Source organism: Cognatishimia sp. F0-27, from assembly GCF_020667845.1.
In the GTDB taxonomy this organism is placed as follows: domain Bacteria; phylum Pseudomonadota; class Alphaproteobacteria; order Rhodobacterales; family Rhodobacteraceae; genus JAFMPQ01.
Genome location: NZ_JAFMPQ010000006.1, coordinates 1 through 57,321, shown reverse-complemented (window position 1 = coordinate 57,321; position 57,321 = coordinate 1). Strand labels below are relative to the sequence as shown.

Annotated in this window: 49 protein-coding genes; 23 read left to right on the top strand and 26 right to left on the bottom strand. The window is 63.0% G+C overall.

The features are described from left to right. Window positions 1-276 precede the first annotated feature (276 nt). Both J1C49_RS05015 and J1C49_RS05010 read right to left on the bottom strand, forming a co-directional pair. Window positions 277-564: an HU family DNA-binding protein gene (locus J1C49_RS05015; protein ID WP_227444713.1), complete on the bottom strand. Its 288-nt coding sequence runs from the start codon at window positions 562-564 to the stop codon at window positions 277-279. Between the two features lie 154 nt (window positions 565-718). After that, on the bottom strand, window positions 719-2,203 hold the full coding sequence (locus tag J1C49_RS05010) for an AMP nucleosidase (protein ID WP_227444712.1): 1,485 nt from the start codon (window positions 2,201-2,203) through the stop codon (window positions 719-721). Between the two features lie 228 nt (window positions 2,204-2,431). On the opposite strand from J1C49_RS05010, the gene J1C49_RS05005 reads away from it, so the two are divergent. The 3 genes from J1C49_RS05005 (at window position 2,432) to hrpB (ending at window position 6,233) form a co-directional block, all read left to right on the top strand. Further along, on the top strand, window positions 2,432-2,800 hold the full coding sequence (locus J1C49_RS05005) for a glyoxalase (RefSeq protein ID WP_227444776.1): 369 nt from the start codon (window positions 2,432-2,434) through the stop codon (window positions 2,798-2,800). Window positions 2,801-2,929: 129 nt separating this feature from the next. Beyond that, on the top strand, window positions 2,930-3,682 hold the full coding sequence (locus tag J1C49_RS05000) for a class II aldolase and adducin N-terminal domain-containing protein (RefSeq protein WP_227444711.1): 753 nt from the start codon (window positions 2,930-2,932) through the stop codon (window positions 3,680-3,682). 97 nt (window positions 3,683-3,779) lie between these two features. Further along, on the top strand, window positions 3,780-6,233 hold the full coding sequence (hrpB, locus tag J1C49_RS04995; protein ID WP_227444710.1) for an ATP-dependent helicase HrpB: 2,454 nt from the start codon (window positions 3,780-3,782) through the stop codon (window positions 6,231-6,233). Between the two features lie 57 nt (window positions 6,234-6,290). Here the strand turns inward: hrpB and gndA are convergent, their stop codons facing one another. From gndA to J1C49_RS04975, 4 genes are all read right to left on the bottom strand, one after another. Further along, a complete protein-coding gene (gene gndA / locus J1C49_RS04990) occupies window positions 6,291-7,697 on the bottom strand; it encodes an NADP-dependent phosphogluconate dehydrogenase (protein WP_227444709.1) in 1,407 nt (468 codons plus the stop codon). 113 nt (window positions 7,698-7,810) lie between these two features. Further along, entirely contained in the window at window positions 7,811-8,377 is a 567-nt protein-coding gene (locus tag J1C49_RS04985; RefSeq protein WP_227444708.1) for a hemerythrin domain-containing protein, read from the bottom strand. A gap of 119 nt (window positions 8,378-8,496) precedes the next feature. Beyond that, complete coding sequence (locus J1C49_RS04980; RefSeq protein ID WP_227444707.1) at window positions 8,497-9,039, bottom strand: AAA family ATPase; 543 nt, start codon at window positions 9,037-9,039, stop codon at window positions 8,497-8,499. 47 nt (window positions 9,040-9,086) lie between these two features. Further along, window positions 9,087-10,067 carry a membrane dipeptidase gene (locus J1C49_RS04975; protein WP_227444706.1) on the bottom strand — a complete coding sequence of 327 codons (981 nt, stop codon included), beginning with the start codon at window positions 10,065-10,067 and terminating at the stop codon, window positions 9,087-9,089. Window positions 10,068-10,497: 430 nt separating this feature from the next. On the opposite strand from J1C49_RS04975, the gene J1C49_RS04970 reads away from it, so the two are divergent. From J1C49_RS04970 to J1C49_RS04955, 4 genes are all read left to right on the top strand, one after another. Continuing rightward, window positions 10,498-11,679 (top strand): aspartate aminotransferase family protein, encoded by a 1,182-nt coding sequence (locus tag J1C49_RS04970; protein WP_227444705.1) that lies wholly within the window; start codon window positions 10,498-10,500, stop codon window positions 11,677-11,679. A gap of 95 nt (window positions 11,680-11,774) precedes the next feature. Then, window positions 11,775-12,701 carry an ornithine carbamoyltransferase gene (argF, locus tag J1C49_RS04965; protein WP_227444704.1) on the top strand — a complete coding sequence of 309 codons (927 nt, stop codon included), beginning with the start codon at window positions 11,775-11,777 and terminating at the stop codon, window positions 12,699-12,701. Window positions 12,702-12,869: 168 nt separating this feature from the next. Further along, window positions 12,870-14,519, top strand: coding sequence for a hypothetical protein (locus J1C49_RS04960; RefSeq protein ID WP_227444703.1), 1,650 nt, complete (start codon window positions 12,870-12,872; stop codon window positions 14,517-14,519). A gap of 17 nt (window positions 14,520-14,536) precedes the next feature. Continuing rightward, the gene (locus tag J1C49_RS04955; protein WP_227444702.1) at window positions 14,537-15,025 is read left to right on the top strand and encodes a hypothetical protein; all 489 of its coding nucleotides are present in this window, start codon (window positions 14,537-14,539) and stop codon (window positions 15,023-15,025) included. 23 nt (window positions 15,026-15,048) lie between these two features. Here the strand turns inward: J1C49_RS04955 and truA are convergent, their stop codons facing one another. Then, a complete protein-coding gene (truA, locus tag J1C49_RS04950; protein WP_227444701.1) occupies window positions 15,049-15,822 on the bottom strand; it encodes a tRNA pseudouridine(38-40) synthase TruA in 774 nt (257 codons plus the stop codon). Between the two features lie 208 nt (window positions 15,823-16,030). Between truA and J1C49_RS04945 the strand changes: the two genes are divergently transcribed. From J1C49_RS04945 to J1C49_RS04935, 3 genes are read left to right on the top strand one after another with little or no spacing between them, the layout of a single operon-like run. Next, the gene (locus tag J1C49_RS04945) at window positions 16,031-17,446 is read left to right on the top strand and encodes a YcjX family protein (protein WP_227444700.1); all 1,416 of its coding nucleotides are present in this window, start codon (window positions 16,031-16,033) and stop codon (window positions 17,444-17,446) included. Further along, window positions 17,443-17,982 (top strand): GNAT family N-acetyltransferase, encoded by a 540-nt coding sequence (locus J1C49_RS04940; RefSeq protein WP_227444699.1) that lies wholly within the window; start codon window positions 17,443-17,445, stop codon window positions 17,980-17,982. Before J1C49_RS04945 ends, J1C49_RS04940 begins: the two co-directional genes overlap by 4 nt. Continuing rightward, entirely contained in the window at window positions 17,972-19,000 is a 1,029-nt protein-coding gene (locus J1C49_RS04935; RefSeq protein ID WP_227444698.1) for a YcjF family protein, read from the top strand. The genes J1C49_RS04940 and J1C49_RS04935 overlap by 11 nt, the downstream gene beginning before the upstream one ends. Window positions 19,001-19,024: 24 nt before the next feature. On the opposite strand, the gene J1C49_RS04930 is transcribed toward J1C49_RS04935, so the two are convergent. Continuing rightward, entirely contained in the window at window positions 19,025-19,726 is a 702-nt protein-coding gene (locus tag J1C49_RS04930) for a response regulator (protein ID WP_227444697.1), read from the bottom strand. Further along, entirely contained in the window at window positions 19,723-20,220 is a 498-nt protein-coding gene (locus tag J1C49_RS04925) for a MarR family winged helix-turn-helix transcriptional regulator (protein WP_227444696.1), read from the bottom strand. The genes J1C49_RS04930 and J1C49_RS04925 overlap by 4 nt, the downstream gene beginning before the upstream one ends. A 193-nt stretch (window positions 20,221-20,413) precedes the next feature. On the opposite strand from J1C49_RS04925, the gene J1C49_RS04920 reads away from it, so the two are divergent. Continuing rightward, the gene (locus J1C49_RS04920) at window positions 20,414-21,286 is read left to right on the top strand and encodes a branched-chain amino acid aminotransferase (RefSeq protein ID WP_227444695.1); all 873 of its coding nucleotides are present in this window, start codon (window positions 20,414-20,416) and stop codon (window positions 21,284-21,286) included. 231 nt (window positions 21,287-21,517) lie between these two features. Here the strand turns inward: J1C49_RS04920 and J1C49_RS04915 are convergent, their stop codons facing one another. The 8 genes from J1C49_RS04915 to ribA form a co-directional block, all read right to left on the bottom strand. Then, complete coding sequence (locus J1C49_RS04915) at window positions 21,518-22,765, bottom strand: PAS domain-containing protein (RefSeq protein ID WP_227444694.1); 1,248 nt, start codon at window positions 22,763-22,765, stop codon at window positions 21,518-21,520. Between the two features lie 121 nt (window positions 22,766-22,886). After that, complete coding sequence (locus tag J1C49_RS04910) at window positions 22,887-24,077, bottom strand: ABC transporter permease (protein ID WP_227444693.1); 1,191 nt, start codon at window positions 24,075-24,077, stop codon at window positions 22,887-22,889. A 3-nt stretch (window positions 24,078-24,080) separates the two neighbouring features. After that, window positions 24,081-25,763 carry an ABC transporter permease gene (locus J1C49_RS04905; RefSeq protein ID WP_370639374.1) on the bottom strand — a complete coding sequence of 561 codons (1,683 nt, stop codon included), beginning with the start codon at window positions 25,761-25,763 and terminating at the stop codon, window positions 24,081-24,083. A 3-nt stretch (window positions 25,764-25,766) separates the two neighbouring features. Then, window positions 25,767-26,054 (bottom strand): DUF1330 domain-containing protein, encoded by a 288-nt coding sequence (locus tag J1C49_RS04900; RefSeq protein WP_227444692.1) that lies wholly within the window; start codon window positions 26,052-26,054, stop codon window positions 25,767-25,769. Window positions 26,055-26,277: 223 nt separating this feature from the next. Further along, window positions 26,278-27,396, bottom strand: a complete 1,119-nt coding sequence (locus J1C49_RS04895) for an extracellular solute-binding protein (protein ID WP_227444691.1) — start codon at window positions 27,394-27,396, stop codon at window positions 26,278-26,280. 128 nt (window positions 27,397-27,524) lie between these two features. Next, window positions 27,525-28,628 carry an ABC transporter ATP-binding protein gene (locus J1C49_RS04890; protein ID WP_227444690.1) on the bottom strand — a complete coding sequence of 368 codons (1,104 nt, stop codon included), beginning with the start codon at window positions 28,626-28,628 and terminating at the stop codon, window positions 27,525-27,527. A 467-nt stretch (window positions 28,629-29,095) separates the two neighbouring features. After that, window positions 29,096-29,608 (bottom strand): L,D-transpeptidase, encoded by a 513-nt coding sequence (locus J1C49_RS04885; RefSeq protein WP_227444689.1) that lies wholly within the window; start codon window positions 29,606-29,608, stop codon window positions 29,096-29,098. Between the two features lie 81 nt (window positions 29,609-29,689). Then, window positions 29,690-30,778: a GTP cyclohydrolase II gene (gene ribA, locus J1C49_RS04880; RefSeq protein ID WP_227444688.1), complete on the bottom strand. Its 1,089-nt coding sequence runs from the start codon at window positions 30,776-30,778 to the stop codon at window positions 29,690-29,692. A 178-nt stretch (window positions 30,779-30,956) separates the two neighbouring features. On the opposite strand from ribA, the gene J1C49_RS04875 reads away from it, so the two are divergent. Next, window positions 30,957-31,643, top strand: coding sequence for a response regulator transcription factor (locus J1C49_RS04875; RefSeq protein ID WP_227444687.1), 687 nt, complete (start codon window positions 30,957-30,959; stop codon window positions 31,641-31,643). Window positions 31,644-31,839: 196 nt separating this feature from the next. Here J1C49_RS04875 and J1C49_RS04870 read toward each other — a convergent pair whose 3' ends face one another. Together J1C49_RS04870 and pnp are read right to left on the bottom strand one after the other, a co-directional pair. Beyond that, on the bottom strand, window positions 31,840-32,211 hold the full coding sequence (locus tag J1C49_RS04870; protein ID WP_227444686.1) for a YigZ family protein: 372 nt from the start codon (window positions 32,209-32,211) through the stop codon (window positions 31,840-31,842). Window positions 32,212-32,688: 477 nt separating this feature from the next. Beyond that, entirely contained in the window at window positions 32,689-34,830 is a 2,142-nt protein-coding gene (gene pnp, locus J1C49_RS04865; protein ID WP_227444685.1) for a polyribonucleotide nucleotidyltransferase, read from the bottom strand. 461 nt (window positions 34,831-35,291) lie between these two features. Here pnp and J1C49_RS04860 point away from each other — a divergent pair, with 461 nt between their 5' ends. Further along, on the top strand, window positions 35,292-36,392 hold the full coding sequence (locus J1C49_RS04860; protein ID WP_227444684.1) for an ecdysteroid 22-kinase family protein: 1,101 nt from the start codon (window positions 35,292-35,294) through the stop codon (window positions 36,390-36,392). 258 nt (window positions 36,393-36,650) lie between these two features. On the opposite strand, the gene rpsO is transcribed toward J1C49_RS04860, so the two are convergent. The 4 genes from rpsO to J1C49_RS04840 all read right to left on the bottom strand — a co-directional run bounded on the left by rpsO (window position 36,651) and on the right by J1C49_RS04840 (window position 38,465). Continuing rightward, window positions 36,651-36,920: a 30S ribosomal protein S15 gene (gene rpsO, locus J1C49_RS04855; RefSeq protein ID WP_227444683.1), complete on the bottom strand. Its 270-nt coding sequence runs from the start codon at window positions 36,918-36,920 to the stop codon at window positions 36,651-36,653. 107 nt (window positions 36,921-37,027) lie between these two features. Beyond that, window positions 37,028-37,273 (bottom strand): hypothetical protein, encoded by a 246-nt coding sequence (locus tag J1C49_RS04850; protein ID WP_227444682.1) that lies wholly within the window; start codon window positions 37,271-37,273, stop codon window positions 37,028-37,030. 219 nt (window positions 37,274-37,492) lie between these two features. Next, window positions 37,493-37,810, bottom strand: coding sequence for a DUF5665 domain-containing protein (locus J1C49_RS04845; protein WP_227444681.1), 318 nt, complete (start codon window positions 37,808-37,810; stop codon window positions 37,493-37,495). Window positions 37,811-37,937: 127 nt separating this feature from the next. Then, window positions 37,938-38,465 (bottom strand): DUF1643 domain-containing protein, encoded by a 528-nt coding sequence (locus J1C49_RS04840; RefSeq protein ID WP_227444680.1) that lies wholly within the window; start codon window positions 38,463-38,465, stop codon window positions 37,938-37,940. A gap of 164 nt (window positions 38,466-38,629) precedes the next feature. Here J1C49_RS04840 and J1C49_RS04835 point away from each other — a divergent pair, with 164 nt between their 5' ends. The 5 genes from J1C49_RS04835 (at window position 38,630) to truB (ending at window position 45,156) form a co-directional block, all read left to right on the top strand. After that, window positions 38,630-39,598 carry a threonine/serine dehydratase gene (locus J1C49_RS04835; protein WP_227444679.1) on the top strand — a complete coding sequence of 323 codons (969 nt, stop codon included), beginning with the start codon at window positions 38,630-38,632 and terminating at the stop codon, window positions 39,596-39,598. Between the two features lie 275 nt (window positions 39,599-39,873). Then, window positions 39,874-41,586: a methionine--tRNA ligase gene (gene metG, locus J1C49_RS04830; protein WP_227444678.1), complete on the top strand. Its 1,713-nt coding sequence runs from the start codon at window positions 39,874-39,876 to the stop codon at window positions 41,584-41,586. Window positions 41,587-41,887: 301 nt separating this feature from the next. Next, complete coding sequence (locus J1C49_RS04825) at window positions 41,888-42,766, top strand: LysR family transcriptional regulator (protein WP_227444677.1); 879 nt, start codon at window positions 41,888-41,890, stop codon at window positions 42,764-42,766. 7 nt (window positions 42,767-42,773) lie between these two features. Beyond that, window positions 42,774-44,183 (top strand): MATE family efflux transporter, encoded by a 1,410-nt coding sequence (locus J1C49_RS04820; RefSeq protein WP_227444676.1) that lies wholly within the window; start codon window positions 42,774-42,776, stop codon window positions 44,181-44,183. A gap of 52 nt (window positions 44,184-44,235) precedes the next feature. Then, complete coding sequence (gene truB / locus J1C49_RS04815; RefSeq protein WP_227444675.1) at window positions 44,236-45,156, top strand: tRNA pseudouridine(55) synthase TruB; 921 nt, start codon at window positions 44,236-44,238, stop codon at window positions 45,154-45,156. 138 nt (window positions 45,157-45,294) lie between these two features. Here truB and J1C49_RS04810 read toward each other — a convergent pair whose 3' ends face one another. Together J1C49_RS04810 and J1C49_RS04805 are read right to left on the bottom strand one after the other, a co-directional pair. Then, window positions 45,295-46,488 carry a tetratricopeptide repeat protein gene (locus J1C49_RS04810; RefSeq protein ID WP_227444674.1) on the bottom strand — a complete coding sequence of 398 codons (1,194 nt, stop codon included), beginning with the start codon at window positions 46,486-46,488 and terminating at the stop codon, window positions 45,295-45,297. A gap of 289 nt (window positions 46,489-46,777) precedes the next feature. Next, window positions 46,778-47,446, bottom strand: a complete 669-nt coding sequence (locus J1C49_RS04805) for a Crp/Fnr family transcriptional regulator (RefSeq protein WP_227444673.1) — start codon at window positions 47,444-47,446, stop codon at window positions 46,778-46,780. Between the two features lie 108 nt (window positions 47,447-47,554). Here J1C49_RS04805 and J1C49_RS04800 point away from each other — a divergent pair, with 108 nt between their 5' ends. The 5 genes from J1C49_RS04800 (at window position 47,555) to J1C49_RS04780 (ending at window position 54,509) form a co-directional block, all read left to right on the top strand. Continuing rightward, window positions 47,555-50,563 (top strand): adenylate/guanylate cyclase domain-containing protein, encoded by a 3,009-nt coding sequence (locus J1C49_RS04800; RefSeq protein WP_227444672.1) that lies wholly within the window; start codon window positions 47,555-47,557, stop codon window positions 50,561-50,563. Continuing rightward, window positions 50,547-51,704 carry a YcaO-like family protein gene (locus tag J1C49_RS04795; RefSeq protein ID WP_227444671.1) on the top strand — a complete coding sequence of 386 codons (1,158 nt, stop codon included), beginning with the start codon at window positions 50,547-50,549 and terminating at the stop codon, window positions 51,702-51,704. Before J1C49_RS04800 ends, J1C49_RS04795 begins: the two co-directional genes overlap by 17 nt. Beyond that, the gene (locus J1C49_RS04790; protein WP_227444670.1) at window positions 51,701-52,429 is read left to right on the top strand and encodes a TfuA-like protein; all 729 of its coding nucleotides are present in this window, start codon (window positions 51,701-51,703) and stop codon (window positions 52,427-52,429) included. The genes J1C49_RS04795 and J1C49_RS04790 overlap by 4 nt, the downstream gene beginning before the upstream one ends. A gap of 409 nt (window positions 52,430-52,838) precedes the next feature. Next, window positions 52,839-53,927 (top strand): hypothetical protein, encoded by a 1,089-nt coding sequence (locus J1C49_RS04785; RefSeq protein WP_227444669.1) that lies wholly within the window; start codon window positions 52,839-52,841, stop codon window positions 53,925-53,927. Between the two features lie 18 nt (window positions 53,928-53,945). Further along, entirely contained in the window at window positions 53,946-54,509 is a 564-nt protein-coding gene (locus tag J1C49_RS04780; protein ID WP_227444668.1) for a hypothetical protein, read from the top strand. 266 nt (window positions 54,510-54,775) lie between these two features. On the opposite strand, the gene J1C49_RS04775 is transcribed toward J1C49_RS04780, so the two are convergent. Beyond that, complete coding sequence (locus tag J1C49_RS04775; protein ID WP_227444667.1) at window positions 54,776-56,980, bottom strand: cyclic nucleotide-binding domain-containing protein; 2,205 nt, start codon at window positions 56,978-56,980, stop codon at window positions 54,776-54,778. Window positions 56,981-57,321 lie beyond the last annotated feature (341 nt).

Genomic DNA, 57,321 nt, shown 5'->3' with positions numbered 1-57,321 from the left:
GGTACTCCCGTCTGAGGGCCAAGGGTGTCGCGGGTTGCCTGCTTCGCCAGTCTGTGTGAGGCAAAGGATCCGCCCGGTCGGACGAGCCCTTGGCGCGCATCGCCGAACGCCAGCGTTGCGGCCTTCCCCCGCCAACCGACCGCTCCCGGACCGCGACGCACGCGGGACACGCCACGCGGGCAACAAGGAACACGCAGCGTCGCCATTTTTCTGTTTCCGAAACAAAAAAGGAGCACCGCGCGGATGCTCCTTTGCAAGATTCCCGAAAGGCGGAAATCAGCCGTTGACGCTGTCCTTCAGGGCCTTGGCGATGGTCATCTTGACCTGCTTGTCGGCTTCCTTCTTGAACTGCTCGCCGGTCGCAGGGTTGCGCACCATGCGCTCGGGACGCTCGCGGCAGTAGATCTTGCCAACGCCGGGCAGGGTCACCGCGCCGCCACCGGACACTTCCTCGGTGATGATTTCAACGATCGCATCAAGCGCGCCGCCGGCGGTCTTCTTGTCTGTGTCCATTTTTTCAGCCAGTGCGCTCACAAGCTGTGTCTTGGTCATCGGCTTCGCCATTTCATGGTCTCCTTCACTGCCCACCCGTCGGGGCGTCATTCGCCCATCCCTTTGGGCCTCTGTGGCGGGATAAAACCGGATGTTGAGTTAAAACACAACGCCTAGTGTCTCAAATAGCCATATTAATAGGGCTTTCCGGCTGGTTTCCGCTGCGTCAAAGGAAGGCGGTTTCCTCGAAACTGCGTAGTTTGCGGCTGTGAATGCGTTCCAGAGGCATTCGCGACAGTTGCTCCATGGCGCGAATCCCGATCATGAGATGCCGTGCCACCTGGGTTTTATAGAAATCCGAGGCCATGCCTGGCAACTTCAACTCGCCATGCAGCGGTTTATCCGAGACGCAAAGCAACGTCCCGTAGGGCACCCGAAAGCGAAAACCATTCGCCGCAATGGTCGCGCTTTCCATGTCGAGCGCGATGGCCCGCGACTGGCTCAACCGTTGCACCGGACCTTCTTGATCGCGCAATTCCCAGTTGCGGTTATCGACGCTCGCCACAGTGCCCGTGCGCATGACACGTTTGAGATCGTAGCCCTCAAGCTTGGTTTCATCGGCCACCGCGTTTTCCAGCGCGATCTGGATCTCGGCGAGTGCGGGGACCGGCACCCAGACCGGCAGATCATCGTCCAGCACCTTGTCTTCGCGCAGGTAAGCATGGGCAAGGACGAAATCTCCGAGGTTCTGGGAATTGCGCAACCCCGCACAATGGCCCACCATGATCCACGCATGCGGACGCAGCACCGCGATATGGTCGGTGGCGGTTTTGGCGTTTGAGGGGCCCACCCCGATATTCACCAGGGTGATGCCCGCGCCGTTTTCCTTCTTGAGGTGATAGGTCGGCATCTGGGGCATCTTGGACACTGACGGGATGGCGGCATCCGCTTCGGTAATCTCGATATTCCCGGTAGACACAAAGCTGGTGTAACCGCTTTCGGGGTCGGCGAGCATGGCACGCGCAAAAGCCTCGAACTCGGAAACGTAGAACTGGTAGTTCGTAAAGAGAACGTGGTTCTGAAAATGCTCCGGTCCGGTCGCGGTATAATGCGCAAGCCGCGCAAGGGAGTAATCGACGCGTTGCGCGGTAAACAGGGCGAGCGGTTTGTCGCCATCTTCGTCCGCAGAAACGAGCCCGTTGACGATATCGTCATTCGTGGTCGCAAGGTCGGGCACGTCGAACACATCGCGCAGAATGAAGTCCGCCGCCCCCTCCTGCGGCACGCTCAGATCCGGATACCGCGCCACTGCAAAATGCACAGGCATCGGCGTATCCGACCAGCCAATCTCGATGCGGACACCGTGATTGGTGATCAGCAGTTCGAGTTGCTGGGTCAGGTAACGACAGAACATGTCTGGCCGGGTCACTGTCGTGGTGTAGCTGCCCGGGCCGGACACATGGCCAAAGCTCAGACGGCTGTCGACCTTTGCAAAGGTCGAGGTGGTGATGCGGATCTCGGGGTAAAAGGCGCGGTAACGCACCCCCGGATACCCTTCCTGCAACGCAGCCTGAAAATGATCGCGCAGGAATTCCGTTGCCTCGTCATACAAGGAACAAAGGCGCTCGACGGCCGCTTCCGCTTCGGTGAACACGAATGATCCGTGATCCTTGGGGGATTCGACGCGCAGTTGCTCGGGCAGGCTGGTCATGGATGGGTCCTTCTGACGGGTCCTGGGGATTGCACCCCTCTTGTCGGCTTACGTTGACAGCTTGGCAACAGGGGTTCAAGCTGCCGCGAAACGGTCAGGAGCCCTGTCATGTCGATGGATGCCAGCGACCGGCCGAACGCCGCTCACGACGACGCCAAAAACACCGAACCCACGGGGCCCGACTACGACTCGGTCAGTGCCGATGCGTTCGGCGCCGGCCTCAGCGGGATGGGTCTCAATATCCTTGTGCGTGACGTCAAGGCCCAAGCCGCGCGGCTCGCGGCCCTTTTCGACATGGAGGCGTTCCGGGTCTCCTCGGATTTTGCGATCCTGCGCTACGGGGCGGCGGTCTTCCAGCTGCACGCCGATCACACGTATCACAACAACCCCTATCTGGCTCTCCTGCCCGAGACCCCGCCACGCGGTGCGGGGATCGAACTGCGCCTGTATGAAACCGACCCCGATACCGCCGCCGGGAGGGCGGACGCCCACGACATGCTCGTTCTGCAACCGCCCACCGATAAGCCCCACGGGTTACGGGAATGCACGCTGATATGCCCTGACGGGTATGCCTGGGTGCCGTCGCGCCCCTTGTGAGTGATACTGTCAAAAGACCTGCCCGGTCACCGGCGCGCAGGAAACCGGAACGCGCCGGACAACCCGATTGACTCGCCACATCGCTCCGGTTGCTCTGGGCGCATCATTTTCAGAACGGAGCGTCTCGCCATGAATGCACCAAACACCCGGAACCTCACGCATTGGGCCGAACGGGTCGATCTCGCGGCTGCGTTCCGCTGGACCGCGCGGCTCAATATGCACGAAGGCATCGCAAATCATTTCAGCCTGTCAATCAACGAGGATGGCAGCCGGTTTCTGATGAACCCCAACCACCGCCATTTCTCGCGGATCAAGGCTTCCGAGCTGATCGAAGTGGACGCCAACGACCCCGAGACACTCAGGAAACCCGGCGCACCGGATCCAACCGCCTGGGGATTGCATGGCGGTTTGCACCGGCTCTGCCCCCATGCGCGCTGCGCCATGCATGTGCATTCGATCCACGCAACCGTCCTGGCCTGCCTCAAGGACAAGCGGCTCCCGCCCATCGACCAGAACTGCGCCACGTTCTTCAATCGCATCGCGATCGACGAGGCTTATGGCGGGCTCGCTTTCGAAGAGGAAGGCGCACGCTGCGCGCAATTGCTCGACGACCCGGCCAAGAAGGTTCTGGTCATGGGCAATCACGGCGTGATGGTTATTGGCGATACAGTGGCCGATACGTTCAACCGGCTGTATTACTTCGAACGCGCGGCAGAGACCTATATCCGCGCCTTGCAAACCGGGCAGCCTCTTGACGTGCTCTCAGATGAGATCGCCGAGAAAACCGCGCGCGAACTGGAAGCCTATCCCGATCAGGGCACCCAGCATCTCGCCGAACTCAAGGCGATCCTCGATGCCGAGGGTTCCGACTACGCCGGGTGAGCCACCGATACGACCTTCAGCGCCGCGCCCGAAAACAGAAGGCCGAAGCAGGCGCGATGCAATGGACGGCGGCGTCCGGCTCGGCGATAAGCGGCTTATGGACCAACAGCCTCTTCCGATCGATCCAGTCCTGCCCGAACTGACCGCGGCCCTGCGACAGCACGGCCGCGCCGTTCTGCAGGCGCCCCCCGGTGCCGGCAAAACCACCCGCGTGCCACTGGCCATGCTTGAAGCCGATCTGACGGAAGGCAAGATCGTGATGCTGGAGCCGCGCAGACTCGCAGCCCGCGCCGCCGCATCGCGCATGGCCCAGAGCCTTGGCGAAGATCCCGGCCAGACCGTTGGCTACCGCATCCGTGGCGAGACAAAGGCCACGAAGGCCACGCGTATCGAGGTCGTCACCGAAGGCATCCTGACGCGTATGATCCAGTCCGATCCGGAACTGACCGGCATTGGCGCGGTAATCTTTGACGAGTTCCACGAACGCTCCCTCAACGCGGATCTCGGGCTCGCACTCTGCCTCGAGATCACTCAGGCATTGCGGGACGATCTGATCCTCGTCGCCATGTCTGCGACGCTGGACGCCACGCCCGTTGCCGACCTGATGTCTGCGCCGGTTCTCACATCCGAGGGGCGCGCCTTTCCCGTCGAGACGCGCTGGCGCGAAACGCCTCTGGGCAAGCGAACCCGTATCGACGAGGCCGTTGCCGAAACCGTGCTGCACGCGCTGGAGGAGACCAAGGGCGGCATTCTTGCCTTTCTGCCCGGCGAGGGCGAAATTCGCCGGGCCGAGGCAAGGTTGACCGGAATGGTCGGGCCCGACGTGCAGATCCGCCCACTCTTTGGCGCGATGCCTTTTGACGCCCAGCGCGCCGCGATCCGACCGGCGCAATCGGGGCGCAAGGTTGTGCTGGCAACGGCGATTGCGGAAACCTCGCTCACGATCGAAGACATCAGGGTTGTCGTCGATGGCGGTCAGGCGCGCCGCGCGCGTTTCGATCCGGGCTCGGGGATGACCCGGCTTGTAACCGAGCGGGTCTCCCGCGCCGAAGCGACGCAGCGCGCGGGCCGTGCGGGCCGCGTTGCCCAAGGTGTGGCCTATCGCGTCTGGACACGGGGCGAAGACGGGGCATTGCCCGCTTTTCCGCCGACCGAAATCGAAACGGCCGACCTCGCGCCCCTGGCGCTTGAACTGGCGCTCTGGGGGGCGCAACCCGATCAACTTCCCTTTCTGACACAGCCCAATGCCGGGGCCTTTGCCGAGGCGCAGGCCCTGCTGACCATGCTTGGCGCGCTCGACCAGCGCGGGCAGATCACCAAACATGGCCGGCTTCTGGCCAGGCTCCCGGTGCATCCGCGGCTGGGACACATGCTGGCCCTTGCGGGATCCGGAGCAGCACGTCTTGCCGCGTTGCTGTCGGAGCGCGATCCGCTCAAGGGCGCGCCCTCGGATCTGGCCCTTCGACTGGAGGCAATCGGCGACGCGAAGCGCTTTGCCGCAACCCGGCCCTTCGGATTGAACCACGGCGCGCTGGCGCGCATCCGCGACGACGCAAGGCGGCTTGCACGGCTTGCGCCCGCGACGCCCAGCCACGCGGCTCTCGATGCGGCGGAGATGGCCGCGCTTGCCTATCCGGACCGGATCGGCAAGCGCCGGAAAGGCGATGCACCCCGCTTTCAGCTTTCGGGAGGCAAGGGCGCCATCATGGACGACGGGGACCCCTTGGCGGGCGCCCGGCTCATCGTCGTGACCGATACAGACGGCAATCCGCGCGAGGCAAGGATCCGGCAAGCCATCGCCATCAGCGAAAGCGCTCTGCGCGATCTCTTTTCGGATCAGATCCGTTGGGCCGACCAATGCGTGTGGTCAAAGCGGGACAGGCGGGTGGTCGCGCGGCGCCAGGAACGGCTGGGAGCCATCGCGCTTGACGACCGCCTCTGGAAAGACGCGCCGGAAGACGCCATTGCGCGCGCCATGCTCGACGGCGTGCGAGACCTCGGGCTGCGGATGAACGATGCGGCCAAGCGGTTCTGCGCGCGCGTGATGCTGGGGCGTGCGGAGGGGATCGCCTTGCCGGACATGCGCGAGCAAGCCTTGATGGATACGCTCGAAACCTGGCTGTTGCCTTACATTGCGGGCGTGAAGAGCGCCGATGACTGGAATCGCTTCGATCTGCTCCCCGCCTTGCGCGCGCGGCTGGACTGGGATCAGACCCAGGCGCTTGACCGCGCTGTTCCAAGCTCTTTCGAGACCCCGCTCGGGCGCAGGATCCCCATCGATTATTCCGGCGAGCATCCGGAGATTTCCCTGCGCCTACAGGAACTCTTTGGCCAGACCACGCACCCCAGTGTGGGCGGGGTGCCGCTTCGGATCACGCTTCTCTCTCCGGCGCAGCGCCCGGTGCAAACGACCATGGACCTGCCGGGTTTCTGGGATGGCTCTTATGCCGATGTGCGCAAGGACATGCGCGCGCGCTATCCCCGCCATCCCTGGCCGGAAGACCCGCGCGAAGCCGACCCGACCCTGCGCGCCAAACGGCGCAAGCAATAGGGTGAAGCCCGCGAGCGTGCGGGTTCAACAGCCTCGCAATAGCCTCGCTGTGGCACGCTAATCCCACCACGGCCCGTGATGCGGCCCCGTTCCGTCGATCCTGTCGAAACCGTGACGACCAAAGAAATCGCGCTGCGCCTGGATGATATGCGCCGTTCCACGCCCTTGCCGCATGGTGTCCCAAAAACCCAGCGCGGCCGAGAGGACGGGCACCGCATATCCCGCTCCCTGGGCCTGCGACACGACCGAACGCAGAGCCGGAACACCGCTTTTCAGGGTTTGTTCAAAATGTGCGCTCAGCACAATTTGTCCCATTGGCGGATCTTCGGCGAAGGCCGCAGAGATATCATCGAGGAGCCGCGCCCGGATGATGCAGCCCGCCCGCCAGATTTCTGCAATCCTCGCCGGGTCCAGCGCCCAGCCATAGTGTTCCGACGCGGCGCCAAGGATGCGAAAGCCCTGCGCGTATTCCAGAACCCGGGCGGCCAGCACGGCCCGTTCCAAAGCCGCCGCATCGATCTCCATGGGCGCGCGCTCCTTGCCGAAGCGCGACTCCATGGCTTCTCTGAGCGCCTTTTCGGAAGACCACGCTCGCCCGGCCACGGCCGCTTCGATCAAGGTCGCGGATTGCCCGAGCTTGACCGCCTCGATAACCGTCCAGCGTCCGGTTCCCTTCTGGCCGGCACGATCGAGGATCGTGTCCACCGCCGGACCGCCAGTGTCCGGATCGTCATAGCGCAAGATCTTGGCAGTGATTTCGGTGAGGTAGCTTTCCAACGGTCCGGCGTTCCAGTCGTCGAGGAGCGACGCAATGCGTTTGGTTGACCATCCGCCACCATGCCGCAGGATCTCCGTCACCTCCGCCAGCATCTGCATGTCGGCATATTCGATGCCGTTATGCACCGTCTTGACGAAATGCCCCGCACCGTCCGGTCCGAGCCGTGCCACGCAGGGCGCCCCGTCATACCGTGCAGCGATGGCCGTCAGGATGGGCTCCAGCCGCGCCCAGCTTTGCTCCGAACCGCCCATCATCATGGAAGGGCCATGGCGCGCACCCTCTTCACCGCCCGATACGCCCAGCCCGACGAAGTGCAGCCCGTGTTCGTCCAGCCGGCTCGCACGGCGGCGTGTGTCGTGGAAATCGGCATTGCCCGCGTCGATCACGGTATCGCCTTTGGCAAGCTTCGGAATCACGGCATCCAGAAACCCGTCCATCGGCCCGGTGGACGGGATCATGGCCAACAACAGGCGCGGTGTTGGCAAGGCCGCGATCAGCGCGTCGAGGTCGGCAGACGGAGTGATCCGCGCCGCGAGAGGCCCGGCTTCTTCGACAAATGCGTCGATCGCGTCTGCGGAGCGGTTCGAAACGGCCACAGCAATGCCGTGATCGGCCATGTTCAACGCAAGCGCCGAGCCCATTGTGCCCAGCCCGTATAGCCCGATCAAGGGTGTAGAGTTCGTCATGACATCTCTCCATTTGCGCATTGCCGGCGGATCGTTCCGGCAGCCAACCATGCAGCGGCGGTCAGAACAAGACCGGGGCACGCGCCATGCCCCGGTCCCGGAGTCGCACGGATCTAGCCGCGCAGCTTGTGGTGCAGCAGGATCGGCACAACAAGATCTTCCTCATCCGCCAGATGACGCGTGAGCAAGGCCTCGATGGTCCGGCTTTCGCGCAGCACATCGGCGGTTTCCTCCCGCGCCTGCGCTTCGTCCAGCGTTGTCAGCCGGATGACGCGATTGGCGGCGCGCTCGAAACGATGCAGCGTGGCATCGAGCGCCTCATGGTCGGACTCAAGGATCTCTATCCCCGGATCAAACCGCGAATCCGCAGCCGACAGCTCCGGGAAAAAGCGCGTGTCCTCCCAATGATGGTGCCCATGCAGGCTGGAGACCAGCGCCCCGCCGAACCGCGACAAGCGCTCCGCATGGGTGTCGGCATCCCGCTCCCGATCGAGATATCTTTCGCCGTCGCGGGTCAGCGTCCGGGCCAATTGACGAAACATGAGGTGAGCCCCCATCCAGTTTGCGATGGAGGTCGCGAAATCCGGGTGATCCGGCCAAGCTTCGCGCGGATAATCCCGGAGCAGGATGCGCATGTCTTCCGGCAGCGCCGCCTGTCTGACAGTGTGTGTCTGGGTCATGGCAGCGGATATAAGGGCGCGCCCGTCCGGAATAAGGCGCATTCGGAGAGAGACCGGGTGCGGGAATGCACCTTGAGACACAAGCGGCCCAGGCTGGCTCCACGGTCAGAAGGAAACACTCAGACCGGAACGCCGCTCGACAGCGCCGATATGCGTGGCAGCGACCGGAACCCGGCGAGAATGCGCTGCGCATTGCGCTCTGGCGCGTCTCGCCCATCCAGCCTGAGATCGTAGACCATCCCGGCATGCACATGGCGCGCATCCGCATCCGCCATGCCGATTGGGCGATCGCCACGCGCCTGTTCGCGCGCTCTGAGCGTGTCGAGCGGTGTTTCCAGCCCGACAAAGAGGACATCCGTTCCGCTCAGGATCTCACGCAGATCGGCAATCCAGCGCTGCGTGTCGAGAATATGCTCGACAATCAGGGGATTGCCGCTGTGCGCCACGGCTCCGATCATCGCGTGCAGCCCGCCAAACACCCGCTCGCGAAACTCCGACCAAAGAAAATCCCCGCTGCGCACACGCTGCATCGGCAACACACCCGTATCACGCAAATGATCGATCGACAGGTGCCAGAACGGTTCCTCGGCGATACTCTGGATTGCCTGCGCAACGGTTGTCTTTCCGCTCGATGACGCCCCGTTCAGGACAATCACCGGCACCTGTCTGCCCCGTCTTTGCCCCCTGGTGTGTTCCGACCCACGCATGGTTAGCCTGCCGTGAAACTCGTTTCGTAAAAGCGCAGCCAGTTGCCGCCGAGAATGCCGTCCGTTTCCTCGGCCGTGAAGCCTGCATCATGCAATCCGTCGCGCAGCGAGTCCCAGTCCCGATTGTCGCGGAACCACTCTGGCATCGCCGGAAAACCCGGCGCCGCCGCAGAGCCTTCGCCGTAATCCATTTCTTTGGTCCAGCGCCCGACGCGCATCCAAGTCACCACACTGTCCGGCTGATCCTGGCACAGGTCGCTGCCGATCCCGAGGCTCTCCGCACCGTACCGATCCGCCGCTTCCGCAATCATCTCGCAAAAACTCTGCCTTGTGCAGTTGGAGCCATCCGCCAGGTGGTGCGGGTAGAGCGAAAAGCCAAGCATGCCGCCTGCGTTGGTCAAAGCGCGCAAGACCGTGTCGGATTTGTTGCGCAAGGCCGGGTGCCACCAGTCCGGGTTGGCGTGGGTGATGGCGATGGGGCGTGTCGAATGATCGATTGCTTCAAGCGTGGAACGCTCCGCGGAATGGCTCATGTCGATCACAAGGCCGACGCGGTTCATCTCTGCGATTACGGCGCGGCCCATCCGCGTCAGTCCGGGATCCTCGTCTTCATAGGCACCGGTCGCCAGCAGCGACTGGTTGTTGTAACTCAGCTGCATGAACCGCACGCCAAGCTGATGCACGATCTCCACCAGACCGATATCGTCCTCGATCGGGCTGGGGTTCTGGAAACCGAAAAAAACGGCGGTGCGCCCGGTTTCCTGAGCCTTCATCACATCTGCTGCACAGGTGCCCCGCATGATCAGCGTGGGATAGGTTTCGAAGAACCGGTTCCAACGCTCGAGGTTGGCCACCATCTCGCGAAAATTCTCGTGGTAGGCAATGGTCACATGGATCGCGTCGACCCCACCTTCGCGCAATTGGCGGAAGATCTTTCCGGAGAAGTTGCAATATTGCAGATTGTCGATCACGGGCACTTGCATGACGCGACGCTACCCGGCTTGCGCGCCGCACACAACGCCCCACGCATAGCGCGCCGCAAGACCCGGCCAAGGCCCCCGCACGCCAACGCTGCGTTCCAGGGCTGTCACCCGACGCGGCGACGCCCGACGCCTGCGCCCCCCCCAGGCCCGACGATGACAACCGCCGAACGAACAGCGCCGCTCAAAGCCCCCGGAACCGACAGTGTTGGACGATTTTCCTTGCGAAATCTCTCAGATCATGGCACCGCCGCTTCCATGAGCATCGTGATCCTTCTCCGACGACCCTTCTGAGCCCTCCGCGCCCGCCGCGCGGAGCGATTCCGCTGTTCCCGCACCAGTTGGTGCACCTCTCTCCACATGTTCAAATCTCTTGACGGCGCCGCAGTGCCTTGGCACCAATCGGTTTTCCGTCCCGATCGAGGATAATCTCATGATCCCGTCCGTTTTGCCGACCTATAACCGTGCGCCCCTTTCCTTTGTCAAAGGCGAAGGCAGCTGGCTGATCGAGGCAGACGGGCGACGTTTTCTGGATCTCGGCGCCGGCATCGCCGTCAACGCGCTCGGGCATGCCCATCCCGCACTGGTGGACGCGCTGACAACACAGGCCAACACGCTCTGGCACGTGTCCAACCTCTACCAGATCCCGCAACAGCAGGCGCTGGCGGACAAGCTCGTGGCCAACAGCTTTGCGGACACGGTGTTCTTTACCAATTCCGGCACGGAAAGCTGTGAACTGGCGGTCAAGATGGCCCGCAAATACTGGAACGACAAAGGCCATCCGGAGCGCTCCCGGGTCATCGCCTTCGAAGGCAGCTTCCACGGGCGGTCTTCGGCCGGCATCGCTGCCGCCGGATCGCAAAAGATGACCGCCGGTTTCGGCCCGCTCCTGCCCGGCTTCACCCATTTGGGTTGGGGCGACCATGACGCGCTCAAGGCCGAAGACCTCAGCGATGTGGCCGCGATCCTGATCGAGCCGATTCAGGGCGAAGGCGGCATCCGCCCGCTGCCCGACATGTGCCTCAAGGGGCTGCGTGCGCTCTGTGACGAAAGCGGCACCCTGCTCGTTCTGGACGAGGTGCAATGTGGCATCGGCCGGACGGGACGCCTGTTTGCCCATGAATGGGCCGGGATCGTACCCGACATCATGATGGTCGCAAAGGGCATCGGCGGCGGCTTCCCGCTCGGTGCCGTGCTCGCCACGGAAAACGCCGCATCCGGCATGACTGCCGGCACCCACGGCTCGACCTATGGCGGCAACCCGCTGGCCTGTGCGGTGGGATGTGCCGTGATGGATCATGTGACGGATCCTGATTTCCTCGCGGATGTGTGCCGCCGCGCGAGCCTGCTGCGCCAAAGGCTCGAAGGCCTGGTCGCCGCGCATCCGGATGTTCTTGAAGGCGTCCGCGGCAGCGGGCTGATGCTGGGGCTGAAATGCAAGGTCAGCAATATCGACCTGGTCAACGCCGCCTATGCCGCCGAGCTGATCACCGTGCCTGCCGCCGACAACGTGGTGCGTCTCCTGCCGCCGCTGACACTTTCGGACGCGGAGATCGCTGAAGCGATCACCCGTTTGGAACAGGCCGCAACCGCGCTCGAAAAGGCACCGGCCTGAGTGTTTCTTTGGGCTTGAAATATCCCGGGGAGTCGCGGCTTGCCGCGACGGGGCAGCGCCCCGAACTTTCCCTCCGCGTGACGAAATGAGATGACATGAACCATTTTCTCGATATCCACAAAACCGACAAACCCGCCTTGCGCGGCATTATCGACAGGGCCCGCGCGATCAAGGATGCCCGCGATGGCCAGCCCAAGGCCGCCCCCGATGCCGATACCCCGCTCGCCGGGCGCATGGTTGCGCTGATCTTCGAAAAGCCATCGACCCGCACGCGCGTGAGCTTCGATCTCGGAGTGCGCCAGATGGGCGGCCAGACGATGGTGCTCTCGGGCAACGACATGCAGCTCGGTCACGGCGAGACCATCGCCGACACGGCGCGCGTTCTGTCGCGCTATGTCGATATGATCATGATCCGGACCTTTGATGAATCCGTGCTCGAAGAGATGGCTGAATATGCCTCTGTTCCGGTGATCAACGGTCTGACCGACCGCACCCATCCCTGCCAGATCATGGCCGACGTGATGACCTTCGAAGAGCACCGCGGCCCCATTGCCGGGAAAAAGGTCGTCTGGTGCGGTGATGGCAACAATGTCTGCGCGTCTTTCCTGCATGCAGCGGGGCAGTTCGGTTTCGATCTGACCTTTACCGGCCCGGTGCAGCTCGATCCCGAAATGGAATTTGTCGGCTGGGCGCGCAATGCCGGCAGCGCGATCACGATCGAACGCGACCCGATAAAGGCTGTGGAAGGTGCGGATCTGATCGTCGCCGACACATGGGTCTCCATGCATGATGCGCAATCTGCCCGCGAGCGACGGCACAACATGCTGCGCCCCTACCAGGTAAATGCGCGCCTGATGAGCCATGCAAAACCGGACGCGCTGTTCATGCATTGCCTTCCGGCACACCGCGAAGAAGAAGTGACCTCCGAGGTGATGGACGGACCGCATTCGGTCATCTGGGATGAAGCCGAAAACCGGCTGCATGCGCAGAAGGCCATCATGCGCTGGTGTCTCGACCTCTGACAAGCCGCCGAATGGCCCGACGGCCCTTGGCGGAGCGCCGGCGATGGCGCGTTCAATTTGGCGCGCTTGCCATCACCGGATGGCCGGCCATGCGCACCGGACAGGATTTGCGGGTTTGAGCGGAGAAAAAACTTTTCAGACCGCGATCACGCTGGCACTGTCGGCGCGATGAAAGATCTGGATCATATCGCCCCGGAACCGGGTCTGCGCCCGCCGGAAACGGTCATGCGCCTGAGCAGGATGGGAGCGATGTTCCCGTCCCGGCTGTCGTTTTTGCGGGCATTGACGCGGCGCTTGCATCACGAGGGCGCCCGCCTCACCCGTCCCGTATGGGAGATCGATGCGCAGGGCTATGGTCACGCCGTCTATACCATCGCCGTGGGCGGGCGACCCTACAGCCTTGTGGCAGTATCCTCACACCTGCCCGATGATCTTCGCAGCGACCGGGTCATCGCAACCGCCTGGGACACGGCCTATGTGCTGTTTGACGGCGTTCCCGGTGCGGCGGACATCGCGCGCCTTGTGGCCGAAGCCCCGAAACAGGAAGCCGCACGTTTCAGCGAACGGGATCTGGTGCTGAGCCGCGCAAACCGATCGGTGCGGCTCTTTTCGCATGTGGTGGAGCGGCTGCGCGCGGGCCAACAACCCGATCCCGCCTTGATCGACTCCGTCGGCTACCTGATGCGGACCACGGCGGTCTACGGCAATGGCAAGTTCGGGATCGCGGATCGCGCGCTTTACGCGGACCGCCCCGGCTTGTCCGGTCCCTTCGCTGCCGAGATGCTGACGGTGTGGATGATCCGGACCTTTACCCACGAGCTCGTCGAACATCTGGGCGGCGCCCCCCTTGATCGGGACATCAAACGCCATCTCGGGATCGGCAACGCAACGGGTCTCGGCATGGCGCCGTTCCTCGTGTCGCACCCGGTGTTGCTGCACAATTGGATGACCGCGCGAGAGACCGCCCTGGCCCGGGTGCGACGCCTGCCCGCACTGGATGATGCCGCACGCGGCACGTTGCATGCGCTTGCCGAAAGAGCGCAGAGACACCTCGATTCGTGGACCCTGCCGGACCCGCACCATGCCGCGATACTGGCCCGGCTTCGACAAGACTGGGCCGAACTGCGCGTCTGGATGCGCGATGGATTTTTGCAGGACGCGCCGCTCGACGCCTTGATCCGACGCGCAGAACGGTATGACGCGCCCACGCAGGAATTGGCCGTGTCGCTGGCCATCGAGCCATTTGGCAGGCTTGTCGATGATCTGTGTGACGGCATGAACGATAACTCCGGGCTTGCCCCGCTGCCCTTCGCCACGCCACAAGAAGCCCGTCGCGCCATCGAGCGCCATTTCGACTGGGCCCTCGCGCTGCGGTTCGATGACCCCGACGAAACCCGCCAATTCTGGTATGTGTCCGAGGAAAAGCTCGAACCGCGGCTCGGCGACCGGCACAGCGAAGACGGCGCCGAACGGGAAAGCCCGCTCGACATTGCCCGGCGCGTGCAAGAGCTCTACCACGCGCTGGACGAGAGCTGCGATCTGCGGGCCTTCCGCGCCGCGAGCCCGGAGCATGAACTTGCCCTGACGCGGCTGGCTTGCGTAATGCGCCACCCCTATTCCGAGATTCGCGACAACCTCATCGGCGCGGGGTGCCTGCCCATCGACATGTTGCGCTCCAAGCTGTCGTTTTTCGGCGCGACAAAGTTCGATCCAAAATCGGACCGCTGGACCCGCGTGACACTGGCACAAGGCGCGCCTCTGCCTGATGAATTGCACTCGCCACGAGCGGATGACTGGTGGATGGCGGTGCGCGCGTGAGGCGATCCGCCTCTGAAATGTCGGCCCTGTCTGAACGTGCCGCCCGCGGCGCGGGCTTCCCGCCTGCGCAGGCAGCCCTGTTCGGACGTGCCGTCGTGATGCATATGGCGCATGGCGGCCCGGAAGACGCGCTTCTCGAAGCCCTGGCCACGCCAAAGGACAGTCCGATCCTGCGGCTCCCTCTGGTGCTCGATGACCTCATGCGGATCCTGAGCCAAATGCCCGAAGGCGGTGCTCTGACGCTTCTGGGCCGCGATACACGTCTGGCACTGGCTTATGCGCGGCTGGCACCGGTTACCCTGTCGCTCGACATCGCCACACGGGCGGATGGCACTCATTCTCTTGTCTTCGCACCGGGCGATACACCCGCCGATCCGCCCCCCGCCGGACTGGACCCGAGCGCGGATCTGGTGCGCGCGCTGTCCAAGCTCGCCTCCAAAACCTATGTCCCTGCCTCCGTCGGCGGCCGGCATGGTGCAGGTGCAGGCAATATAGACAACGACTGAGCGCCTGCCCGTTCCCGACTGTCTCAGTCCGCCGCGAACGGGTTTTGCGGGTAGCGCACATGGACAAGGCTCAAGCCTTCTGGCGGACAGACCGGCCCGCAAGCAGCACGATCGCGCGCCTCCAGCGCATCGCGCACCCGCTCTGCGGGCCAGGCACCACAACCGACCCGTTCGAGCGTGCCGACAATGGAGCGCACCTGGTTGTGCAGGAACGACCGCGCGCGCAGACGAAAATGCACTTCCGGGCCAGCAAAGCCCTGAACGCGGTCGATCTGTATCTCATCCAGCGTCTTGACCGGCGATTTCGCCTGACAGATCGACGCGCGGAAGGTGGTAAAATCGTGCTTGCCGATGAGGTGCCGCGCCGCCGCGCGCATCCTGTCCACCGCAAGCGGTTGCTTGACGTGCCAGACCTGCCCGGCCTCCAGCGTTGCCGGTGCCCGGCGATCCAGTATCCGAAACAGATAGCCGCGTTCCAATGCGGAAAACCGCGCGTGCCAGTCATCCGCCACCCGCGCAGCCGCCCGGATTGCGACCGGTGCGGGCTTGAGGTGATGGTTCAACGCCTCCGAAAGCCTGAACGGATCCCAGTCGCGCTGCAAGTCCGCATGGGCAACCTGACCGCGCGCGTGCACCCCCGCATCCGTCCGCCCGGCAGCCGCAATCGTGATCTCCCCCGGTTCAAGCCGCATCAGGGCTGCCTCTATCGCCCCTTGCACGGACGGCTGATCCGCCTGCCGCTGCCATCCTGCAAACGGGCGACCGTCATATTCCACCAGTAACGCGAATCTTGGCATGGCCGCGCAGTAGCGCGGCCCGGCCCGCCGGGTCAATGGCGCATGGCACCAATGCAAGGCACGCAGCGCGCTCGGCGTGGCTCGCTGCAGGCACGCGGCATATCCTGCCCGCCGCATACCTGCCGTCGGACAAGAGTTTTCCCCGCGCCTCTGGTTTCCTGCCGCGCGCACCCTTATCTTCGGCCAGACGATTGGAAAGGAAGCCGGTTTGGTCATTGGAACGATTGCCGACACGCTCACCCGCAGCGTTGAGAATGTGACGGGCGCGCTCTCCGAGACCTTTGTGGAGCCCACGATCCGCCTTGGGGTCACGGGGCTGTCGCGGGCGGGGAAGACGGTTTTCATCACCTCCCTGATTGCCAACCTGATGGATCGGGGACGGATGCCGCAACTGCTGGCGGAATCGGAAAACCGGATCCTGACCGCCTTCCTCCAGCCGCAACCCGACGACACGATCCCCCGCTTCGACTACGAGGCGCATCTTGCCGCCCTTTCCGCCCGTGAACCGCGTTGGCCGGACAGCACCCGCGCCATATCCGAGCTGCGTCTGTCCATGAAGATCCGCCCCAACGGGCTTCTGGCGGGCCTGCAGGGACCGCGCGTGATCCATCTCGATATTGTCGACTATCCCGGGGAATGGCTGCTCGATCTGGGCTTGCTCGACAAGAGCTATACCGATTGGTCCCGCGATATGCTGGAGCGTCTCGCCTTGCGCCCGGACGGACCCGACTTCATCGCCATGGCGCAGGCCGAGGACGCGACACAACCCATTGACGAAACGCGCGCGAAAGGGTTGGCGGCGCAATATACTGCCGCGCTCGATGCCGCGCGGGAGGCCGGGTTCTCGGATTGCTCACCGGGTCGGTTCCTTTTGCCCGGAGACCTCGCAGGGTCGCCCGTGCTGACCTTTGCGCCCTTGCCGCCTCTGGACAACGCGCCGCGCCGGTCTTTGTGGCGCGAAATGGAACGCCGGTTCGAAGCCTATAAGGCGCGCGTGGTGAAACCGTTCTTCCGCGACCATTTCAGCCGGATAGACAGACAGGTCGTGCTCGTGGATGCGCTTGGTGCGATCCATGCCGGGCCGCGCGCGGTGGAGGACCTGCGCCAGACCATGGCCGATATTCTTGGCGCCTTCCGCCCCGGTGCCAACGCGTTTCTCAGCAAGCTTCTGCTCGGCAAACGGGTCGAAAAAATCCTGTTCGCCGCCACAAAGGCGGACCACCTGCACCACACGCAGCATCCCCGTCTCGCGGCCATCATGGATGCGCTCATGCGCGACGCGCGCGACCGGGCGCGGTTTGCCGGGGCAGAGACGCAAGCCCTTGCACTGGCCGCCTACCGCGCAACCACCGAGGAGCGCATGACCCATGAGGGGCGCACGCTCGACGTGGTACGCGGGACGTTGCTTGGCAGCGGAAAACAGGCGGCGTTTTATCCCGGTGAATTGCCCGAGGATCCCGCGCATTTGCTGACGCCCGCGCGCAACGGGGCGGAACGGTGGCTCGATGCGGATTATCAGGTGATGCGTTTTGCGCCTGCACGGCTGTCCCGCAAACCGGGTGAGGGGCCGCCCCATATCCGCCTTGACCGCGCCGCGCAGTTCCTGATCGGAGACCGGCTGTGACGGCCGCACTCGAAATACGCGATGCGAAACCGCTCGATGCCGGCGCTGTCGGGGAAATCCTCACACGCTTCATCGACGATACCGAATGGATGCCCCGTGTGCATACACGCGCCGAAGATCTGGCGCATGCCGCCGGCCTGATCGACCGCGGTTGGGTCCGCGTGGCCTGTGTTTCGCGGCAGGTGGTCGGGTTTCTCGCGCGGGAAAACCATTTTGTCCACGCGCTCTACATCGCGCCGGAGCAGCAGCGGTGCGGATTGGGCCAGACCCTTCTGGCGGATGCGCAGGCCGCGAGTGACACGCTCGAGCTCTGGACCTTCGAGGCCAACCACGGCGCGCAGCGGTTCTATGAACGTGCCGGGTTCGTCCTTGTCGAGCGCGGCGACGGCAGCACCAATGACGAAGGGATCGCCGACAGGCGCTACGTTTGGGAGTCCGCTTCGACCGTCTCGGCTCCTGACTCCAGCCAACAGGGTGCCGCACCAGCCAATCTCGGCGCCGCGCAAAGCCTCGAAGGAACGCACAATGAGCGATGATCCAAACTGCCGCAACGGTCCGGTTCTGATCGAACTGGGCGACGCGGATGAAGGCCCATCCCCTGCCGAGGCGCCGGCGATTCCGGATCTGGACGATCAGGCCGCGCCGCAGGGGCAGGCCATGGCCACTGTTGCCGCGTTGACCGCGCGCCAGCCCTCGATGCTCGCACGATGGTTCTGGCGCTTGCTGGTTGCGCTGATCGGCACGATTGCTTCGATCAGCGCGTGGAATTTTGCAGCGGGCCTTGTCGCCACCAATCCGGTTCTCGGCTGGGCGGTGTCCGGGCTGATCGCGGCCTTTGTGCTTGTCATGGTGCTCATCGCCATCAAGGAAATTGCCGCGTTTTCCCGTCTCGCCCAGATCGACAGCCTTCATCACGCCGCCGCACAGGCCCGCGCGGACGAAGATCTCACCGCCGCACGGGAGGTTTCAGGCAAGCTGGTCGCGCTCTACCGTAGTCGCGACGACACGCGCTGGGGCCGTGAACGGCTGGCGGAGCGCGAAGCCGAGGTGTTCGATGCGCCCGCGCTTCTCGATCTGACCGAACGCGAACTGCTCGCGCAGCTGGACAGCGCGGCCCGACGCGAAGTGGAAGCCGCCGCACGCCAGGTTGCCACAGTCACCGCGCTGGTCCCGCTCGCCTTTGCCGATGTCGCCGCGGCGTTCGGCGCCAATCTGCGCATGATCCGCCGGGTTGCGGAAATCTATGGCGGGCGATCCGGAACACTCGGAACATGGCGGCTGACGCGGGCCGTCATGGCGCATCTGGTGGCCACAGGGGCAGTTGCCGTGGGCGATGACATGCTGGAGCCCGTGTTGGGCGGCGGTCTGCTGGGAAAGCTCTCGCGCCGCTTCGGCGAGGGGCTCGTGAACGGGGCCCTGACCGCGCGTGTGGGTGTCGCCACGATGGAGGTGTGCCGCCCCCTGCCCTTCTCTGCGCTCGAGCGCCCGTCTGCGCGCGGCATCGTGCGCGGCGCGCTTGGCGGGCTGTTCCGGTCAGAGACCGCAGAACGCTAGCCCCTGACACGGGCAAAAGGCCACTCAGTCCGGTGCCAGCATGTAGCCCGCGCCTCTCACCGTCTGGAGATAGCGCGGTTGTTTCGGATCCGTTTCGAGTTTGCGCCGCAGCCGCGTGATTTGCACGTCGACGGCGCGTTCTTGCGCTTGCCCCTTGTCGCGCCCCAATTGCTCCACCAGCTTTGACCGGCTGAGCGCCTCGCCGGGGCGGGCAGAAAAGATGCGCATGAGGTGGCTCTCCGTGGCCGTGAGCCGCACGAGATCCTCCCCGCGCCAAAGCTCGCCCCGCTCGATGTCATAACGCACATCGCCAAGGGACAGCAGCTTGGGCTGCGCAGAATCGACCTGAGCCTCGGGCATGCGACGGAGGATCGCGTTGATACGCAGCAGCAATTCCTTGGGTTCAAAGGGTTTGGCGAGGTAGTCATCCGCACCGGCCTCTAGGCCAGCGATACGGTCCTCTGCCTCGGCCCGCGCCGTCAGGAGCAGGATCGGCGTGGTGGAGGTTTCGCGGATCGCGCGGGTCAGGCTGACGCCATCTTCACCCGGCATCATGACATCGAGGACAATCATGTCGAAATCCAGCCCGGACAGGATGCGGCGCGCATGGGCTGCATCCCGCGCGGCGCTGACCAGAAATCCATTCCGGATCAGAAACTTCTGAAGCAGAACCCGGATACGTTCGTCATCGTCGACGATCAGAAGATGTGCATCCGGATCCGTCATCCGCGGCCCTCCCTGAGGCTTTGATATTGCCTGCGCATATCGGGATCCATCATCGCTTCAAGAACCCGCCGAAACCCGGCCACGGCCTCTGGACCGGCTTGTTTGTAAGCCGCGCGCATGCGCGCCCTTTGGGCGTCGCCAAGCTCCCGTTCGAGCGCCTTTCCTTCTTCGGTCAGGAAAAGGTGCCGCTCGCGCTTGTCCACACGCCCGACACGGCTCTCCACCAGCCCGTCCTCGATCAGGGTGCGCAGCACCCGGTTGAGCGATTGTTTGGTCACGCCAAGCGTTGCGAGCAGATTATTGACAGTGGTGCCCGGCGCGCCATTGATGAAATGCAGCGCGCGATGGTGTGCGCGGCCATAGCTGAGGGTGGCCAGTATGCGATCAGGGTCTGCCGTGAACCCGCGATAGGCAAAAAACATGGCCTCCGCGCCCTGCCGCAACTGCTCGTCGGTCAGGTAGAGCAGAGTTTCGCCACTTGCGGGAGCGCGCATCCGCGGCTCCAATCGTCTGTCCCCTTCGGCCATGCGCCCTCCGGCTGTGTCTGGACCGTTTTGCCTACATTACGTCAGCCTTGTTGACATTCCAAGACGGAATTGATAGCGAATCCCATCAATCGTGTAATTTTATGTCCGTTTCGGACGTAAAATGCGCAATAATCGAAAACCGCGTCTGAGGGAGATGACCATGGCTGAGGGAGCCTATGACGATCGGGACGGAATGATCTGGATGGATGGCACAATGGTGGACTGGCGCGCTGCCAACGTCCATGTGCTGACCCACGGCCTGCATTACGCCAGTTCGGTTTTCGAGGGGGAGCGCGCGTATAACGGCAAGATCTTCTTGTCGCGCAAGCATTCCGAGAGGCTGCATTTTTCCGCTTCACAACTCGATTTCGACATCCCCTACACGGTCGACGAAATCGAAACCGCGAAAGAAGCCGTTCTGAAGGCAAACGGGTTTTCCGATGCCTATGTGCGCGCCGTCGCCTGGCGCGGCGCCGGCGAAGACATGGGTGTTGCGTCCAAGCGCAACCCGGTCCGCCTTGCCATCGCGGCATGGGAATGGGGCAATTATTACGGCGATGCCAAGATGAAGGGCGCGAAGCTCGATATCGCCAAATGGAAGCGCCCGTCGCCGGAAACCGCGCCCAGCCACGCCAAGGCCGCCGGTCTTTACATGATCTGCACGATGGCAAAGCACGAGGCCGAGGCCAAGGGTTGCTCGGACGCAATGATGTTCGACTATCGCGGTTACGTGGCGGAAGCCACCGGCGCCAATATCTTCTTTGTCAAGGATGGCGAAGTGCACACGCCGACCCCGGATTGCTTCCTGAATGGTTTGACGCGCCAGACCGTGCTGACGATGCTGAAAGAACGGCAGATCAAGGTTCACGAACGCCACATCATGCCCGAGGAACTCGAAAGCTTCGAGCAATGCTGGCTGACCGGCACAGCCGCCGAGGTTACACCGGTCGGAAAGATCGGCGAATTTTCATTCGAAGTCGGCGCGCTTACACGGGATATCTCGGACGGTTACGAGAAGCTCGTGCGCAGCTGAGTCGCCGCTTGGGAGAGCGACGCATGTGTCCGCTCCGGACAGGAACGCCAGTATCCTTGCTGACGTGAAAGCGTGTGACGGAAACTATCCCTTTCCCGCTGATCCTCGATTCACCGTGCGCCCTTATGGTCGCACGGTTTTTCTTTGCGCTGCCCATTGCAGCCAAACGCGGATCGGTGGCCAACGCTGCGCAAAAATGGAAAGCTCCTTCCGGTTCAGGCTCTGCCCTCGTCAGATCAGGGTTCGCAGCATCGCCGTATGGCTCTGTATCACTGCATTCTGATCCACGATCCGTGCAAGCCGCTCCTCGATTTCATCCTGACAAGCGTCGAGCTGATCGACGATACCGGTCAAGGCCGTTCCGGAATTGGACAGCGAGGCGCTCTCGATCTTGCACATCATGCGTGTCGAACTCAGCCCGGTGACATAGCGCTTCATGTCGAGCACCGAGCGTCCGAGGCGCCCCGCCTCCGTTTCCACGCGCGTAAGCGCTTTGCGAGTCTCTTGCATGAACTCTTCGGTCAACGATTGCAGCGCCACAACCTCCGCTTCCGCGTCGACACCCACCTCTTCGGAGAACTCTTCTTTCTTCAGGGCGGCTTGCATCTCCCCATAGAGCGCAGAGGCAAAGCCGAGAAACTGGACCCGCAGAATTGCGTTCCGGATCAGTGCGAAGACACTCTCCTCGCCGTCAACAAACGTCTTGACCCATGTCGACATCTCTTCAAGCATCTGGCTGTAATTGACGGAGATGGCCGAGATAGGCCCCCCTGCGTTTTCCAAGCGCGACGCAATGATCCTCATGTTGAGGGGGACGGTCCGGATCGCTTTGAACGCGTCTGTCATCTCCATCGTTTCCGCCTGGACTTGCGCGATAGAGGCTGACAGGGCGACAAAACGCTTTTGCAGCGGATCCAGCGCGTCGCCGCAATACGTTTTTTTCGCGTCCCATTCCTCGGAGAGGGCCGCCGAATGAAACACGTCGTACGTCGGATATCCCAATTCTGCGAGGTCAGCCGCAATCTGTGCGGCGCTGTCCTCCGGGGAGAGGCCATCCGTTTCGGCGGCATGTGCCTTGGCGTAGATCGTCTCCACTTTTTCCCGCAAGGGAGATAACGGCTTGAAATACGTCGACAAGAACCCGCCTTCGATCGGGGAAACGACGCCAAAGACCCAATAGTGCCGGCCGTCAGCATCCATGTTCTTGACATAGTAGCCGGTCTGCTTCCCGGATTTCAGCCTGCCCCAGAGCAAATGAAACAGGCCCCGGGGCATATCGGCGTGCCGCACGAGCTTGTGCGGGGCGCCAAGGATCTCATCCCACTCAAAACCGCCAAGGCGCTGAAACACCATGCTGGCGCTTTCGATCACGCCGCGCGGGTCGGTACGCGTGTAGAACAGGTCAGCCGCTTGAAACGGGACTTCTCCCCGAGCGGTCTTGCGCGCTTCCTTGGCAAATTCCGGCGATAGCTCAGTCATTCCGCACCCCTTGGCAGTAGATCGGCCTACCATCGCCGCAGAGCTTTGCCGAAACGTAAAGATGCGCGGGGATTCAGCCCGCGCATCCAAAAAAATGACCCAAATTGAACCCAGCGGCTCTTTAGCCGGGGCTCATCCCGCGCAACCGTTCGGAGCGGCGTCGCAGCATCTCGACCGTTGCCAGCAGTGCAATTGAAATCCCCACGAGGATCGTCGCAACCGCCAGAATGGTCGGCGAGATCTGTTCGCGCAGGCCGGTAAACATCTGCCATGGCAGGGTTTGCTGGTTTGCCGATCCAACAAAGATCACCACGACCACCTCGTCAAAGGACGTGATGAAGGCAAAAAGGCCACCCGAGATCACACCCGGCAGGATCAGCGGCATCTGCACCCTGAAGAAGGTCGTCACCGGATCGGCGCCCATATTGGCCGCGGCGCGGGTGAGTGACCGATCAAAGCCCACAAGCGTTGCTGTGACGGTGATGATGACAAAGGGAATGCCAAGCGCGGCATGCGCCAGAACCACCCCGAGATAGGTGCCCTGGAGCCCGATCCGGGAATAAAAGAAATACATCCCTGCCGCGGAGATAATCAAAGGCACAATCATCGGCGAGATGAGGATGGCCATGATCGCCCGCCGGTATGGCACATGTGGTTGGCTCAGGCCAATCGCCGCAAGCGTGCCAAAGCTCACCGACAGCAGCGTTGCGAGCGGTGCGATGATCAGCGAATTGCGCAGGGCCTGTTGCCAGTCATCGGATTGCAAGAAGTCGCGATAGTGCTTCAGAGAGTAGCCTTCAGGATCGAAGCGCAGCATTTCCGGCGTAAAGGTGAAGAAGTCCTCGGCGTTGAAGCTGAGCGGCATGACGACAAGGATCGGTGTGATCAGAAAGACAAAGATCGCCCCGCAGATCACCCGGAACGTATAATGCCAAAGCACCTGGCCCGGGGTGAGGTAGGGCACCAGATGCGCGCGGTAACGGCCCTCTCCGACCCAGTAGATCAGCCAGCCGAAGAACCAGCCAAACAAGAGCCCCACAACCAGCCCTGGAAGCCCGCCAAGCACAAACCCGGCCACACCCATCAACCCGATCAACCCCCAGCGGACCATCTTTTCCTGGGACTCGTCGAGCACCTCCATCGCGAGGTAAGCCAAACCGGCGAGGATGACAAAGCCAGCCACAATTCCAAGCAGGGTCGACCCGTTGGCCGCCCCCACGAAGATCCCGGCAAACGCGCCGAACGCGCCGACGACAGAGGCCGTGAACGAGGCCGGCTTCTTCTCGATCGGAGTCAGAATTGCGTCTCCCATGCCTCAGCCTCCCAGCTTCACGTTGTCGATGCCCACGATCCGGTCATAGGCCCAGTAAAGGATCAGAACCGCAGCCAGCAGGATCGCGCCCAGAGCGGCCGCGAGGCCCCAGTTGAGCGAACTGGAGATGTGATACGCGATCCGGTTCGAGATGAATGTCCCGGTCGTCCCGCCCACGATTTCCGGCGTGATGTAGTAGCCGATGGCGAGAATGAAGACGAGGATCGACCCCGCGCCAATCCCCGGCACCGACTGCGGGAAATAGACCCGCCAGAAAGTTGTCCAATTGGTCGCGCCCAGCGACTTGGCCGCACGCACATAGCTCGGCGGAATTGTCGACATGACCGAATACATCGGCAAGATCATGAAGGGCAGCAGGATGTGGGTCATGGCAACGATCGTTCCGAACTGGTTGTTGATCATCACCAGTCGGTCCGCATCGCCAACGAGGCCGAGCCAGACCAACACATCGTTTATCACGCCCTGTTGTTGCAGCATGACCTTCCAGGCCGAGGTCCTCACGAGCAGCGAGGTCCAGAACGGCAGCAGCACGAGGATCATCAGGAGGTTTGCCGTCCGCATGGGCAGGTTCGAAAGCAGGTAGGCGATCGGATATGCCAGCAGGATACAGCTGATTGTGATGACCATCGACATGAACAAGGTCCGCTTGAACAGCAAACCATAGATCCGCTCGTCTTCATCGCGCAAAGCCGGGCCATCCGCCGTTTTCTGCGCGTCAACGGCATTCAGGAAATAGCCCGACGTGTAAGGCGGGCTGTAGGTCTTGATCGTCTTCCAGATTTCCGGGTCGACCCAGTCTTCGTCGATTTCCTCGAACCCATCCTGAAAGCGGATGGTCTCGAAATCCGGGCTCGCGATCAACGCTTCGACCGCCTGCAGTCGGTCGGCCCCTGGCCCGCTATAGCCCGCAACGCCATTCTCGGAGATATCCTGATACAGCGCGGTGTGCACCACCGTCCAAGGCTCTTCTTCGAGCGGACTGTCCTCTTCCTCCGTCTGCATGAACCGCGCGAAGGTTTCGTACGCCATGGCCGTGCGCGGCAGAACATCCCGGATGCCATCGCGCAGCTCGAAAGGCGGCATCGCCCCGTCATCCTCACTCCAGGCGTCCTGGGCTGCGATCCACTCCGGGTCCCCCATCAGCTCGGCCCAGGGGCGCGCTTCGTCCCAGCGCTCATCAAGATCCTCGAACTGGTCCTGATACACCTCGCCAATATCGTCGATCCCGCGCCCGGATTTGCGGAAAAGCGAAGACGCGCCGGTCTGTTCGTAGTTCAGGCGCGAGCCGAGCCGTGTGTGAAGCTTTCGCTCGGCGGCAAAGAAAACGTCGTAATAGGCGGCTTCGAACACCGCGTCGCCGGGCAACTCATCGCCGCCTGCGTCATAATCGGAAAGCGCCGCGACGGTGCGCGGCAGCGTTTCGCGCACGATCTGGTTCTCGACCGAGCGGAACAGCATGTCCGCGATCGGTGCGATGAACGTGACGAGGACGAAGAGCAGCAAAGGCGCGATCAGCAGCAGCGCGCGCATCTTTTGACGCCTCAGCGCGCGACTGAGCGACTTCTTGAGCGGTGTGCCATCCGCGGCGATCATGCCACCCTTGGCGTCTGTCGTCGCGGGGGACCCGGTCGTGGTCTGGTCGGTTCCGGCTGTGGCGTCTGTCATGACTTACACCCCTTCGACAAGAATGATGGTGGACGTGGCTGTGCGATGGCGGATCTTGGCGACCTCTTGGTATTCTGGGTCGTGACAAGCCGCCTTAGCCTGTTCGTAACTGTCGAACTCAATGACCACATGGCGGCTCTCGGTCTGGCCTTCCATGGTCTCGGCTTGTCCGCCACGAATGACGAACCGACCGCCAAGCGCCTTGAGGATGGGCGTATCCCGCTCGACATATTCCTTGTAAGCCTCGGGGTCGTTCACGGTGATGTGGCCGATGATATAGCCTTTGGGCATCGCATCTGTCCCCTTTTTGCTGGCTTGGCTGCGCGGCGGACGGATCCGGTAGCCCGCAAGATCCGCGTTGCGGCAAGCTGGTCCGGCCTCACTGCCTTTGCGCTCCGCCCCGACCTCAGGGTCGCCCGGGCGGTGCAGCCCCCGGCATCGCTTTGAATGCAACGCCGGGGACCGATGTCTTCAGGACATGCCGAGAAAGTCCCGGCACGCCCCCGTCAAACGCTTACTGCGCGAGCCACGCCTGGAACTTCGCGTCGATATCGTCGCGATAGTCAGCCCAGAACTCGTAGTTGTAGAGGAACGTGTTCGCAGCGTTGTTGGGATCCGTCGGCATATGCGGTGCCATCTCGATACCGAGATCCGCGTGTGTACCAACCAGCGGCGCGGAAGATGCGCGTGCCGGGCCGTAGGAGATGTACTTGGACTGATCCGCAAGGCGCTGTGTGTCCGTCGCGAACTTCACGAAGTCCAGCGTGCGCGCCAGACGGTCTTCGGAAAGACCTTCGGGAATGATCCAGCCGTCAAGGTCAAAGACCTGTGCGTCCCACATCATTGCAACCGGCTGGTCCTGCTCTTCGATCACCGAGAAAAGACGGCCGTTATAGGTCGAGCCCATGAAGATCTCGCCATCGGCAAGAAGCTGGGGCGTGTCCGCACCGGCCGACCACCAGATGACTTCGTCCTTGATGGTGCCAAGCTTGGCAAGCGCCTGGTCCTGGCCCTCTTCGGTTTCCAGAACGTCATAGACGTCTTCCTTGGCCACACCGTCACAGAGCAGCGCCCATTCCATGTTGTTGATCGGACGCTTTTCCAGCGCGCGCTTGCCCGGATAGGTCTCGAGGTCGAAAACGTCACAAATCTCGCTCGGCGCATCGACGCCTTCCGGAACCATGTCGGTGCGATACCCGAAGGTGGTCGAGTAGACGATCTGCGGAATGAAGCAATCGGAGACGATCAGGTCACCGAAATCGTCGGACGCGTCGGTCCCGTCGGGGGCGGCGGCAAGAACCTCGTCATGGTCGATTTCCATCGCCAGACCTTCGTCACAAAGACGGATGGCGTCAGCGGCCACAACGTCGACGAGATCCCACGTGATGTTGCCGGCTTCGTTCATCGCACGCAGCTTGGCGACCGCCTCGGCGGAGCTTTCGTCCCACGTGGCCGACACACCGTCATTCATCGCCAGGTAGGGCTCGACATAGGCTTTCTGCTGGCTGTTCTGGTATGCACCGCCCCAGCTGACGAGTGTCATGCTGTCGGACATGCCATGGCCTGCGGCGAAGGCACCGGCCGCTGCGACTGTCAGGGCCGACGTGGCCATGAGTGTCTTGGTCAGTTTCATATTCAACTCCCTAGAGTGTTTTCTTTTCAGAACCCGATTGATTGAGGGGGACGGGTTTCGGGTTACCCCCGGCCCCTTGGTCGTATCGCGACGGCCTACTGTGACAGGCGCCGCGACATTCTCAAGCCTTAGCTCGCATCAAGCGCGCGACAATCTTCCGCAAGCCAGCCGATCTCGATCTGGGCGCCCGGTTTCAATCGCACCTGGTCCGGAGCATTGCGCGATTTGATCACGAAGTCATTGTTGCCGGCCACGCGCAGGCGCGTGCGGAAAATGTCACCCATGTAGATGAACTCCAGCACCTCGGCCTTGATGAGATGCGCATCCGGCGAGAGGCGATCCTTGAGAAACTCGACACGCTCCGGTCGGATCGACACCCGCGTGCGCTCGCCAACCTTGTCGACGTTGATCGGGATCGCGTCGATTTCCTGACCGTCATCCAGTTTCACCACGCATGTATTGCCCTTGATCTCGGTGATCTTGCCCTCAAGCGTGTTGTTTTCACCGATGAACTGCGCCACGAAGCTGTTCTGCGGCTTCTCATAAAGAACATCGGGCGGATCGAGCTGCTGAATACGGCCATCGTCGAACACTGCAACACGGTCGGACATGGTCAGCGCTTCGGTCTGGTCATGCGTCACGTAGACGGTGGTAATGCCAAGATCATGGGCCAGCTTGGTGATCTCGAACTGCATCTTCTCGCGGAGCTGTTTGTCCAGCGCGCCGAGAGGCTCGTCCATCAAGACCAGCTCCGGCTCAAAGACCAAGGCCCGGGCCAATGCGATCCGCTGCTGCTGACCACCGGAAAGCTGCGCGGGGCGGCGCCCACCAAAAGCGCCCATCTCGACCATGTCGAGGGCCCGCTTGACCTTTTGCTCGCGCTCGGACTTGCCGATCTTGCGCACTTCAAGAGGGAAGCTGAGATTTTCCGCCACGGTCATGTGCGGAAAAAGGGCGTAGTTCTGGAACACCATCCCGATGCCACGCTTGTGCGGGGGGATGTCGTTGATTGACTTTCCGTCGAGAAGGATTTTGCCGTGGGTCGCTGTCTCGAACCCGGCCAGCATCATGAGACAGGTGGTCTTTCCAGACCCCGACGGCCCCAGCATCGTCAGAAACTCGCCCTTGGGCATCGTGAGGTTCAGATCCTTTACGACAAGCGTTTCGCCATCGTAACTCTTCTGCACACGCTCAAACGCGACGAACGCGTCGCCGTTTCCCATGTCTGCCAAAAGCACGCTCCCTGATTGCTGCAGATATTCTTCTGCCTTGCATGGAAATAAACCGAATGCGGTCGCGGGTTGCAACCATGCTGTCCCAAAATGCCAAGCCGCCACCAGATTCAAAGTCCTTTGCACAGAATTTCTGCATCGCGCAGGCCAATCGACTTCAGAATAGAAGAAAAACGGTCAATTCTCCTGACAACCAGGCCGGGTATCCTGCCAATCACTCGCCTTTCCCGTTTCGCGGCCAGTGACCGACATCGGCAAAGCCACCCAAACACATCACGTCTGAGGCAAGATCCGCCTCGTTGCCAAAGCCACAGGCTCCTTACAAACCCCGGTCGACAGGGCCGCCTGAGCTGCCCCTCAGGTCCGCGATGGCCCATGGGGTAGCGGCACGGTTCTCCGCGACATCAAATCACGCGGCGAGATATGCGGCACCGGCACAAACAGGTGATCTTCACCCTACCAGGCGGTCAATCCAGTGCGAGCGCTTCCGGGACGATCAGCTTCGTGCCGTACCGGATCCGGCGGGCAATCTGCTTGAGATGGTGTGGAGCAAACCCGAGGCACCCTTCGGTCGGATAGCCCGGACGCCGCCAGCGATGCAGGAAAATCGCCGATCCCCGACCGCGTTCAGCCCGCGGCCAGTTCCAGTCGGTGAGGATCACGATGTCGTACAGCGGATCGGCGCGACGCAGCACTTCGTGACTATATGGATAGGGTGCGCGCACCATGAGGTTGTAGTCTTCATGCCTGACATCATCCGACCAGAGATCACCCGGCCGGATCGGAACCGCCCAGTCTACCGGCTTGGCCATGCGATCGGGCCGGTAGAGCAAGCCAACAATATCATGCACCCCCGCCGGTGTGGCCCCGTCACCTTCGCGCTTGTTCACACGCACGCCGCCCCGCCCAATCGTGCAGGGCCACAACCGCCCGGCAAACCGGACGCCTCCCCGCGTGAGCACCATATCCGTCTGCTTCATGGACCTCCCCTTACCGCGCCGCGAAGCCCGGTGCTTTCTCGGGTCTGACTCGCCACAGGGCAAAGCCCAGCCCCGATCCCGTCAAAACAGGTGCCCTGATTTTTCCGCCTTGACAGCGAGGTAGCGTGCGTTTTCGTCAGTCTGGCCAACCTTCAGGGGCACCCTTTCGCTCACATGAACACCGCAGCTTTCCATCATCGCCAACTTCGCGGGATTGTTGGTCAGCAACCGCACCGCGGAAAATCCCATACTGCGCAAGATCTGCGCGCCAAGCCGAAAATCCCGCTCATCATCTTCAAATCCAAGCCGGTGATTGGCCTCGACCGTGTCAAAGCCCTGATCCTGCAAGGCATAGGCCCGCATCTTGTTGGCCAAACCGATGCCGCGCCCTTCCTGATTGAGATAGAGCAGCACGCCGGAGCCCTCTTGTCCCATTTGCGCCAGTGCGGCGTTGAGTTGTGGCCCGCAATCACATTTCAGACTGCCCAGGAGATCGCCGGTGAAGCAGGCCGAATGCAGCCGCGACAGCACCGGATCCGAACGATCCGGGCGTCCGATCTCGATGGCATAATGCTCGTCAGAGCCGTCTTCGGGCCGGAAGATGTGCAAGCGCGCGTCTTGCGCCGCCCGCAACGGCACGCGGGCGCTCACAACACGTTCCAAAACCGGTTCAGCCTGCATCGCGCCGGTTGCGGCAGTGGCGTCGAGACAGACCAATCCGTCTCGTTCGGCAATGTCGGCCGCGTTCTCCAGCGGTAAAACCAACGCCGCCGGCAACAGTCGCGCCGTCTTGATCAAAGACAGCGCAGCGCGCTGAATATGGGCTGCCCCGCCGCGTGCGGAACGCAAGGGCCCCTTCATCGGGTGCGACAGGTCATCTGCCGGGTCCGCCAAGGCCCGCAACCATGCCAGATCCGCGTCGCTCGGGAGGATCACCCGCGCCAGATCGCCGTCATAGGCGCGCGCCTTGAGGGTCTCTGCGCGCCGCCCCGTCAGAACCAGCTCCACATGCCCCATGGCGCGCAGGGCCGCGAGCCGGGCCGCAGAGGCGGTCTCCACCGCCATGACAACCGCCGCGCCGTCGGCATCGGCCATCACCACGGGCACGCCCATGCGCAGATCCGCCCGCGCCCGGGCCAGCGTCTCGGCAAGATCAGGTCGTAAGGTCATTTGGATACCGCTCGCATCGTGCCGTGGGAAACCTTTGCTATGGTTGCGAATTTCTCAATCACTTCGGTCAAGGACTGTAACAATTGCCCCAGACAAACACGAGGCCGTGAGCCATTGCAGCAAACCTTGTCATGGCACGGGATACGCCACATCTGCCTCAAAACACACGGAGAGCGCAATGGCACAGCTAAAGAACATCCTTCTGGTCGATGACGATGACGATCTGCGCGAAGCCCTGGCAGAGCAGTTGATCATGACCGAGGATTTCGAGGTTTTCGAGGCCGAAAACGGATCGGGCGCAATGAGCCGCGCCAAGGAGCAGAACTACGACCTCATCATTCTCGATGTGGGCCTTCCGGACACGGATGGACGGGAATTGTGCCGCCTGATGCGCAAGCAGGGCGTCAAGAGCCCAATCCTGATGCTCACTGGCCATGACACGGATGCCGATACGATCCTCGGGCTGGACGCCGGTGCCAATGATTACGTGACCAAGCCGTTCAAGTTCCCCGTGCTTCTCGCTCGGATCCGGGCGCAGCTGCGCCAGCACGAACAGAGCGAAGACGCCGTGTTCACCGTCGGGCCGTATACCTTCAAGCCCTCCATGAAACTGTTGGTGACCGAGGATGACCGCCGCATCCGCCTCACGGAAAAAGAAACCAACATCCTCAAGTTCCTGTACCGCTCGACCGAGGGTGTGGTGCCGCGCGATGTACTTTTGCACGAGGTCTGGGGATACAACGCCGGTGTGACAACCCACACGCTCGAAACGCATATCTACCGGCTGCGCCAGAAGATCGAACCGGACCCGTCAAACGCACGGCTCCTCGTGACCGAGTCGGGCGGATATCGGCTGGTGGCATAAAATTCAATTTCGGGGAACTTTTTGACACATATCAATGTTGCCCCTGCGTCGCACCTTTAACGCTGGGTGCAAGAAATACCCGTCGCATATGCGGGTCATCATATGCACCTCCCTGTTGGACTGGCCGGGCCTTGTGCCCGGCCTTTTTTTGTCCAACGGCCGGAGCGAGCAAACAGATGCGTAACGGGCTTGCGTCTCACACCGTGTCGGAGCCGTTATCCTTCCGGGCCTCAAGCCCAATCCGCACGGCTTCTTGCACATGGCGAAACCGGTCGCCGCCAAGATGCTTGCCGCCATACCAGCGGGTCACGACCACGATGAGCCCGTGCACCGAGTCGCGCTCGAGCATCCGCAGGATGACCATGCCGGCCCCTGCCTCCCCATCGTCATTCTTGAGCGGCCCCTCTTGCGTGATGCATGCGTAACTGTGATGGGTGGCTTTCGCGAATTTCTTGCGTCGTTTGAGAGCCTTGACGAATGCGCGCGCGTCCTCGTCGCTTTCGCAAGGACCGACGGAGACGGCATAGCGCGACCCCCGGTCCGACAGGATGTTTTCCAGGACCAACATGCCAAATCCCTACGCAATGCGATGCCACACGGCAAGCAATCCGCGGACAAAGCGGGCCCTGGCATCCCCACCAGGGCCTTTACTGCTTCCGTGAGTGGCGCGAAGGGGCGCGCATCGTGTGTGACTTGTGACCGATACGCGCCAGGCATGAACGGGTAATCCCTCGCGGGTTTTCCCCTGCGTGCACCCGGCAGGCGCATCTCCACAGCGTCACGCAGCGCGCGCCAGCCATCCACAAGCATCGGCCCAGGCACCATCCACCGCCTGTCAGCGCGGTCCCGGTCCAGCGGCGGGTTACCCGAAAAAGCATCGCCACGGCCGTTTGCATGGCTGGCGATACACCCAAGGCATCGCAATCAATCCTGTCTGGCGGCAACGGGGCCAAACGACGGACCCCTCCGTTGCTTGCCCCTGTCACCGCACAAAAAAAGGGCTCCCCGAGGGGCGCCCTTCCAATTCGTCGCGACGGTCAGCCGATCACTCGGCCGGTTCGTCCTTTTTCTCTTTCGACAGCTCTTCGCCAGTTTCCTGATCGACCATCTTCATTGCAAGGCGCACCTTGCCACGGTCGTCGAAGCCCAGCAGCTTGACCCAGACTTCCTGACCTTCCTTGAGCACATCCGACGGATGGTTCAATCGACGGTTCTCGATCTGGCTGACATGCACAAGGCCGTCGCGCTTGCCGAAGAAGTTCACAAACGCACCGAAATCGACGATCTTGACGACCTTGCCCTTGTAGATCTTGCCTTCTTCCGGCTCCGCGACGATCGAGTGGATCATCTCGTAGGCCTTCGCGATGGCATCGCCGTTTGGCGAGGCGATCTTGATGATGCCGTCGTCGTTGATGTCGACCTTGGCGCCGGACACTTCGACGATTTCGCGGATCACCTTGCCACCCGAGCCAATGACTTCCCGAATCTTGTCGGTCGGGATCTGCATGGTTTCGATGCGCGGCGCGTGAACGGAGAAGCTGCCCGCCTCGGTCATCGCCTTGGCCATCTCGCCAAGAATATGCAGACGGCCCGCCTTGGCCTGAGCCAGCGCGGTTTTCATGATCTCGGGCGTGATGCCCGCAACCTTGATGTCCATCTGGAGCGAGGTGATCCCGTTCTCGGTTCCGGCAACTTTGAAGTCCATATCGCCAAGATGATCCTCGTCGCCGAGAATATCGGTCAGAACCGCATAGTCGCCATCCTCTTCGAGGATCAGACCCATCGCGACACCGGCAACCGGCGCCTTGAGCGGCACACCGGCATCCATCATGGACAGCGAGCCACCACAGACAGACGCCATGGAGGAGGAGCCGTTGGACTCGGTAATCTCGGAAACCACGCGCACGGTGTAGGGGAAGTCGGTGGCCGCAGGCAGCACCGCCTGAAGCGCGCGCCATGCCAGCTTGCCGTGACCCACTTCGCGGCGTCCCGGAGGACCGACGCGCCCCACTTCACCGACCGAATAGGGCGGGAAGTTGTAGTGCAGCAGGAAGTTGGACCGCGAGTTCCCGTGCAGGGCGTCGATGATCTGCTCATCATCGCCGGTGCCGAGGGTTGTCACGACAAGGCCCTGTGTCTCGCCACGGGTGAACAGCGCCGAGCCGTGGGTCCGCGGCAACAGGCCGGTTTCGCACACGATTGGACGCACCTCGTCGAGCGCGCGTCCGTCGATACGCTTGCCTTCCTTCACGACCGTTCCGCGCAGGACCTGGCTTTCGAGTTTCTTGAGTGCGGAGCCAAGGTTGGCATCCTCAAGCTGCTCTTCGGTCAGGCTTGCCTTGATCGCGTCCTTGGCTGCGGCAACCGCAGCGGTGCGCTCCTGTTTGTCGAGGATCGCATAAGCCTCGCGCATCTGCGCTTCGCCGGCGGCCTTGACCGCTTCGAACAGCTCGGAATAATCCGGCGGCTGGAAATCAAAGGGCTCCTTGGCGGCCTCTTCGGCCAGATCGATGATCAGGTCGATCACCGGCTGCATGCTCTCATGGGCAAACATCACCGCGCCGAGCATTTCGTCTTCGGTCAGCTCATAGGCTTCCGACTCGACCATCATCACGGCGTCTTTGGTGCCCGCGACCACGAGGTCGAGGCGCTGCTCGGGATTGTCGCGCAGCATGTGCATGTCGTCGACGGTTGGGTTCAGGACGTATTCGCCATCCTCGAAACCGACGCGCGCACAGGCAATCGGCCCCATGAACGGCGCGCCGGAAATGGTCAGCGCCGCGGAGGCCGCGATCATCGCGACAACATCGGGGTCGTTGACGAGGTCATGGCTCAGAACCGTGCACATGACGAGCACTTCGTTCTTGAAACCCGGCACAAACAGCGGACGGATCGGACGGTCGATCAGACGCGCGGTCAGCGTTTCTTTTTCGGAGGGACGCGCTTCGCGCTTGAAAAAGCCGCCCGGAACCTTGCCCGCGGCGTAGTATTTTTCCTGATAATGCACTGTCAGGGGGAAGAAATCCTGACCTTCCTTTTGCTTGCGTGCAAAAGTGACATTGGCCATCACGGAGGTCTCGCCCAGCGTGGCGATAACGGATCCGTCGGCCTGACGGGCAACCTTGCCCGTTTCCAGTGTGAGCGTCTCCTCGCCCCACTGCATCGACTTCTTGGTTTCTGTGAACATCAATTCATCCTGTTTGGGGCACTCCCGGGCGTATCCCGGGTCCCCTCATGTCAATGGCGGCCCCATTGCCGCCGACCCCTTCATCATGCCATGCGCCGGGGTCCAAAGCGTCACGTCTCAGATGTGGGGGCGGTCTACAGCAATATAAAGGCGATGGGAAGCATCTGTCGCGTCTGTGCGGCATCACTGCTTACGTAACGCGTCGTCTTGCCGGGTGATTGCCCCCGACCGATGCCAGCGCGGATCGAGCACCCGGTGCGGACTGACTTTGCGGATTGGCATGCACGGTGCGGCCGAAAGGGCGGCCCGCCCCGGAAACTGCGGCCTTCGGGCATGCAACACAGGCCGCGGCGCCGCACCCAAAGGGTTGCGCAGGCACAGAAAACCATTGTCTGTTTGCCGCGTTGAAACATCGCTCCGGCGACGTCCGGAAACCCAACTCGGCGACCGAGGATCCAGTCTTGCCATCTGACACCGCAACACCGCATGACACGGCAGCCATCACTCCGGCTTTTCTGTCCGAAGCCCTTGGCGAAAAGGTGCTAGCTTGTGATTTCGAGCGCATCGGTGAGGAAGAAGGCTTCACAGGCGGCGGGCTTTACCGGGTTTCCCTGCGTTACGGCGGCGCGGTCCCCGGTCGCGGCGCGTGTGACACCCGTCCTGCCACGCTGGTTGCCAAGCTGTCGCCCGAAGACCCCGGATTGCGCGCCATGTTTGCCGCGTCGAACGCGCGTGAAGTATCTTTCTATCAGACGGCCGCCGGGAGTGGTGCCTTGCCCGTGCCGCACTGTTTTCATGCGTCGTTCGATGCGGCAACCGGTGCGAGCCTACTGCTGATTGACGATCTGCGCGCGCTGCGCGCGGTTCCTTACGTCGTGGGATGCACAAAGGCCGAAGCAGAGCAGGTCGTCGATGCGATGGCACAGGTCCATGCCCAATTCTGGGACGCGCCCGAGATGCGCGGACGCGACGGGACCGAATTAATCCGCGAATTCGATTTGCCCCACGCATGGGCGCTTTATCCCGATAAGGTGGCCGCGCTGCTTCCCCAGATGGTCATTCCGCAGCCCTTCCTTGATCTCTGCGCGTGTGTGGCAGGCAATGTTGAGGCCCTGTTCGGCGGGTTCCTGAAACGCGGCCCACTGACGTTGACCCATCGCGACCTGCACGTGGACAACGTCCTGTTCGATGCCGCTGAAGGCAAGGCCAAGCTGATCGACTGGCAATTGGCGGGCCCGGCGCGGGGCACCTGCGACCTGAGCAATTTCCTGATCAGTTCGTTGCCTGTCGCGCTGCGTCGCAAGGAGGAGGCGTCCTTGCTGCGGCGTTACCATGATGCGCTGATACGCGGCGGTGTGCGCAACTACGCAATCGAGGACTGCCGCTTCGATTATAGGCAATGCGCCCTGAGCAAGCTGTTCGTCACCGTCGTCGCGACCACGCTGCTGGACAACGACTCCGCCTCGAAACGCGCCTACAGAGAGGCAGATCTCACGCGGCTTGTGGCCTTTTGCGAGGACCACGACCTGACGGCGGAAAGCCTCGCGACCCTTGTCGGATAGCGCGGCAAAACGGGTGGCCATAGCACGGTTTGCGGGCCTCTTGGTGGCCGCAATGGTCCTTGCCGCATTGTGGGTCGGAGAACGCGCATGGCCATCGGGCATAGCAACCGCCATGCCCCGTTCAACCACGCGCGCCCCCGCAGGAGCAAGGCGTGACGTGCTGGCTACAGGCACATCGCGCAAGACACGATGGCCCAAAACGCAAAACGCCCGCCCCTTTGAGGGCAGGCGCCGGCATTTGGTCCTGGGCTGACTGGATCAGCGACGGATACCGAGGCTCTTGATGAGCGCCTGATACCGGGGCTCTTCGCGATCCTTGAGATAGTCCAGAAGCTTCCGGCGCTGAGCCACCAGCTTGAGCAGACCACGACGCGAGTGGTTGTCTTTCTTGTGCGTCTTGAAATGCTCGGTCAGGGTGGTGATGCGCGATGTCAGAATGGCGACCTGAACCTCGGGGGAACCGGTGTCACCCTCTTTGGTCGCGTATTCTTTCATCAGCCGTGCTTTTTCTTCAGCAGTAATCGACATCGGGGTCTCCTTTGAATGGGTTGTGTCATGGCGCAAGCCGGGATGTCGTCCAGCAGGGCCCGTGGAGCGGGTCCACCGCGCCGCTTGGGCGAGGCAGATGCGGGGCCTTAGAACATCTGCCTGCCTTTGGAAACCCCTGATCTGCGATGGGGTGGAAAAACCGTGAAACTGGCCCGCCTCGATGCCAAAAACCCCAGATCCCCAAAAACCTCCCGCGTAGAAATGCGCTCCGCCGAGCGGCCCAGTAAGCCTTGCGCCGACAGGCGACAGCCCATTTTGACGATCTTCAGAACGTTTTCGGGCGGGCCAGGCGTGCAGAACAGCAACAGTCCGAATGTTGCGGCAAGTGCCACGCGCGCCCTCCTGAAGTGCCCGCGGAAGTATCGTGCACAGACCGGGTCCGGACAATCCTTCAGAAGCGCAGAGACAGGGAAGAGATCTGGTCGCCGCCCTCGCGTTCGCGCTTCAAGCCGTCACGCAGACCGACCCCATCAGCCTGCGGTCGTGCGCCAAGAGCTTCGCGCAGGCCATGCGGCCCCGGAGACACAAGCGCCCAGTCGCGAGTATCGCCCCTATTGGTTTTGGTCGACCTGGATTTCTTCGATGATTTCCGTCGCAAGATCCCCGAGGATCGGGATGAATTCGATCTGGCTGAGCACAAGCACCAGAACCGACACCAGCGCGGTCGCACCAACCACGGACCCAAGCCCGAAGGCCAAGCCGCGAAGAAACTGGAAAAACACCAATCGACGGGTCGAGTTGTGAATCCGAATGAAGCGGTGCGAATTCAGTTTGTGCAATTCGGCAGTCAGCGCTTTCAAATCGGCATCCGTGGCGTTCAAGGACGCGCTCGACTGCGCTCTGGATCTCATTTCCGCATGATCAGACATGGGTGGTGCTCCATGAAGGGTGGCCCTGTGCAAGGCTGGCCGGGCAAATAATCTGGCTTTGTGCTGCATTTCACAGAACGTGCCACGCATTCAACCCTGCAACGCGCTTGGCCTGCGCCCGGTTCCCTCACGTCCGAATTGGGCGAAGCCGGTCGTCTGCCGGCCACGGTGTGGGCTGCACTTTGTACGACACATAAAGCGGGTGTCTTGGGTGTCCGTTCTTTGTCAGGCCAAGATGGTGCACCTCTCCTTGCAGCGCCGCGGCCAGCTTGGGCCCGGCATCGAGCAACGCCCCATGCACCCCCCAAGCCGCGAGCGTCATCCCTGCCCCCTTTGAAAGCCGTGCGATCATCTCGGCATTATCCGGGCCGACCGGATCGGGTGCGCGGCGCAGGTCTTCAGGACGGGTCGCGCGGAACGCAAAGAGATTGGCAATCCGCAACTCACCAAAGCCCAGCGCCTGCGCGCGCCTTTGGCACCGCTCGATGGTCGGGTCGTTGCGCTGCTCGGTCGCCGTCGAGGGGTTCAGCATGATATAAAGCAGCGCGGGCGCATCGGCCTGCCACCGGCGGGTCAAGCCGTAGCGGTAGGTCTCACAGGCGGAATACCAGGCACGGCTTTCCTGCCCGTCCTGCAAGGCGCGGCGTTCGATCATGGGGCCTGTCTAGCGTTCCGGTGTGCCAAATGCACTCCCCCCGGCGCGCGCGGCGGTCAGCGATGGTCGCGACGGGATCCAGACTGGCAAAGTGATTGACAAAAGGGCGTTCAGCGCGCGTTCTGCCCTGACACTGCCAAGAGCCGCCGAACAAGGGATCCGCCATGGACATTGCCGCCATAGACGCCGCAGCAGCCCGGCTTGAAGGTCACATTCGCCGCACGCCATTGTTGCATGCGGATGCGCTCGACGCGATTGCGGGGCGACGGGTTCTGGTCAAGGCCGAATGCCTCCAGGAAACCGGCAGCTTCAAGGCGCGCGGCGGTTGGTCCGCGATTTCCGCCCTTTCGGAAGAGACACGGGCGCGCGGGGTCATTGCCTATTCCTCCGGCAACCATGCGCAAGGCGTGGCACGGGCCGCGGCCAAAATGGGGGCACCCGCGGTCATCATCATGCCGTCCGACGCGCCGGCGGCCAAGATCGCCGGCACGCGCGCGCTCGGCGCGGAGGTGGTGCTTTATGACCGGGGCTTGGAGGACCGCGATGCCATCGGGGCAAAACTGGCCGCAGAGCGCGGGTTGCATCTCATCAAGCCTTTCGACGATCCCCATGTGATCGCCGGTCAGGGCACCGCAGGTCTTGAGATCGCGGAACAGGCCGCGGCTTTGGGGGTGTCGGAGGGCGACGTTCTGGTGTGTTGCGGGGGCGGCGGATTTGCCTCCGGGATCGCGCTTGCGCTGGAAGCCCGCGCGCCGGGCATGCGCGTGCGTCCGGTAGAGCCTGAAGGTTTCGACGACGTTGCACGCTCGCTCCAAACCGGCGCGATACAGACCAATACGCGGCAGACGGGCGGTCTTTGCGATGCCATCCTCACACCTCGGCCCGGAGATCTTACATGGCCAATCCTGCAAAGGCTGGCGGGACCGGGGCTTGTCGTCACCGACGAAGACGCCCTGCGCGCCATGGCGCTGGCCTTCGAGCATCTGAAGGTCGTCGCCGAACCGGGCGGTGCCGTGGCTCTGGCGGCCGCTCTGTTCCACGGCGACGCGCTGTCTGGCGATGCGGTGGTCTGCACGATTTCGGGTGGCAATGTGGACCCGTCCGTCTTTGCCAGGGCATTGGCCGTAGCCTGAGCGCCGGCGCTCCCGTCGGCGGCCGGGCGCACCGGCTTCCGGACCGGGATCCACTGGCCGGATCGCGCTGGTGCACCGCTGGCCTCGCGGAGATGCGATCCCCCTCATCGCCCGCGCGGCGCATGTGGCCCGACGGCCTGGCGTCGGGCGGCTTGACGCCGTTCGCGCTCCGGCACAGGCTCCTAACCCAGAGCCTTGCAACCGTCGAAAAACCCGGCTTTTCCTCGCACGACCCTTGCGGTATTGGCAGACCCGCACCCGACAAAGGATACACCATGGCGCGCCATCTCATCACTTCGGCGATCCCCTACATCAACGGGGTCAAGCATCTGGGCAATCTCGTGGGCAGCCAGCTTCCGGCTGACCTCTTTGCCCGCTACATGCGCGCGCGCGGCCATGAGGTTCTGTTCCTCTGTGCGACGGACGAGCACGGCACGCCGGCCGAGCTCGCAGCAGCCAAGGCGGGAAAGCCGGTGGCGGAATACTGCGCCGAGATGTGGCAGGTGCAGGCGGATCTGGCCGACGGGTTTCGCCTTTCCTTCGATCATTTCGGGCGCTCTTCTTCGGAGCAGAACAAGGCGCTGACGCAGCACTTTGCAGCACAGCTCGACGCGGAAGGACTGATCCGCGAAGTCTCCGAGACCCAGATGTATTCGCATACCGACGGGCGTTTTTTGCCGGACCGCTATATCGAGGGCACCTGTCCCAATTGCGGTTTCGACAGTGCGCGCGGCGATCAATGCGACAACTGCACAAAGCAGCTTGACCCCGTTGACCTGATCGAACCGCATTCGACGATTTCGGGCTCGACCGATCTCGAGATGCGTGAAACCAAGCATCTCTATCTCGCGCAATCCAAGATGAAAGACGAGATCGAGCAATGGATCGACACACGGGTTGGCTGGCCGGTTCTCACCACCTCCATTGCCAAGAAATGGCTCAATGACGGTGACGGGCTTCAGGATCGCGGCATCACGCGGGACCTTGATTGGGGCGTGCCGGTGATGAAGGATGGCGCGTGGTGGCCCGGCATGGAAGGCAAGGTCTTTTATGTCTGGTTCGATGCGCCGATCGAATACATTGCCTGTGCACAGGAATGGGTCGATGCCGGCAAGGGAGACGACTGGGAACGCTGGTGGCGCACCGACAAGGGCGCGGACGGCGTCCGCTATACCCAGTTCATGGGCAAGGACAACGTGCCGTTCCATACGCTGAGCTTTCCGGTGACGATCCTCGGCTCACGAGAGCCCTGGAAGCTGGTCGACTACATCAAGAGCTTCAACTACCTCAACTATGATGGAGGCCAGTTCAGCACATCGCGAGGCCGCGGCGTTTTCATGGATCAGGCGCTTGAGATCCTCCCCGCCGATTATTGGCGTTGGTGGCTCCTGAGCCATGCGCCGGAAAGCTCCGACAGCGAGTTCACCTGGGAAAATTTCCAATCCTCGGTGAACAAGGATCTCGCAGACGTTCTGGGCAATTTCGCCAGCCGCGTGACCAAGTTCTGCCGCTCGAAATTCTCCGAAGCGGTGCCGGAGGGCGGCACACCCGGCCCGCGCGAGGCACAGCTCGTGGCAGATCTCACCGCCCGGCTTGCGGAATACGAGGCCCATATGGAGGCCATCGAAATCCGCAAGGCGGCGGCGAGCCTGCGCGCCGCATGGGTTCTTGGCAACGAATACCTTCAGGATGTCGCGCCTTGGTCGACATTCAAGGAAGACCCCGCACAGGCGGCCATGCAGATCCGGCTCGCGCTCAACCTGATCCGGCTTTACGCCGTGATTTCCGCACCGTTTATCCCCGATGCCTGCGCCGATCTTCTGCGTGCGATGAAAGCCGAGGACGCGCAATGGCCGGAAAGCGTCGAGGCTGCCGTCACGGCGCTGTCCGAAGGCCACGCCTTTGACGTCCCGGATGTGACGTTCCGCAAGTTCACCGATGCGGAGCGCGAGGAATGGCAAGAGCGTTTTGCCGGCGTGCGGACCTGATCGGGCCGATTGCGGTCCTGAATGCTCTCAGCACGGCGGCTCGGGTCCCGCGCTGTCCGAACAGCCCCGCGCGGATGCGCAGCACAAGCCTGCGACGACGCCAGCGCCGCTGACTGGCGAGGCGCATTTGCGCATGGGTGCGCTCCACTCGGAAGGCGGTGCTTGCGTGGTCTTGCGTGAGCAGGCGCAGGACCGGAAAAGGGCTGGACATGGTTTCACCTTTGGAAAGCTGTTGTTCACTTTGACAGCTTGACCGCTGGAAAACCTTGCGTGCAGCCGCGATGCGCGCAAACCTGCTTTCATGAATGAAACCCCTCCCGCGCTTGACGACTTGGCGCTCTTCCTCGTGGTGGCCGAGAGCCGGTCCCTGAGCATGGCGGCACGCCAGGCCGCTGTCCCGTTGCCGACCCTGTCGCGACGGATGGCGCGGCTGGAACGCGACACCGGGCAGGCGCTGTTCCTGCGGGGGCAGGCAGGCTACTCCCTGACAAGTCAAGGGCGCGCACTGGCCGAAGCGATCTCCGGGTTGCATGACCTTCGGCACCGCGTTGCACGCTGGCAGACCGATGCGCAGGGTCCGGTTCCCGTGCGGATCACCGCCGGTTTCTGGACCTCGCGCCATCTCGCGAGACAGCTGCGCCCCTGTCCCGATGGCATCTGGGCCCCGCGTTTCCTGCCGTCCAACGCGACGCTGGACATCGCGCGGCGCGAAGTGGATATCGGGATTCGCAATGCGCCCCCCGATCACCCCTGGATGGCGCGACAACGGCTTCGCACCATCCATCATGCCGTCTATGCCCGGGACGCACAGGTCACGGGCTACGTGGCACTGGACGGGTCCGTCGCCCTGCCCCGCTCCCAACGGTGGGTGCATGACACCCATGGCCGGTCCATCACGGCCACCGCAACCGATATCCGGCTATGCTTTGACCTTGCGCTGAACGGCTTCGGGCGCATCGTGTTGCCTTGTTTTGCCGGTGACACGGAACCGGGTCTGGTGCGCGTAACGCAACCGATCGACGCGTTGACGCATGAGGAATGGCTCGCCAGCCACCATGACGCGCGGCATGACCCCCCGGTGCGCGCGGCCATCGAAGCCGTCGTTGCGGCACTGACCGGTTCGCCGACGCAGGGCCCCGAGCCGCACCCTGCGGGAACCAACCTGCTCGGCGCGCGTTGAGCGGTCTATGAGCGATGATACTTCCCAACCGAACAAGCGCGATCTGACCCAAGGCCCGGTGGGCCGGGCCCTGATGCGCGTCTCCGCGCCGATGAGCATCGGCATCCTCGGCGTCTTGTCTGTCGGGCTGGCCGATGCGGCCTTTCTTGCACGCGCCGGCGAAACCGAATTGGCGGCCATCGGCTTCGTCTATCCGGCGATCGTGGCGCTCACATCTCTCGGCATCGGTCTTGGTGCCGGAACATCCGCGGTGGTCAGCCAAAGGCTTGGCAAATCCGGCGGCTCCGATTCGGAGAGCGCCCGCCTTGCGCTGCACGCGCTGATCTTTGCAGCCGTGCTTGGCACCTGTGTCGCCGTCGGTTTCTACATCGCCGCTCCAACGGTTTTCGGCTTGATGGGTGCACGCGACGCGGTGCTCGACGCCGCTTTGAGCTACACACCTTGGTGGTGTCTGAGCTTTGCGCCGATGGTGGCGGGCATGGGGCTCAATGCGGTGTTCCGCGCCGGTGGTGAAAGCCAAATTGCAGCCAGCGTCATGGTCACGCAGTCCGTGCTCAATATCGCGCTCGATCCGCTGTTCATCTTCGGGTTTGGCCCCGTGCCCGCCATGGGGATCGAGGGGGCGGGCGTCGCTACCTGTCTTGCCCGCGTTCTGGGTTTCATCGGTTTGCTGATCTTTGCGATCAAGACGGGTCGGCTGTCTCTCAGCCGGTCCTGTCTCACCGGTCTGGGCGAAACACTGAGCCGCGTGGCGCGGATCGGCGCGCCCGCCGCGCTGTCGAACGCAATCAATCCGCTCGGGCTGTCCTTCGTGACCGCTGCCGTGGCGACGCTGGGCGATGCGGCGGTGGCCGGTTTTGGTGCTGCAACGCGTGTCCAGTCGCTTCTGTTCGTGCCGATGCTGGCGCTGTCCGCCGGGATTGGCCCCGTGGTGGGACAAGCCTGGGGCGCGGAATTGAAAGACCGGGCGCAAGAGGCCGTGGCGCTGACTTTCAAGATCTGTCTCGGCTATGGGGGGCTGCTTTGTGGCGCGCTGTGGATCTTTGCGCCCACCATCGCGCAATGGATGACCGCCGCTGAGGGGCCGGCCGGATATGCCGAACAATACCTCCGCTGGGTGTCTTTTGCCTTCTTTGGCTACGGCGTGTTGGTGACAGCAAATGCCGCGATGAATGCACGTGACAAGGCCCTTCATTCGATGGGGCTTTCAGCGGCGCGGATCGCGCTGGTCTATGTGCCACTGGCATGGGCCGGGGCGTTGCTTTTCGGCTATGCGGGCATCCTCGGAGCGGCTGTGTTGGCGAATTGGCTTGCCGCACTGGGCGCCTTGGTGCTTTGCCGCTCCGTCGGATTGCTCGGGTCGACAGGCGCCCGACCCCTGGACCGGATCGCCAAGGCCACCCCGCAGGCTGATTGACACCCTCCCTGCCCCTTGTTACCCCGCGCGCCTCACCAACAGGGAGCAGGCCATGGGTCGCAAGCGCAAGGGGCGGGATATTTCGGGCTGGCTGGTGGTGGACAAACCTGCCGGGCTGACGTCGACCGCCGTGGTCAACAAGGTGCGGTGGGCATTTCAGGCAAGGAAAGCGGGCCACGCCGGCACACTCGACCCCGAGGCCACCGGTGTTCTGGCGGTCGCGCTTGGCGAGGCGACAAAGACGGTGCCCTATATCACGGACGCCCTGAAGGCGTATCGGTTCACGATACGCTTTGGTGCCGCGACCAACACCGACGACGCCGAGGGAGAAGTGATCGCCACCAGCGATGCACGCCCCGAGGATGACCAGATCAAGGACGCGCTCAACCGCTTCGTCGGCGAAATCCAGCAAGTGCCACCCGCCTTTTCTGCAGTCAAGATTGACGGTGAGCGCGCCTACAAGCGGGCGCGCGATGGCGAAACCGTGCAACTGGACGCCCGCCCGCTCTGGGTCGAGGAGCTGGTTCTGATCGACCGCCCGGACAGGGACACCGCCGAGCTCGAAATGGTCTGTGGCAAGGGGGGCTATGTGCGGTCCATTGCCCGCGATCTCGGAGAGGCGCTCGGGTGCTATGCGCATGTGGAGCGTCTGCGGCGGACGTGGTCGGGCCCGTTTGACGCCGAAGAGGACGGCATCAGCCTCGAGAAGATCGAAGAGCTGGCGCATGACCCGGCCTTGGATGCGTATCTCAAGCCGCTTGAAGCCGGGCTCGCGGATCTGCCGGAACTGAGGGCAACCGCCGAAGGTGCGGCGCGTTTGCGCCACGGGAACCCGGGCATGGTGCTGGGCGGGGACGTAGAATATGGCGACGAGGCCTGGGCGTCCTATGACGGTGCTGCGGTTGCGGTTGGCACGTTCCGCGCGGGGAGCCTGCATCCCGCACGCGTGTTTGTGACAGAACAGTCGGACTGACGGGTCCCGGAACGGGCCGTTTTCGGATACGGCGAGCGCGCGCCCCGGTTTTCCGGCCGCGCGGCGTCTACGGGCACGCGGATCGTGTCGAGAATTGACGTGAGCCCCTTTTCAGACGCCGCAGCTGGACCTTTTCGTCTAATGCAGCACCGTCCTCTGCCACGCGGCCAGCGGCACGTGATCGCCGAACACCGGACGGCGCAGCGCAAGCAGACGCCGCGCTTCTTCTCCGCGTCCCATCTTGAGCAAGGCGTGGAGCATGCTCAGTTCCAACAGATCGCGTTGCGCGCGGCTTCCGCCGAGCCGCGCATGATCCGCCAATGCCACGGTGAGATGGGCGACGGCCTCTGACCACGCAGATCGGGTGATCGCGGCGAAGGCCTCGCCACAAGCCTGCACAATCTCTGCCAATGGCCCTTTCGCGTTTTCAAGAACCGCGTGTAGCGCCTCGGGATTGCCCGCCATGGCGTGCGCGAGCGCCGCATGGAATTCGACAAAGGCGAGCCCGCCATTGGGAAAGGCATCAAGCGCATAGCGGCTCACTTCTTGCCACCGCTCCGGAGCCACGGTTTGACCGGCCAGCTCTGCCCGGTAGAGAATTGCCGCAGCGTCCGTCAGCTTGATGATCGGCGCGGCCTGCGATGCGCTCGGGCGGATATGCGCATCGACCGCCTGCCAGAGCCTGTCCATGTCGTCCTGCTCCATGGCCCAAAGCGCAGAATGCCAGGCCAGATGCGCATGCAGCAATCCCTTCGGGCTGTATCCGGGAAGCCACGCGTCGAGATAGGCCCGACCGGTCTCGGTTTCGCCCGCTTCGTAATAGGTGTGCGACCGGACATGGGCGGCATGCGCGTTTTGCGGACGGAGAGCAAGCGACCGGTCGATCATGTCGGAGGCCTCATCGAGCCGCCCGACTTCGCAGAGCGAAAACGCGTGCTGGCTCAGAATCCACCAATCCTCGTCGCCGTAATGCGGCAGCAGCGCGGCAGTATAGGCCAGTTGATCGGCCTCGCGCCCGGGCATGCCGGAAAACCCGATCAGGCCAAAGACGCTTGTGCAAAGCTGCGCAATCAGCACGTCGCGCGGATGGCTGCGCACATGCTCGCGCACCGCTTCTCGCGCGCCGGCCGCGTTCCCGTCGATCAGCAGCCCCATGGTGTGCAGATGTGCCGCCTGCTTCGCGGGCAGGCCCTCGGCAAGCTTGCGCGCATCGCGCATCGCCTCCCTAGCACCGACCATGTCAGCGCCGATCATCCGAGCCCGTGCCAGACCGACGTGGCCCAGTGCAAAGCCAGGATCCGCCTCAACCGCCCGGGCAAATCGCTCGGTCATGTCCGGCATCCCGGAAAGTAGCGAATCCAGCCCTGCATCATAATGATCACGCGCCTTCTGCGATGTGGTCAAAAGGGCATTGTCATATCGGTCGCACAGCATGGCGCTCTCCTCGTCTTGGGGCGAGATACCGGCAAGGCCTTCTCGCATATGCCTTGTCCCGAGCGGCCCGGCCAATCGAGGCTATGATCGCAAGCCTAACATCGGCGCGAGAAACTCCCGAACGGTTTTTCCTGTCTGGACAGGGCAGAGGCGCGGCAAAGCGTGTCGCCTGCGCGCAAGACTGGTGTCAGACGAAATCCGCGTCCTTGATCTCGAGCAACGCTTCAAGGTCGCGCACCGTGATCCGGCCCCTTGCCAGTTCTACAATCCCCTCGCGACGCCATTCCGACAGGGTTTTTGAAACGACCTCGCGCGTGACGCCAACAAAATCGGCCAGTTGAGCCTGCGACATACTCACGTCCCGCCCATCCCCCATGAGGAACACCAGCTTGGATGCCAGCCGGGCTGCGGGGGCGAGGAAAACTTGATCCTCGACCTGTTGGCTCATCCAGCGCAACCGCTGGCCCGCCAGACCGAGAAGTTCCTTGGCCAGTGCCGGGTCATGCGCGATCGCTGTGAGGAGGGCCGATTGCTTGATCGCACGCAGCTCAGACGGTTTCACCGCCTCCACGCGCGCGGTGCGCGGGCCCGGGTCCAGCAGGGCAATCTCGCCAAAGACATGTCCGGGCTTGAGCCGGTTCAACGCAAGCTTGCGCCCCGAAGACGACAAAACGCTCACTTCGAGAAGCCCGGAATCGACGATGTAAAGACGGTCGTCGAAATCGCCCTGGTCGAAAAGCGCCTCTCCACTGTGCAACCGCATACGGCGGATGCTGTTTGCAGCGAGGCGCCCGCCCTCATCGGATGGGTCGAACAGGAAGGAAAAGCTCTGTTCTTGCTGGGGCTGCGCGGTCATGTGGTCACAGTTAGCGACTGAATTGACCGTGCGGAAGTGAATTGTTTCACATACGGCGATTTGCAACCATGCCATGAAAGCCGAATTGGCCATGAGGATGTGCACACCGTGTCGCTGTTCAAGAAACGCGCTGACAAGACGCAGAGCAAACCGGACGAGGATGGCGAACGGCGCCAGCTGACAGTGCTCTTTTATGACATCGTCGGCTCGACGTCGCTCGTGACCGACCATGATCCCGAAGACCTGCGCGCCGCGCTCAACCGCATTCACATTGCCGCGCGCAACATTTTCGCCGAACATGGCGGATCGCTCGAACAGGTCCTCGGCGACGGCGGCATGGTCTATTTTGGCTGGCCGGACATCAGCGAAGACGCGGCCTTGCAATCGGTCGAAGCCGCGCTCGCCTTGCTCGACGCCCGAGCGGAAATTCCGCTCGCTCCCGATATCCGCATCGGGATCGCCACAAGCGTGGTTGTCATGTCGACGGATGGCGCTTCTGCCAGCGCCGGGCAGCTCGGGGCGGTCGGCGTTGCGCCCAACCTTGCCTCACGGCTCGAATCTGTTTGTGGAATCAATGAGGTGCTGGTCAGCGCAGCGACCCACGCGCTGACCCATCGGGCGATCCGATACACCGCCCGCGAAGGTCTCGCGCTGCGGGGCTTTCCCGATGAAACCCGTGCGTGGCGCGCAACCGGGCGGATCGATGCGCGCACGCGGTTTGCGCGCGATCGGGACGCATCCGCGACGCTTTCGGGCCGCGCTTCCGATATCGACATGCTGGCCAAGCTCTGGTCCGACGCCGAAACCGGGGCGGGCACCGCAATCCTCATCGAGGGCGAACCGGGGATCGGCAAGTCGCGCATGGCCGCCGAACTCATCGCGCTGGCCAAGGCGGCCCGGGTCGTCATCCTGCAATGTCAGCCCCGGACAGAGGCCGACGCGCTGTTCTCGGTGATCCGCATGTATGACCAGGCATACGAAGACGGTGCGGACGACGCGCTTGCCAAGGCGGCCGTGCACTGTGCCGACGCGCTTGGTGCGCTGGAAGAGAGAGAAACCCTCAGCCCAGAGGCACGACGCAACGCGATCATCGGAGCCGTGAGCGAAGGCTTCATCGCGCTCGCACGTCAGAAACCGCTGCTGCTTTTGGCCGAAGACCTGCATTGGGCCGACGAGGTGACGCTCGCCGCACTGGAACGGCTGGCCTGTACGCTGTCGGGAGAGCGGTTGCTGCTGGTGGCGACGAGCCGCCCCAGCGATCGGCTGGTCGACCTGCGCGAATACATGCGGGTGCTCGACCTTGGGCCGATCGACGCCCAATCGGCACGCGCGCTGATCGCCTCGGTCGCCTGGACAACACTGACGGACCAGACCCGCGACTGGATCATCGAGAAAGGCGACGGCAATCCGCTGTTCCTGATCGAGCTGACGGCGCATGCATGCGACGTCGCCGCCGCCGGTGGCGCGCTTGACGCGCATAGTGGCGCACAGCTTGGCAGCTTGCGGGACCTGCTCGCGGCACGGCTTGAGAGCGCGGGGCGCGCAAAACGCACGGCGCAGATCGCTTCGGTTCTCGGACGGGATTACCCGCTCCACCTGCTGGTGCGTCTGACACGGGATTACCCGCCATTCGAGCTTGATGCGGACCTGCAACGGCTCAACGACCACGGGCTCAAGGAAGCCATCAACAATGGCGAGGTCTACCAGTTCCGTCACGCTCTGATCCGCGATGTCGCCTATGATAGCCAGCTGCGCGCCGTGCGCAGGCGACTGCATGGCCAGATCGTCGATCTGGTGGACGCGGACCCGAGCCTGACCGATGACGTCCCCGCGATCCTTCTGGCCGAACACTGCCTTGCGGCAGACCGGGTTCTGCGCGGGATTGGTCTGCTGATTGACGTGGCCGATGACGCGATTCGCCGCTCCGCGCTGCATGCCCCGCGCGCGCTTCTGGAACGCGCGTTGACGCTGGCCGCCGGGCTGGACGCATCGGACGAGCGCGATGGGCTGCGCCTGCGCGCCATCGCCTTGCTGGGGCCACTTGTGACGTTGCTGGATGGGCATCGCGCCGCCGCGTCTCTCTATGACGAGGGACAGGCGCTTTATTTCGAGCGCCCTGTGGACGCCCGCCAACGCTTCTTCCCGGTTCTCTGGGGGTGGTGGTTCACCGCCAGCGACCTTCTCGAACAAACCCGCCGTTCGGAGATCCTGATCCGTTACGTGCCGCCGGATGCGGATCGGGAATCGCGTCTACAGGCCTTGCATTGCGGATGGGCCACCTTGTTTGACGGCGGGGCGCATGATCGCTGCCTTGCTGCCATTTCCGAAGGCCTGGCGCTCTATGATCCGCAAGAGGGCGCGCGCGCGCGGCACCTCTACGGGCATGACGCCCGGGTCTGCGGTCTGGGCGAGCGGGCGTTGTGCGCATGGTTGACAGGGTCTCTGGAGGACAGCGCAAAGGCCATCGCAGCGTGCGAAATCTGGAGCGATAAGACCGACCATCTCGGCAGCCGTCTTCACGGGCTCGACATCGCCATGCAAGTTGCGGTGTTCCGACACGACCTGGAGGAGATTGACCGGATTCTTTCGCGAATCGAGTCCCTTGCCGGAGCGGACGCCGCGCCTGCGATCGCGGCCAAGCGGCAGATCTTCCGCGGTTGGCGTGCGGCGCGGGCCGGGAATGGCGGCCAGATCGACGCAGTGCGCGAAGGGTTACGGGCACTGCGCAGCTTCGGCGTGCTCGAAGACACGCCGTTCTATGCCGATATTGCCGCAGACATCGCCGCGCGTGACGGCCAGCGCGATCAGGCGCTCGGCATGCTCGAAGACGAGATCGCACAGGCGCGGGAGACCGGGCTGACCTATTGGTTGCCCGAGCTGCTGCGGCGCAAGGCCGTTCTGAGCGGCGGCGGGGCGGTTGCAGGCGCCGCGCTCGAAGAGGGCGCGACAGTCGCCCTCGAACAGGGCGCCCACATGCTTCTGGCACGCAACGTCGCAACCTGGCACGCGCTCTCCATAAGCGTGCCCGACGCGGTGCGGCATGCCGCGAAACAGCGTGTTCCCGGTATCTCGGATTGCCCCCTGCGCACACAGGTCCTGCATGCGCTGGACCTCTGAGCAGCCCGATGCGGCCACCCTCACCCGCGCACTTCATGCGCGCCCCGTGCAAGCACTGGCCACAGATGCGTTCTGGGCGCGATTGCGCCCGCGATTGCCCGCGTTCGGGATCACCCGGATGGCCGATATCACCGGTCTGGACAGGCTCGGCTTCCCGGTGGTGCAGGCGGTCCGACCGCTGGCCCACTCCAACGCTGTCACGCAAGGCAAGGCCGACACACGGGCTGGCGCCGCGGTTGGCGCGGCACTGGAATGCCTCGAAATGGCGGCGGGGGAACGGCCCTCCCGACTACCATCCGCGCCGCCGCACGATCCGGCGCTCTGGCGCGCGCTTGCGCCGGGCGCAGACTGGCCGACCGCCGACACGCCCTTCGTTGCCGCCTGGGAGCTGAGCACCATGCGCCGCGCTGCGGTTCCGCGGGATCTGCTGAACACCGATTTTACCCTTGGAGCCGAAGCGGAGGTCGCGCCGATCCTGCGCCAATCCGTCGGGCTTGGCGCCGGCACAACGCTTGCAACAGCGCTGATGCATGGTCTTCTCGAAAGCATCGAGGCGGATGCACGCATCCGCGCCGACGCGCAAGACAACTGGCAACGGCGCGCCTTTCCCGCCGGTGACCCGCGCAGCGCCCCGCTTCTCGACACTCTGGACAAAGCCGGACTGCGGGCCGCGCTCTGGCAGGCACCGGCCGCCCTTGCGGGGATCACGGTCGTCCGGGTGCAGGTCATGGAAGAACCCGGGAGCGCCGCCCTGCCCCTGCCCGCTTCGGGCTTTGCCGCTCGTCCGGATGCAGGCGCCGCGATTGCCGCCGCGCTGGCGGAGGCCGTTCAGGCCCGCCTCGCCGTCATCTCCGGCGCGCGCGAAGACATCACGACCCGCTTCTATACCCATGGCTACCCGCCTGACGTGCTGAGGGCGGAATGGGCGCGCCATGCGATGACCTCCAGCCCGGTGCTGCGCGACCGGAGCGGTGCAGACGAAGCAAGCGCCGCACCGACGACGCTGGCGATGCTGGTGGAAGACATCGCGCCGGTCTTTGCCGTCGTCTTGCACCATGACCCGGACCTTCCGCTCACGATTGCACGAGTCTTTGCGCCATCGCTGATCCTCGACCCCTTGCGACTGGAGCATGCGGCATGACCACACCGGCGGGCGCAGGTCGCAGAACACGCAAACCCGTGGTCTTTCTCGGGCCGAGCCTGCCTGTTGCGGAAGCCCGAAAGATCCTCGATGCGGAGTATCGTCCTCCAGCCGGGCAAGGCGACCTCTATCGCGCGAGCCTTGATCGGCCGCCTGCCCTCGCGTTGATCGACGGGATTTTCAAGGATGCGCCCACGGTGCGCCATCGGGAAATCCTCTGGGCGCTGGGCGCTGGCATTCCGGTTTTCGGCGCGGCGAGCATGGGCGCGTTGCGTGCCGCCGAACTCGATGCTCACGGCATGATCGGGATTGGGGTGATCTTTCGTTGGTATCGCCGCTTTGCGCTTCTGCCCGATGACGCCGTCGCGGTGACGCATATGCCTGCGGAACTCGGAGCCCAGCCGCTATCAGACGCACTCGTTGACATTCAGCGCAGCCTGTCGCGGGCGCGGCGATCCGGAGCGCTCGACAATCGCGCAGCCGCGGCCATGCTGCGCGCCTGTGCCAATCTGCCCTTTCCCGAGAGGCGCCTGCCGGCGGAGGCTGCTCCCTTCCGCGTGCCGCAAAAGGCGGCGGATGCCCGAGCGCTTTTGACACGGTTGGCCGCGCTGGCAGAAGCCGATACATGGCCACGCCCCGACTGTCCGGAGCCACCGCTTGTGCATGCATGGCTCGACGACCTGCATGACAGCGGGCTGCCCCTCCCCCAGCGCGGCGCGCCCTGAGCCGCAAACGCCCCCCGCCAATCCAAATCAAGCTCCTTGCCCTGTGTTGCTCCGGAAGCTTCGGCGCGGCATCATACAGCGTTGCCGTGCCCGTCTCAGGCTTGAAGGGCGCGGGTCCAATTGTCCTGTGACATGCCACCCCTTCCGGGTCGGGCCCACGCAACGCCGGAACCTCCTGTCTGTGAATAACTTCACAGATCGCAATCTGGTTGTATGGTTAACAAAAGATAATACAGATTCGTTGTATTGATTTGTGGAGTATCGCGCGTTGGTGGCCTCTGAACAGAGCTTGGGCACTCGGTTTCTCTTGTATCCCCAATCACCAAGCACACCTGGCTATGACAAGCCCGAGCTTGTCTGGGTTTCGGACCCCCAGGGCTCCATTCTTGCGGGTCCCGCAAATGACCGCATGTATGTCGTGCGTCCCAATACGGACAAGGCCCCCTATAACTATCCTTACCTGCCGCCTTACAACGGTGGGCGTTACCCTCCGGCCGAACCCTCGCCCGATGGGCACTGGGATCATATTCCTCCCGATAGCCCCGCGTTCCTCGGGGTGCATGTGTTCGGCTGCGTCGCGCGGGTCTTGGATGTCTGGGAAGGATATCTGGGCAACCGGATCAATTGGCATTTCGCGAGCACCTACGACCGGCTCGAGATCATTCCCCTGATAGAGTGGGACAATGCGCAATCGGGCTACGGCATGCTGGAATTCGGCTACAAGCCTACTCCGGATGGCCGCCGTGACCTCTATGCGCTCAATTTTGACGTCATTGCGCATGAGATCGGGCATTCCATCCTGTTTTCCGAGATCGGACTGCCGAGGCCCGGATTGCCACCTGGACCGGATCTTTTTGCCTACCACGAAGGCGTGTCCGACCTTTGCTCGCTGATCGCCATGTTGCATTTCGACACCGCGATGGACCGCCTGCTGCGGCGTGGGTCGGGAAACCTGATGGCGCTCAACGAATTGAACCGCGTGGCCGAGCTCGCCGACGAGCGGCAAATCCGCATCGCCGGCAATGCCCGCAAGCTTACCGAGGTCGGCAACGAGGTGCATGACAGGTCCCGGCCTTTCACTGGCGGAATTTTCGATACGCTGGTCGAGACCTATCACGATCTTTGCGTTCAGCGCGGGCTTGTGGATCTTCCGCGAGGCTCCATCCCGGACGCGCGCGATATCGACAGCGACCTGTCGCACACTTTTGCCTCGGCCTTCCGGGCCGATTACGACCTGAAGCATTTCCATCTCAAATCCGCGCTGGCCGACGCGCGCGATATCGTGGCGATGGGTTTGGCGGCATCCTGGCACAAGCTTGACAGCGAGACGCTGACCTACGCCGATGCGGCTTTTGCGGTGTGTGACGCGCTTCAGGAACAAGGCCAGGGCGAGGCCGCCGAGACCGCAGCAGAATGTCTTGCCTGGCGCGAGATCATCACCCCTTACGACACGTTCTCTTTGGGCCGGACGCAATCCCGGTCCGCTCAATGGTTTTAGTCAAAAAAGGAAACCGTCATGGAAGATATTCTCTCGCTGATCCCGGAGACGTATTACGATCCGTCCGAGGTGGTGCTGATCGGCTCGCACATGCACCCGTCGCCAAACGTCACCACCACGGTCACATCCGATGGCAAGGCATCCATATTGCTGACGGATGAGAACCAGGGGGATCTGGCCAAGGGCTACATGAGTGTCCGGTCGGATTTCGCCAACCGCCTCGAACTCAAGGCCGTGCCGATCGACGTGGCCGAGGGTGAAAAGGCGCCGGTGCCGACCATGGCGCTGATCTATGCCTACGGCTACGAAGGCCACAGCTACCGTCTCGCCAAACCGCGCATCATGATCGTCAAGGGTCATGGCGAACCCTACGAGGCGACGCGCGACAAGGCTGTTTCGGATTCACTGACTGGCCAGCTCTACATGTGGCGGCTGTCAAAGCATGAACAAACGATCTCGATCGAAGTCGAAAGCGGCGATCTGGAAAAGCTTGTGCTCGAAGCCAACCAGCCCGGCAACCGTGCCGTGAATTCATATGCCGCCCATATGCAGATGGCCCATCGCGGCGGCAAGCTCGGCTAAGACCCCGATCTGACACGCGAAGAGCGTGGGCGAGGCGCTCTTCGTCCCCCTTGTCCGGTCCCGCGCGGCCGGGGTGCCGCACCTCGGGGCGAGGAACAGTGTCAAAGGGTCCTGCAAAGCGGGGTCAATCGCGCAAGACGCGCCTCTTTGCTCTTTGTGCGTTGTGTTCCTGCGCTCGCTGCGCCTTCTCCTCCCGGCCGAAACGGTTTCAGGCGGAACAGCGCGTTATCGCTCCAGCCGTGGGGTGTTCGGCCTTGGTCCGGCGTTCAGGCCTGCAACATCCGGATAAGACGGGTATTGGCCGCCACCCGTTCGGCAAGCACCTGGGCAAAGCCCGCATGCAGCTTGCTCGACAGATACGGCGCCTCTTCGAGCAACCGCTTCGCCTGATCCGGCGAGAAGCACCACAGCACACAATCCGTGCCCGCGCTGACGGTCGTGCTGCGCACGCCGCTCGTGAAATAGGCAATCTCGCCGATGATCGTGCCGGCCCGCAGCCTGCGCAGCTTGCGTGGTCCCCCTTGTCCTTCGACGTAAACGTTGGCCTCCCCGGTTTCGAGGAAATACACCTCCGCCGCCTGCTCGCCCTCGGCCACGATGATCCGCCCTTGCGGCACGTCGACCCGCTCCAGATACTCCAGCAGACGGGCCGCATCTGCCGCGTTCCCGACGATCTGGACGAGCACATTCTCGATCCCCGACGGAGTGGTGACCCCGTCGGACATATGCGTCGCAATGACATCGTCCTCGAACTCCGAAAGGGCCGTGTTCATGTCAGTGCTGTGCGAAAAGCCGCGACGGGTATCGAACGCAAGGCCCGAGCGTCGGAACACGCCCGCGACGGTCGTGTTCATGCCGGTCATGGCGGCGCGCACCTGCGCCGCCTCCAACTCGTCGGCAATCCGTTCAAAGGTCACAACGGCCGTGGCGTCGATGCCGCTCACGGCTTCGAAATCGATCACCAGATACGTCACTTCATGCCGCAACACGGCGGTCTTGATCCGCTCGCGAAGGCGGTGCGCCGTGCCAAAGAAGATATAGCCCTGCAGGCGCATGATGACGACGGACGCCCCATACTCCTTGAGCACCCGCAGCTCTTCCGGGCTGCGCTCCGTCGAGCCGTGGAACACGTCGCCCGACAGCGCGTTGCGCACCGGATCCATGCGGCTGTAATCGACCACGAAAAGAGCGGCCCCCGCAACGAGGCCGAAGACGGTGCCCTCAAATAGCCCGAACATCGCGATGACGAGAAATATCGCCAGCGTCAGACAGGCCTCGCTGATCGGGGTCACGCGCATCTCGCGCAGCAACCATTCGTGCAAAAGCCCGAAACCAACCCAAAGCATGCAGCCGGCAAAGATCGGCAGCGGCAGGACGGACAGGATGCTGGCGCCGAACATGAAGACCAGAAGCACAAACGCCCCGGCCACCAGCGAAATGGCGCGATGCGGTTTGGCAATGCTGAAGCCCGCAAGGGTCGAGGCCACCCCGTGATAGCCCGGCAAACCGCCCAGCGCGGTGGCAACGAGGTTGGACAGGCCCAGAACCTTGAGTTCCTGATCGAGACGCAGGTCTCGACGCGCCTTTGCCTCAAGCGCCGAACTGCTCATCAGGAAGGCCGCAGTGGCCAGCACAATCATGGTGCAGATCGGAAAGATCTGGGCCGTGATGTAGCCAAGATCGGTATTTCTCAGCTCCTCAAGCTGGACCGGTGGCCAGAACAATCCGCCCTCCGGCAGGGTTGCCGTCCAACCGGTCTCCGCCAAGGTTGCAAGATCGACGCCAAGATAGGCTCTCACCGCGTGAAACAGCGCGAGAGAGCCGCAGATGACTCCGCCGACAACGAGATTGAGCGGCATGACCCGCGTGCCAAGAAACAACGCGGCACCCACTGAAAGCGCCACGCCTGCCTTGGCCAGCACCGGAGACTCGAGCAACTCGGGCAAGCGGTCCAGCGTGACGACACCGCCGAGACAGATGCCAATCGCACCGATCACCACAAAATACCCCGTTCCGGCAAGAAACCCTGCGAGAACGGGCCTTGGGGCAAAGCGCATGACCGCCGCCAGACGCAGCGTGCCAAACACGTAGAGCGATATCGAAAAGGCCAGCCCGGATATCGAACACAGGATGACAATTTCCGGAACGCTCACCACACCGGCCCCGGCAGCGCGATCTGCCACCACGGCAACGAGTATGGCCCCTATGGCCGCGCTCGGCACATCCTGCACCATCGGGACCAACCCCGGAAAGCCTGAGAACAGACCCAGGATGACGCAAAGGACCGTGGTCCCCATGAGGGCCATGCCGATCACCACGGAGGTCGCCTCCGGGGTCACCGCCGCCGTGACCAGTGTGGCGTGAGTGATTGAGAAAACTGTGGCCATAAGCCCGGCCAGCAACCCGGCCTGAGCCCGCGCAACCCAACCCGATTGCGCCGGCGTGTTCAATGATCCGGATGCAACCGTCATGGTGTGTCCCCGTGGCTTATTCTTATGATCTTGGCGGTCAATGGTGGCTTGCCGCAATCCCGGATGCGACATTTTCGAAGACGCGGCACCGTCTTGGCAACCCTGCGGGGAAATCAACTGAATATTTCCCCTCAAAGGTGTTGAGGCACCGGATGACAAGGCCGGGCCACCCCCCCTTGGCACAATCAGGGACTTCAAGCCGTGCGCATTGCAGCTCAGAGCTTCATGGGAACAAACCGACAATGTAGGCGAACTGCGCCGCTTTCAGAGCCCGACAAACGGTGATGCGTGCCCATGTTTCAAGCTCTCCACGGGCGACGCCGCCAGACGGACACGGCGAC

Bases quoted from the DNA above. Each gene is read 5' to 3' on its own strand.
- metG (WP_227444678.1), top strand. From the start codon at position 39,874: ATGGCGCGCCATCTCATCACTTCGGCGATCCCCTACATCAACGGGGTC.
- J1C49_RS04900 (WP_227444692.1), bottom strand. From the start codon at position 26,054: ATGCCCAAAGGCTATATCATCGGCCACATCACCGTGAACGACCCCGAG.
- J1C49_RS04870 (WP_227444686.1), bottom strand. From the start codon at position 32,211: ATGTTGGTCCTGGAAAACATCCTGTCGGACCGGGGGTCGCGCTATGCC.
- J1C49_RS04930 (WP_227444697.1), bottom strand. From the start codon at position 19,726: ATGACGGATCCGGATGCACATCTTCTGATCGTCGACGATGACGAACGT.
- J1C49_RS04805 (WP_227444673.1), bottom strand. From the start codon at position 47,446: ATGACCGCGCAGCCCCAGCAAGAACAGAGCTTTTCCTTCCTGTTCGAC.
- J1C49_RS04820 (WP_227444676.1), top strand. From the start codon at position 42,774: ATGAGCGATGATACTTCCCAACCGAACAAGCGCGATCTGACCCAAGGC.
- J1C49_RS04795 (WP_227444671.1), top strand. From the start codon at position 50,547: ATGCGCTGGACCTCTGAGCAGCCCGATGCGGCCACCCTCACCCGCGCA.
- hrpB (WP_227444710.1), top strand. From the start codon at position 3,780: ATGGACCAACAGCCTCTTCCGATCGATCCAGTCCTGCCCGAACTGACC.
- J1C49_RS04905 (WP_370639374.1), bottom strand. From the start codon at position 25,763: ATGACAGACGCCACAGCCGGAACCGACCAGACCACGACCGGGTCCCCC.
- J1C49_RS04925 (WP_227444696.1), bottom strand. From the start codon at position 20,220: ATGCGCGCTCCCGCAAGTGGCGAAACTCTGCTCTACCTGACCGACGAG.
- J1C49_RS04915 (WP_227444694.1), bottom strand. From the start codon at position 22,765: ATGACTGAGCTATCGCCGGAATTTGCCAAGGAAGCGCGCAAGACCGCT.
- rpsO (WP_227444683.1), bottom strand. From the start codon at position 36,920: ATGTCGATTACTGCTGAAGAAAAAGCACGGCTGATGAAAGAATACGCG.
- J1C49_RS04970 (WP_227444705.1), top strand. From the start codon at position 10,498: ATGATCCCGTCCGTTTTGCCGACCTATAACCGTGCGCCCCTTTCCTTT.
- J1C49_RS05005 (WP_227444776.1), top strand. From the start codon at position 2,432: ATGGGTCTCAATATCCTTGTGCGTGACGTCAAGGCCCAAGCCGCGCGG.
- J1C49_RS04845 (WP_227444681.1), bottom strand. From the start codon at position 37,810: ATGTCTGATCATGCGGAAATGAGATCCAGAGCGCAGTCGAGCGCGTCC.
- J1C49_RS04775 (WP_227444667.1), bottom strand. From the start codon at position 56,980: ATGACGGTTGCATCCGGATCATTGAACACGCCGGCGCAATCGGGTTGG.
- J1C49_RS04955 (WP_227444702.1), top strand. From the start codon at position 14,537: ATGTCGGCCCTGTCTGAACGTGCCGCCCGCGGCGCGGGCTTCCCGCCT.
- J1C49_RS05015 (WP_227444713.1), bottom strand. From the start codon at position 564: ATGGCGAAGCCGATGACCAAGACACAGCTTGTGAGCGCACTGGCTGAA.
- J1C49_RS04790 (WP_227444670.1), top strand. From the start codon at position 51,701: ATGACCACACCGGCGGGCGCAGGTCGCAGAACACGCAAACCCGTGGTC.
- J1C49_RS04975 (WP_227444706.1), bottom strand. From the start codon at position 10,067: ATGCAAGTGCCCGTGATCGACAATCTGCAATATTGCAACTTCTCCGGA.
- J1C49_RS04825 (WP_227444677.1), top strand. From the start codon at position 41,888: ATGAATGAAACCCCTCCCGCGCTTGACGACTTGGCGCTCTTCCTCGTG.
- truB (WP_227444675.1), top strand. From the start codon at position 44,236: ATGGGTCGCAAGCGCAAGGGGCGGGATATTTCGGGCTGGCTGGTGGTG.
- J1C49_RS04920 (WP_227444695.1), top strand. From the start codon at position 20,414: ATGGCTGAGGGAGCCTATGACGATCGGGACGGAATGATCTGGATGGAT.
- J1C49_RS04785 (WP_227444669.1), top strand. From the start codon at position 52,839: ATGTATGTCGTGCGTCCCAATACGGACAAGGCCCCCTATAACTATCCT.
- J1C49_RS04960 (WP_227444703.1), top strand. From the start codon at position 12,870: ATGAAAGATCTGGATCATATCGCCCCGGAACCGGGTCTGCGCCCGCCG.
- J1C49_RS04840 (WP_227444680.1), bottom strand. From the start codon at position 38,465: ATGATCGAACGCCGCGCCTTGCAGGACGGGCAGGAAAGCCGTGCCTGG.
- argF (WP_227444704.1), top strand. From the start codon at position 11,775: ATGAACCATTTTCTCGATATCCACAAAACCGACAAACCCGCCTTGCGC.
- J1C49_RS04895 (WP_227444691.1), bottom strand. From the start codon at position 27,396: ATGAAACTGACCAAGACACTCATGGCCACGTCGGCCCTGACAGTCGCA.
- J1C49_RS05000 (WP_227444711.1), top strand. From the start codon at position 2,930: ATGAATGCACCAAACACCCGGAACCTCACGCATTGGGCCGAACGGGTC.
- J1C49_RS04835 (WP_227444679.1), top strand. From the start codon at position 38,630: ATGGACATTGCCGCCATAGACGCCGCAGCAGCCCGGCTTGAAGGTCAC.
- J1C49_RS04810 (WP_227444674.1), bottom strand. From the start codon at position 46,488: ATGACCGAGCGATTTGCCCGGGCGGTTGAGGCGGATCCTGGCTTTGCA.
- pnp (WP_227444685.1), bottom strand. From the start codon at position 34,830: ATGTTCACAGAAACCAAGAAGTCGATGCAGTGGGGCGAGGAGACGCTC.
- ribA (WP_227444688.1), bottom strand. From the start codon at position 30,778: ATGACCTTACGACCTGATCTTGCCGAGACGCTGGCCCGGGCGCGGGCG.
- gndA (WP_227444709.1), bottom strand. From the start codon at position 7,697: ATGACGAACTCTACACCCTTGATCGGGCTATACGGGCTGGGCACAATG.
- truA (WP_227444701.1), bottom strand. From the start codon at position 15,822: ATGCCAAGATTCGCGTTACTGGTGGAATATGACGGTCGCCCGTTTGCA.
- J1C49_RS04910 (WP_227444693.1), bottom strand. From the start codon at position 24,077: ATGGGAGACGCAATTCTGACTCCGATCGAGAAGAAGCCGGCCTCGTTC.
- J1C49_RS04885 (WP_227444689.1), bottom strand. From the start codon at position 29,608: ATGAAGCAGACGGATATGGTGCTCACGCGGGGAGGCGTCCGGTTTGCC.
- J1C49_RS04875 (WP_227444687.1), top strand. From the start codon at position 30,957: ATGGCACAGCTAAAGAACATCCTTCTGGTCGATGACGATGACGATCTG.
- J1C49_RS04935 (WP_227444698.1), top strand. From the start codon at position 17,972: ATGAGCGATGATCCAAACTGCCGCAACGGTCCGGTTCTGATCGAACTG.
- J1C49_RS04985 (WP_227444708.1), bottom strand. From the start codon at position 8,377: ATGACCCAGACACACACTGTCAGACAGGCGGCGCTGCCGGAAGACATG.
- J1C49_RS04780 (WP_227444668.1), top strand. From the start codon at position 53,946: ATGGAAGATATTCTCTCGCTGATCCCGGAGACGTATTACGATCCGTCC.
- J1C49_RS05010 (WP_227444712.1), bottom strand. From the start codon at position 2,203: ATGACCAGCCTGCCCGAGCAACTGCGCGTCGAATCCCCCAAGGATCAC.